Source organism: Paenibacillus sp. Mc5Re-14 (assembly GCF_001049835.1).
In the GTDB taxonomy this organism is placed as follows: Bacteria; Bacillota; Bacilli; order Paenibacillales; family Paenibacillaceae; genus Paenibacillus; species Paenibacillus polymyxa_C.
Map to the genome: position 1 here is coordinate 3975879 of NZ_CVPD01000001.1, position 57671 is coordinate 4033549.

Genomic DNA, 57671 nt, shown 5'->3' on the forward strand with positions numbered 1-57671 from the left:
TGGATAACATGAACAGAATTTATCTGGATCATGCCGCATCGACTCCTATGCATCCTGAGGTTGCGCAGACTATGATGGACATCATGACCGGTCAATTCGGCAACGCTTCGAGCGTTCATGCCTTTGGCCGTGATGCCAAGCGCACCGTCAGCGCAGCGCGGGATGCCGTTGCGGCCTCTTTGGGCTGCAAGCCTGAAGAAATTATATTTACGAGCGGAGGGACAGAGAGTGATAATCTGGCCCTGTTTGGGACGGCTACGGCAGATGGTCGTACTTCCGGCCATATTATTACAACCGCGATTGAACATCACGCCGTGCTTCATGCTTGCGATGAGCTGGAAAAAGCGGGATACCAGGTAACCTATATCCCGGTCAATGGTTTTGGGCGTGTGAATCCTGCGGATATTGAGGCAGCTATTCGCCCGGATACTTTTTTGATCAGCATGATGTATGCCAACAATGAGGTGGGCGTCATTCAGCCGGTTCAAGAAGTAGGACAGATTGCGAGAGAGAATGGAATTATATTTCATGTAGACGCAGTTCAAGCCTTCGGGCATATATCCATCGACTGCAAGAATCTCCCGATTGACTTACTTAGTGTGTCTGGCCATAAGATTAACGGTCCACAAGGGGTGGGTGCATTGTATATCCGTCAGGGTACACGCATTCAGCCGCTAATGCATGGGGGACTTCAGGAGAAGAAGCGACGTGCCGGAACAGAAAATATCGCCGGCATTGCTGGGCTGGCTAAAGCCGCAACTCTTGCCAATGCTTCCATTGAGGAGCGAGGAGCACACGATATGGCTCTTCGCCAAACGTTGCTAAAAGCGTTGGAAGGCTCTCTGGGTAGCCATGAGTTTATAATTAACGGTGATCCTGAATATTTTGTGCCTAATGTGCTAAATATTAGCTTTCCGGCCATTGGTACAGAGACCATGCTGATGAATCTCGATATGGAAGGAATCGCAGCTGCCAGTGGATCAGCCTGCACTTCGGGGTCTCTAGAGCTATCGCATGTATTGCAGGCGATGGATCTGCCTGAAGATGTTTTGAATTCAGCGATTCGGTTTAGCTTCGGTTTGGGTAATACTACGGAAGAAATGGAATACACGGCCAAGAAAATTGAAACCATATGGAAGCGGCTGCGTACTAGGAACTAGGGATTTCTCCGCATTTTAGTAAGAAGGGAGGGGCGGTTTTCCATTTCATTGCATGAACGAAAAGCAAGGTCTGACAGGCATGTAGGAAAAGGACCGCACCTTCGTTCGGATTGCAGAATGAGGAGGGACCCGATATATGAAGCTTCAAGACATGATCGGACTTGCTGTTTTCGATGTCGAGGACGGGAAGCAGATTGGTAAAATACATGACTTTATGTTGACAGCTGATTGGCGAATTACAGGGATTGAGCTAGAAGGTAAAGGGCTTTTTTCATCTCATGTCAAAATGGTGGCTTGGGATGACATCGTTGCCTATGGTGAGGATGCGATCATGATTCGCAATCAGCAGGCCGTCCGTAAAACAGAGGCCCATGATATACAACATACGTACTTGCTTGGACCCGGTAAACTGAAGGATTTATCCGTGCTAACAGAGGAAGGGCTTATGCTCGGGCACATCTCGGATGTTTATTTTGACCAGGAAATGGGCAATAACATAATAGGCTTGGAAATCAGCGATGGTTTTGTATCGGATATTATAGAAGGGCGGAAATGGCTGCCCTGCACCGAAGATATGTCCATCGGGGAAAATGCTGTTATGGTTCCCCCGTTAAGCGAGCAGCGTCTGGAAAAAGCCATATATTCTGTTAATGGATAGGGTGAGTTTATTGAGATGTCCGAATTGTAATTCCAAAGATATCGGAAAAATTGGCTCCCATCAATTTTATTGCTGGGGATGCTTTATCGAACTTCAAGTGAATGGTGAAAAAATGTCTGTCTACCAAGTGGAAGAGGATGGAACGCTCAGTTCGCTGGACGACTTATTCTTTGGAGATGAGATGGCACAACAGGACTTGCCGCAAATTCACGCTTCTTCCTAAGCTTGATTCGGAAAGTGGACAGGCTGTTTACGAAGAGGTGTGATCTCCCACCTATTGCTTAAAATACAGCTTAGTGGGTTGGATCATGCTTAATAAAAAATGGAGAGGGTGTCCCGAAAGGCCTTTTGGCCTGGGGGCACCCTCTTTTGTATATCCTATTTTGTGAAGATGGCTAGTTCTACAATTTAAAGCGTTTGACCTCTTCCAATAGAAGATCTGCATGAGAATCAAGTTTGGCTGAAAGGTCGGCAATATTGTTCATAGCATGACCTTGTTCTTGTACTGAGGAAGCTACTTCCTCGGTAGATGCTGCACTTTGCTCAGAAACAGCGACAACGCTAGAGATGACATCTGAAATATGTCCGGCATTCACACGGAGATGATCTGCGGCGGCGGAAACATCCTCAATTTGGGCAAGCATGTGCTGAGAAGCGCCACGTATGGATTCAAACGCCTGTCTCGTTGCAATGGCAGCATGCTCCTGTTCTACAGTTACAGCAAGAGCCTTCTTCATTTCCTCTGCGCTTTGTACTCCCGCAATTTTAATTTCCTCCAGCTTACTCATGATACTGTCACTGGAGTTGCCCGCTTGTTCGGCCAGCTTTCTGACTTCTCCCGCGACGACGGCAAAACCTCGTCCGTGTTCCCCGGCCCGTGCCGCTTCGATGGATGCATTGAGGGCTAGTAGGTTTGTTTGTGCGGCGATATCGTGGATGGCCCCAGCCAGCCGTCCAATATCCTGGGTTTTCAGCGTGAGTGAATCTACTGCTTCTCCTGCCGCAGTGGTCGTTTGTCTGGACTCGGCTGCGAGTTTCGCTTGACGCTCTGCTGTTTCATACCCAGCCAGCACGGCAGAATCTGTTTCGAATACAGCAGTTTGGGTCCGTTTGACACTTTCGCCAATCTGGTTGATGGATCCTGTCATATGTGTCAGCTTCTCAGAACCGGAATATACGGCCTCAGCTTGGTCGCTCGCTCCTTGAGCCAGCTCCTGTACTGCACTGGAGATTTGTGAGGCAATGGTTCCTGTATCTTTGGCGTGTTGATGCATATCATGGGAAGCGGAACTGACATCGCTAGCTGTATCTGATACCTTGCGCAACAGGTGAGAGAGATTGTCTGACATGAGGTTAAAATCTGTCCCCAGACTGGCAATTTCATCTTTACCCTTAATATCCACACGAGCGGTCATATCGCCTTCAGCTATCCGTTTGACATTTGCTTGGAGCCTGCGAATCGGCTTGATAAAGTTGTTTGCCGCCCAGATCGCCAGCAGCATAGCAGCAACTAAAATGATAGCAACAGTAATAATCAACTGATTACGAGTGGAGTAATATTCCTGAAAAGCAATATCTTTAGAAATAGACAGGCCTACAATCCAGCCTGTGCTAGGCATCTTTTTAAAATAAAGCTGACGGTCACTGCCATTGTAGCTATAGTCTGTTTTTCCCGAAGCTGCGCTGAGCAGGGTCGCGGTCGATGATCCTAACTCGGGGGTTTCCTTGAGGTTTTTGCCAGCCAGCTTGTTATCTGGATGCGCGATTACGACTCCCTTTTGGTCAATCAGAAATGCGTAGCCCAATCCGTTCAGGTTTATGCTTTGAATCATTTTTGTCATATCGTTGAGCATAATATCCTCGCTGACTACCCCGGTGATCGAGCCATTGGCATCCTTGAGCGGTTTAGCGATGGAAATGGTGAAGTCATTGCTTCCTGCATCAGTGTAGGGTGAGGAATAATACATTTCTCCCTTGGTTTTGGCATCCTTGTACCACGGGCGAGCGCGAGGATCATAATTTGCTTCAAACCAGCCAGATCCATCCCAGTAAGAACCATCTTCATAGCCTGCATAAATGTTGGAAATATTTTGATCTTTATAGTTTTGGAAAGCTGCTTTCAGAGATGCTATTTTGGCATTTGATGAAATATCACTGGATTCCAGACTCGCAGCTAATGTTTCGATAATTTCAGCTTTGCCGCCTGTCCATCCGTCGAGCTGATTTACGGTTTCGGAAGCTTTACTGTTCATAAGCTCTTGGATATCATGATTGGCCTGATTTTTAACGCTTGTCATGCTAATGACGGATAAAGGCCCGGCTGCAACGATTACAATGCAAGTGAAAAGAAGAATAAGCTTCATTTTTAAGTTCATGTAACGACCCCCGATGTTTCAGAAATGTGAAAGCTTAGGATAGTGCTTTGTACTTATATCGTCAGATCGAATGACTTTGTTTATTGTTTTCATCCATTTTCATCATTTTTTCACAATGGTTATTTATGGAACACCTTAGACTGGCGGGAAGGATTAAACTAGAGGTACAGGCATATACTTAAAGGAGGCTAGTCCGGTAAGGGGGCACAAAATGGACCAATTAACGAAAAGTAGACTGTTCCGGTACGGCATATGGACGCTGCTGGGACTTGTCATTCTATATTTTATCTGGCTGCTGAGACCTTTGTTTTTGCATTTGTATGAATTTCTGAAAACAATCATTGCTCCGTTTGCGGTAGCGATGATCATCTCCTATGTACTTAATCCTGTAGTCAGTATGCTGGGCGGTCGAAAGGTGCCTCGTAGTGTAGCTGTACTGCTCATTTATGCTGTGTTTTTGGCCAGTCTTATTGTGATCCTGATGAATCTGATTCCAATGTTCATTGAACAACTGGATGAGCTGAATGAGCATCTGCCTGAGCTGACCATGCATGCACAGGGACTAATGACGAATATGGAAAGCGGTATTTTACCCCAAGGGGTGCGAACGGGGATGAATCAATGGTTTTTCCAACTGGAGAATCGGATGGCTACTGGGATTTCTACCTTTATGGACAACATTGGTGGGATGATCAACATGCTGTTCAATGTGTTTATTGTCCCTTTTCTTATTTTTTATATTTTAAAGGATTTTGACGTGTTTGAACGGACGATTGTATCTTATCTCCCGCGTTCTCGTCGTAAGGCGATTGTATCAGTACTTAAGGAAATTGATCAGGCGCTTGGCAACTATGTCAGGGGCCAATTGCTGGTTTGCGTCATTATTGGCGTGATGGCGTATATTGGATATATGCTGATTGGCATGCCTTATGCGCTGTTGCTGGCCGGAGTAGTGGCTCTTTTTAATATTGTTCCATATTTGGGCCCCTTTTTGGGCGCTGCACCGGCAGTAATTATGGCTTCTACGGTTTCCTTAAAAATGGTACTTTTAGTCGTAGTCGTTAATGCCTGTATTCAAGTGTTAGAAAGTAATGTAATCTCTCCTCAGGTGGTGGGACGAACGCTGCATCTGCATCCGCTAGCCATTATTTTCGCTCTGCTAGTCGGTGGGGAAATTGCGGGAATTGCTGGCTTGATCTTGGCAGTTCCTGTGATGGCGGTTTTGAAGGTAGGGCTTCAGCATTTTTTTGCATATTACGTGAAGCGAAAAACGATCTGATTTCGTCTATATCCCGGATGCATGCTGTCTGAAATCGCGTTGACACGGCTAAATGACACGGATATACTGAATTGAGTATGTTTAAATGTGTTTATCCAGTAGGGAAAGCTCATTTCGGAGTGCGGGCTGAACCCGCCGGGATGCTCCCGTTACCAGTGAAAACAAGGCGATCGATCGTCCGTTAGCAGATGTTGGTGTGCGCTTGCACATGTAGCATTTCGTACAGAAGGGACGGCGATAACCAGGGTGGTACCGCGATACAATCGTCCCTGATCCGTTCAGGGGCGTTTTTCTATTTTTTATGGCCTGTGCCAGAAACCAGTGACACCATAATTAGGAGGCTACTTATATGAAAGCTAGTGAAATCCGCTCCAAATGGCTGGAGTTTTTTGAAAGCAAAGGGCATGTGATTGAACCAAGCGCACCGCTTGTTCCGCATAAAGATCCTTCCCTGCTGTGGATTAATGCGGGTATGGCGCCGCTTAAGCCTTATTTTGACGGACGTGTAAAACCAGAAAATCCACGTATCGCTAATTCGCAAAAATGTATTCGGACGAACGACATTGAAAATGTCGGTAAAACCCGCCGTCATCACACGTTTTTCGAAATGCTCGGCAACTTTTCCATTGGCGACTATTTTAAGGAAGAAGTCATCACATGGGCATGGGAGTTTCTGACAGACCCGAAATGGATCGGCTTTGATCCAGAACGTCTGGCTGTAACGGTATATCCTGAGGATGAGGAAGCGTACAAGCTGTGGAACGAAAAAGTTGGACTTCCGGCTGAACGTATCATCAAACTGGAAGATAACTTCTGGGATATCGGTGAAGGACCTTGCGGACCTTGTACGGAAATTTTTTATGATCGTGGCGAAGCCTACGGCAGCGACATGACGGACCCTGAAATGTATCCGGGCGGAGAAAATGAGCGTTATCTAGAAGTATGGAACCTCGTATTCTCGCAATTCAACCATAACAAAGATGGCAGCTACACGCCGCTTCCTAATAAAAATATTGATACAGGGGCTGGCTTGGAACGTTTTGCATCCATTTTACAAAATGTGGATTCCAACTTTGATACGGATATCTTCCAGCCACTAATCCAGAGAACGGCTGCGATGGCAGGCGTTAAATATAACGACAATGTGGACAGTGATGTGGCTCTCAAGGTCATTGCTGACCATGTTCGTACTGTTGCTTTCGCGATTGGTGACGGTGTACTTCCTTCCAATGAAGGACGGGGTTACGTCATTCGCCGTTTACTGCGCCGGGCTGTTCGTTATGGAAAAATGCTGGGCATGAACCGTCCATTTATGTTTGAACTGGTGGAAACCGTTGGGGATATCATGGGCGTATACTATCCTGAGGTCGTAGACAAGCGTGATTTCATCATCAAGGTGATTAAAACAGAAGAAGAGCGTTTCCATGAAACATTGACTGACGGATTAGCTATTTTGGCTGATATCAGTGCTCAGGCAAAGGCCGAAGGCCGCAACGTCATTAGCGGAGCAGATGCTTTCAAGCTGTATGATACGTACGGGTTCCCATTCGACCTCACAGAGGATTATGCGGACGAGCAGGGCTTGAAAGTAGACCGTGAAGGCTTTGATGAAGCGATGCAGGAACAGCGTCAACGTGCGCGCGATGCTCATCAAGATAATGCCAGCATGAAGATTCAGGGCGGAGCTTTGTCTGATCTGGCGGTTAAAAGTGATTTTGTTGGATATAATGACCTCGTAACTGAGTCCAAAATTGTGGCAATTGTATATGATGATATGCTGGTGGAGAGTGTTAGTGAAGGACAGTCCTGTCAGGTCGTGCTGGATGTGACTCCTTTCTATGCCGAAAGCGGCGGGCAAGTCAGTGACCATGGCTTACTGCGTGGCGGAACGGTAACCGCGAAGGTTGAAGGGCTGTTCAAGGCGCCGCAAGGTCAGCATGTGCATCAAGTCGTTGTAGAGGCTGGTGAGCTGAACGTAGGCGATACGGTAAAAGCTGAAGTAGATCAAGCTTCACGTGGAGAAATTGAGAAAAATCATACGGCTACGCATTTGCTTCACAAAGCGCTTAAAGAAGTGCTGGGTGACCATGTCAATCAGGCGGGTTCTTTGGTAGAACCTGGGCGTCTGCGTTTTGACTTCTCCCATTTTGGTAGCATTACCCCAGAAGAGCTGGCCGATATTGAACTGCGGGTTAACCGTGCCATCTGGAGCCAACTGAATGTGACGATTGAACTGAAACCGATTGACGAAGCCAAAGCTCTTGGAGCGATGGCACTGTTTGGTGAGAAATATGGTGATATCGTACGGGTCGTTAAGGTTGGCGATTACAGCATCGAACTGTGCGGAGGATGTCATGTCAGCAATACTTCGCAAATTGGTTTGTTCAAGCTTGTCAGCGAGAGCGGCATCGGGTCAGGTGTACGTCGTATTGAAGCAGTGACCGGACGTTTTGGTTTTGAGTATATGGAAGGTCAATTAGAGCTGTTGAAGGTGTCGGCTGGGCTTGTTAAATCCAAGCTGTCCGAGGTGCCAAAACGCATCGAATCTTTGCAGCAACAAATTAAAGACCTCAGTCGTGAAAATGAGTCACTGCAAAGCAAGCTGAGCGCTATTGAGGCGGGTCAGCTGACTGATCAAGTCGTGCAAGCTGGCGGAGTGCAGTTGTTGGCTGCACGCGTGCAGGCCTCCAGCATGGATGCACTGCGTGCGATTGCTGATGAGCTGAAAAGTAAGCTCCCTGCAGCTGTGCTGGCGCTAGGCGCTGCAATGGACGACAAAGTTAATTTTGTCGTTGTTGTCCCAGCTGAGCATACCAAGACAGGACTTCATGCAGGTAAGCTCGTGAAAGAAATTGCGGCCGTATGCGGCGGCGGCGGTGGCGGACGACCTGACATGGCGCAAGCCGGGGGTAAGGATGCCAGCAAGCTGGACGAAGCACTTCAACGTGCGCATGAATTGGTGTCAGCAGCCTCACAAGGATAAAGTTCGATAATTTTTGCGGATTTTTGGAAAAAAACGGACTTAGACATTTCCTTGAAGGGCTTTGCTTATGGTATGATATAAAAGAATAAGCTGGCATAAACATGTACACATGTTTTGTGGAAGCGAGGTGTCAACAATGGATTCCATGGACAAAACGGTCAAATTTAATGTCAAGGCGGATGAGAAGGAAGCTTCTGCTCAGGAGATTTTGTTGACCGTATATGATGCGTTGGTAGAAAAAGAATACAATCCGATCAATCAAATCGTCGGGTATTTGCTATCCGGTGATCCGGCTTATGTGCCGCGGCATAATAATGCTAGAAGCCTGGTGCGTAAAAAAGAACGCGATGAATTGATTGAAGAGCTGGTTCGTTTCTATCTCGCTAAGCATCGTTAGGAGACAGGCATGAAAGTAATGGGATTGGATTACGGGGATCGCCGAATTGGGGTCGCCGTAAGTGATGCCTTCGGCTGGACCGCCCAAGGATTGGAAGTCATAGAACGACGCGGTGACGACAGCGAGTTCGGTAAAATTGCAAATTTGGTTCGTGAACATGAAATTGGTGAGGTTGTTGTAGGCTTGCCGAAAAATATGAACGGAACCGTGGGTCCACGCGGTGAGATTTGCATTGAGTTTGCGAACCGGCTCAAGGAGTTACTGGGTTTACCCGTTCACCTTTGGGATGAACGGCTGACGACGCGTTCGGCAGAGCGTGCGCTTCTGGAGGCCGACGTCAGCCGCAAAAAACGCAAGCAGGTGGTAGATAAACTGGCCGCAAGCCTGATCTTGCAAAATTATTTGGACGCACACAGTACAAGGTGAGGGGGATTTCGTAATGGCTGAAAATCAATTGGGTATGGAAGAAGAGCCGGAAATTATTTATATTGCCGATGACGAGGGCAACGAGGAAGAGTTCGAGGTCATTATGAAGTTTGAGGTAGATGGTTCCGAAGCAAAGTACATGATGGTTGCGCCAGTGGACCCTGAAGCTGATGAGTCCGATGTGTACGCCTTCCGCTACGAAGAAGAAGGCGATGATATTAAATTGTTTGTGATCCAAGACGATGCCGAATGGGAAATCGTCGAAGAGACCTTTAATACATTTGTAGAGGAAGAAGAAGAGGAAGACGGGAAATGACGAGCTACTCACGTGAAGACTTGAGCTGGACCTCTGATTTGAAGGAAGCATTTGACGGCGATGTAGAGTTGCAGGATGAACAGGGTCATGCGATACGCATGGAGTTGGAAGCAGAGTTCAAGGTAGGCGAGCAACGGTACGCCGTATTGCGTAGACCTGGTGCTGCTGCTGGCGAACATGAATTATATCATGTAAGCTCATCCACAGACGGCGAAATCTCCATCACCACCATTGAAGATGATGATGAGTGGGAAGATATTTCTGAGCTGTACGACGAATGTACGTTGCCGGAAGAGCTGTAAGTATGGATAACGAGCAGATCAAACCTGAAAGGGCGGACCAGTCCGCCCTTTTTGGCTGTGAAGGAGTTGGGTGGATGTGAAGCGAAGGACAAGGATGCTTACGTTGCTTCTCGTGCTTGTTTGTATAGCGGGAGGTGCAATCCTCTATATATGGAATGCCATGCAGCCTGTTCAGCCGAAAACACAACCCGTTGCTTTTACGGTGGTAAGGGGTACGGGAACATCGGCTATTGCAGATACGCTGGAGCAAAAGGGACTTATACGTAATGCGCTCGTGTTTAAGGCTTATGTAAAATTCAAACAGCAAGGAAACGCATTTCAGGCTGGAAAATATGAAGCGCAGCCTGGCGCAACCTTTGATCAGCTGATTGCCAAGCTATCGGCTGGGGACGTAGTCAAAGAGGAAATGATCCGTTTTACAATCCCGGAGGGTTTTACGATTAGACAGATGGCTGAGAAGCTGCAAAAGGAAGGACTGGCAGACCGGCAGCAATTTTTGCAGCTAGCCAACGATCCGTCCGCTTTTGACGTCCCGCTGGTACGGGACATACCAAAGCAGGCGGGGCTTCGCTATGCGCTGGAAGGCTATCTTTTCCCGGAAACTTATGAACTGAAAAAGGGAAGCACCACCAAGGATATCATTCAGACGATGCTGGAGCAGACGCAAAAACGTCTGGATACCATTTCTGACCTGGATGCCGGGCTGCAGCAACGCAGTGAAACACTGCATCAGCTGCTGACAGTTGCCTCTCTGGTAGAGCGTGAGGTGGTTGTAGACGATGAGCGGCCTATCGTAGCTGGCGTTATTTATAACCGTCTTCAACAGGATAAAAAGCTGGAAATTGATGCTACAGTTCAATATATGCTGGACAAGCAAAAGGAACGACTGTATTACAAGGATTTGGCTGTAGAAAGTCCTTATAATACGTATATACATCAAGGACTTCCACCAGGACCGATTGCAAGTCCCAGTCTGAAATCAGTAGTGGCGGCTCTACAGCCGAAATCTACAGATTATTTATTTTATGTGACCAAAAAAGATGGAACACATAAACATTTGTTTGCCAAAACGTATAAAGATCATTTGCATAACATTCAGGTAAGTAACCGTAAGACAAATTAGGAGGTGAGCCTATGGCTTACAAACCCGAACTGCTGGCAACTGCCAGCTCTCCGGAGGATGCCCGCCATATGCTGGAGGCTGGAGCTAATGCATTGCTGATTGGAGATGACCGCTTTGGCATGCGGTTGCCAGGAAATTTTACACCGGACCAAATCCGTGAGGTTGTGGAAGAAGCACGGAAGCATGCCGCACAGGTATATGTATCTATGACGAATTTGATGACGAACGAGCTATTGCCACTTCTTCCGAAGTATGTGCAAACCATAGCTGAATGCGGCATAGACGCCATTGAGTTTAACGATCCAGCAGTGCTCATGGCGGTGAAGGAACATGCTCCTCATCTGAAACTTTTCTGGAACGGAGAGATGATTTCTACCAACTTCGCAACCGCCAACTATTGGGGCGAAAAAGGGGCATCACGTGTCATCTTGGCTCGTGAGCTCAGTATGGATGAAATTACGGAAATGATTCCAAAGTTGAATATAGAAGCACAGGTTCAGGTACATGGAATGACTAATATTTATCACTCCAAGCGTAAGCTTGTTCAAAGCTATATGCTGCACCAGGGTCGCACGGTAGAAGGTGATCTCGGCAGAGGACGTGGTTTGTTTCTGATTGAAGCGGAGCGGCAGGAAGAGAAGTTCCCGATTTATGAAGATATCAACGGGACACATATTATGAGTTCGGATGATTTTTGTATTATGGAGGACCTGCATATTTTGATGGAGGCGGGTGTGCATAGCTTTAAAATCGAGGGCTTGTTGAAACCTACCGCATACAATGAGGCAGTTGTCCGTGCTTATCGTAAAGCAATAGATAGTTATACAGCCGACCCGGATGCTTATGTTTATGATGAAAGCTGGCTGGATGAGGTTCGCCGTCTTCAAGACCCTGAACGGGAACTCTCCTTCGGATTTTTCTACAAAGAGCAGGTTTATTAATTACAAAATGAATTTACAGAGGGGGGAACGTCATGGGAACGATCACCAAAACGAGAAAATATACAGGTAAACGGAATCGTCTGGATAAGCCAGAGCTGTTGGCTCCTGCCGGAAATCTAGAAAAGCTGAAGTTTGCCGTTCACTATGGCGCAGATGCTGTATATATTGGTGGACAAAAATACGGTCTGCGTTCTAACGCCGATAATTTCAGTTTTGAAGAAATGCGTGAAGGTGTGGAATTCGCCAACAAGTACGGTGCTAAGGTGCTTGTGGCGACTAATATCTATGCTCACAATGAAGATATTGCCGGAATTGAGGAATACTTGCGCAATCTGTATGAAGTAGGAATTCATGCCGTTATCGTCGCTGATCCGGCCATTGTATCCGTGGCATTGCGGGCAGTTCCCGGATTGGAAGTGCATTTGAGCACACAGCAGTCCACGCTGAATTGGCAAGCGGTAAAGTTCTGGAAAGACGAGGGACTGCCGCGTGTGGTACTTGGACGTGAAACCAGCTTGGAGGAAATCGAAGAAATTAAAAAGCATGTGGACATCGAAATCGAAGCTTTTGTCCATGGTGCGATGTGCTCTTCATTTTCCGGTCGCTGCGTGTTATCCAATCACTTTACAGACCGAGATTCTAATCGTGGAGGATGTTGTCAGTCTTGCCGCTGGAAATATGATTTGTTTGAGGATGCCCGTCCAGGTGAGGTTTGGATATCTGAGGAAGAGGCACAGGATAACAATGTACTAAAACAGTTCCAGCTTGGCGTTAACCAGCTTCCATTGTTTGAAGAGAGTGATAATGCTTTTTCTATGGGGTCTAAGGATCTGTGTATGATTGAGAATATCCCTGATCTGATTGATGTGGGTGTAGACAGCTTTAAAGTAGAGGGACGTATGAAGTCCATCCATTATGTGGCTACGGTCGTGAATGTCTACCGTCAAGCAATTGATTCCTATATGGCTGATCCGGAAAATTATGTACTCAAACCAGAATGGATTGAAGAAATTAACAAGGCTGCCAATCGTCCGTTGAATACAGGATTTTTCTATGATACCCCGGATCATGAGGATCATATTTATGAGCCGGAAGAAAAAGCAGTCCCTTATGATTTTGCCGGACTAGTCATGGATTACGATGCCGCAAGTGGCATCGCAACGATTCAACAACGTAACCATTTTAAACCAGGGCATGAAATTGAATTTTTCGGGCCGAACGGAACGTTTTTCAAGCAAACGGTCGGAACGATCTGGGATGAGGAAGGCAACGAATTAGATGCTGCACGTCATCCGCTTCAACGAATCAAAATGAAGGTAGATCAGCCTGTATCGTATTTTGATATGATGCGTAAAAAGAAGTAAATAAGCCTTAAGTCACAGGTGAAAAGATTCAAAAGCCTCTCCTATCGGTTGGAGAGGCTTTTTTTTGAATAGTTTTCTAGGAAAAAAGTTTCACAAAATTTAGTTGATACTCAAAGGAAAGCTACATTCCTTGTCGAATAGTTCCGATAGAGATTATATAGATAATAGATACATAAAGGATGACGTGGAATAAGAAACTAATTATATGGTGGTAGGTGAGAGGAATGGGTTTTCGGAAAAAAGAGAGAAATGCAGCAAAAAGGCAACCTAAGAAAACGGATCCAATGAAAGGCTTGAAAGGAAGTAAAGTAACAACGGATAAAGGGGAGGAGACGGTTGTGATGTCTTCGAAAGATACTCCCTGGGTAGCTAAGGCCTTACGTAAATGCACATACAATTTAAAGCGTTTACTTAAGCCTGAAAGATACAGTAAGGATTTTATGCATTTGGTCAAAAACTATAATCCGATCCGTTCGGTTGGAATGAAGTTGTTTCTGATCTTTTTTGCAGCCATTATGTTATTCGTGGTCAGCCTGGGGATGCTCTCGTACTACAAAGCTAAAAGTACGATTGAACAAAATGCAGCTACAGCGTATCAACAAACAGTTCAGCAAACTTCGGAAAAGCTTGATATTATTTTAGAGCGCTTTCAAGACACATCGACACAGGTATTTTTCGATACTGAATTAAGTGATCAGTTGCAAAAGGCTGTAAAGCAAGATAAAAATCCCTTTGCATCTTTTGTTGCTATGGGCGAAGTAAACAAGAAATTAACGAATATTGCTTTTACAAATAAAGCGATTGATTCATTGTACCTGTACCCGGAAGAAACCAGTTTAGCTGCAATGGGTACCGGAACACAAAAGGATGTACGGCAGGAAGCATGGTTTAAGGATATTTTGAAAAACAAGGGAATGGTTTGGCTACCTACGCAGGTGAATGACAATGGCAGCAAGACCTTTCGTCTGGCACGCTCCATGAACAGCATGTCCGGGTTGGGAGGGACTTATGTTCTGGTTATGGATTTAAAGGCCAGTGCGGTGGAGGACGAGTTGAAAGGTGTTAATTTGGGCTCAGGCAGTATGATTAGCCTTGTGACAGATAAGGGTGAGTTTGTAGGCTCTAACAATGAGAGTTTGGCAGGAGGAAAGACAAAGCTGGATTACGTTTCCAGGCTTGAAGGGATCGAAGGGAATCAAATTATGGAGCAGGTAGCAGATGGAAAAGAGCAAAGTGTGCTTGCGGTTCATAATACACTGGGAACTTCCAAATGGATTCTCGTGGGTGTAGTGCCTGTATCTGAACTGGTGAGAGACGCCAGGGGAATACTTACCACAACCTGGGTATTTGCTGCGGTAGCGGCACTCATTGCATTGTTCATTGGTCTGTGGATGGTACGTCTTGTGGCTCGTCCATTGACACACCTGAAGGATTTAATGATTGAAGGCGCCAAAGGCAACTTGCAAATCCGAACGAAGTATAAGGCACAGGATGAGATTGGACAGTTGTCTGAAAGTTTTGATACGATGATGGAACAAATTACACTGCTGGTAGAACAGACGAATGCATCAGCACAGGAGGTACTGAATACAGCGACGGAACTGAGTGATGCCTCGAAGAAGACAGCCGTTTCAGCCAAAGAAATTGCAGCCGCAACGGAAGAGATTGCTCATGGTGCCACCAGTTTGGCAACAGAGGCGGAACGTGGCAGCGGGTTAACCGGGAATATATCCCAGCAAATGGATACGGTTATGACTTCTAATCATGAAATGAGTCTGGTCGCACAAGAAGTTGAACAGTCCAGTGAAAAAGGGACAGTTCAGCTGAGAAATTTATTGAGCAAAACTAAGGTTACGGAAGAAACTACGCATGCTTTGGTAGGCAAAGTAGATGAACTGAAGCAGACAACTTCCGATGTCTTTAAGGTGCTGGACGTATTACAGGATATTGCTAAACAAACGAACATTCTATCACTGAATGCGACGATTGAAGCGGCACGAGCTGGGACAGCCGGGCGTGGTTTTATGGTGGTTGCCAATGAGGTTCGTCAGTTGGCAGAGCAATCACGTCAAGCCATTCGTACGGCTACAGGTATTACCAATAATATCGTCAATGAGATGAATGAAACGGTACAGGCGTTATCTGAAGTGTACCCGCTGTTCCGGGAGCAGATGGGAGCCGTACAAGAAACGACGGACATTTTCCAATCGGTGCAGCAGCAAATGGGAGAGTTCGCGCTTCGGTTGGGAACAGTCACCGCATCCATTCATCATCTGAGTGAATCGCAGACTACTTTGTCCGAAGCAATGACCAATGTAAGTGCGGTAGCCGAGCAATCCTCGGCTACTTCGCAGGAAGTCGCTTCTCTCAGTAATGAACAGGCCAATATCGGTAATCAGCTGGTAGGCTTGTCTGATAAGCTGGAAGGAGTATCGGTGAATTTGAAAGAACAGCTTTCGAGGTTTACAGTGTAGGTGTTCTAAAATCAGGGGTATCAGGAGCGCAAATTATGAATACAAACACAAAGTTGGCTTGGGCGGTTCTAGCCATTACTATTTTTATAACGGTCTATTATTCGTTAGACGAAATTTTAGGTTGGAGCCCATATTCCTCACTAGATATCCCATAAATTCGGTAACCCATTCGACATTACATGTTGAGTGGGTTTTCTTTTTCCATCACCGGACATACTACTGGAAAAATGATGAAAGGAGGATGAATGTGTCTAGGCGTCATAACAGTTTCAATCGTCAACGTCGAATTGCATATATAGCCCTGGGGATCATGGTATTACTACTGATTTTATGTTTCCGACTGGCTTGGATTCAGGGGACAGCGGGTATTCATTTGTCACTTTATGGGGGGCATTCGCTTAAAGAAATGTCAGTACGTCAGCGACAGGAAGGAATCGCTATTGATACTGGGCGGGGACAGTTTACAGACCGACACGGGCAGCCCTTGACTGGAGGAGTCGTATGGACGCCAGTGCTTTTTCCCGATGTAGATGGCCAAGCTGCTTTGCATGGACAAGAACTGGCCAAGCTACTGCATACGAGTAAAGGGCAACTGTTGACGCGATGGAGGGAACTGCAATCTCCACTCATATGGCGGGATGGACGCGGAGAGCCTATACAAATCCATCCGAATGAAGCGGGCAGACTGCTGAAGTTAGCCCCTTCGCTCATAGAGCTTGTACCGTATGCGCAGCGTTATAGGGATATGCACAATGGCAGACAATGGCTTGGTTTTCTGTATGAACGTGGTGAACGAGCAAGTGAACTGCCGATGGGGGCAGCTGGCCTGGAAAGAACGCTCGAGCCACTGCTAAGCGGCGTTGGTGAGACGTTCGTCTCTCGGTCTGTAGATGCGCAACGTCGTCCATTGACTCATGTCCCGCTTCGTGTCAGTGCTCCATCCAATAGTCACTATCCATTACAGGTGCAGACTACAATTGATCTCCCGTTGCAGGAACAGATTGAGAAGCTGACAGAATCTAATCATTTGGCAGAAGGTGCAGTGGTTGTGCTTGACGCAGGCAACGCGGATGTTATGGCGATGGTGTCTCGGCCTTTTTATAATCCCATTCGTGTTGATCCGCAGCAAAAAACAGACTGGTCTAATCGTGCCCTCAAAGCGGTAACGCCTGGTTCTATTTTTAAGTTGGTTACGGCTGCGGCTGCACTTGAATCAGGTGTGGTTCAACCACAGGAGCAATTTCATTGTCATGGAGCCTATGGCAAGTACGGATTGTCTTGCTGGAAAGAAAAAGGACACGGAACCCTGAACCTGGAGGAAGGGCTTGCCGTATCCTGTAATAGTGTGTTCGCTCATCTCGGCGAACGGCTTAACGCTGAGCAAATTCAGTCCGCAGCCTCTGCACTGGGATTGAGTCGAACCGTGGGCTGGCAGGACCGGAATCTTGCAGGCCTGCCTCAATTCAGACCGCTAGATCACGAAGAAAAGGGAGCCGTATTCGGCTCACATACGAATGCATCTGATCCAGGCGTACGTGTGCAGACAGCTATCGGCCAGCGTGATGTGCTGGTGACGCCTCTCCAAGCAGCCAACCTCATCGTCACCTTGCTGCACGATGGTCAAGTACATGCACCGCGTATCGTAAAACGCATCAGCTACGCAGACGGAAGCACCTTGCTGGAGCTACCTGCTCACGCTGCTCCTTTACCCCAAGGCAGCCGCTCGATTCGCACATCCACGGCTCATACGCTGCGTGAAGCAATGGAACAGGTTGTGACACACGGTACAGGTGCCTCCTTGCGCAATAAAACCTGGAAGCTGGCCGGTAAATCGGGTACGGCCCAAGCTTTAAAAAACGGTCACCCTATAAATCACCAGTGGTTTATTGGTTACGGTCCGATAGAGCGGCCACGTTATGCGGTTGCCGTCCTTGTGCAAAATGCTTCAGCGCATGCTGCAAATCAGGCCACAGCACTGTTCGGTCAAGTCATGGATCTGCTAGCTCAATCCTCCTGAGTTCCGCGAGTAGCTTCACGCTCTTCCTCCTGAATTTTGACGATAAACGGAGGCTCGTCAAACTCCTCAGTCGGAAACCGAATCCATTGCTGCAAATAACCTTGCTGCCACAATTCCTTGAGCAAAATGATCAGAATGGGGGATAGGATTAATCCAGCCAATCCGAAGATGGATAACGATATAATGGCAAAGGAAAGCATTAGATAGGCAGATGAAACGCCGATAGAATTACCAGTAATTTTGGGCTCTGCCAACTGGCGCACAATCACGGTGACAGCCATGACAATAAGTAAGCCTACAGCCAAGCCGGTATTGCCCGTGATGAACAAATACACTGCCCATGGAATAAAGATAACAGGCACACCCAACAATGGCAGAATATCAAACAAAGCTGCTACGAGCGCCAACGATAGGGCATTATCCACTTGCAAAATGAGTAAACCTATAAATACGAGCACAAAGGTAATTCCTACCAGTAGAGCTTGAGCCTTGAGAAAGGCAGAAATGGCTTTAAGTACATGATTTTTTAGAAAAAGATATGCTGTTTTTAGTGTCTTCGGTGTTTTACTGCGGGCAATTCCTTTCCAGAGATTAATTTCCATACTCAAAAAGAACGCTAAAATGATGGCAACCGCAAAGTTGCCCATAAAAACGGTAAAAGAGCTGAGAAATTGAATGAAAAAGGATAACCCTAGCTGTGCCCATTTCGTAGCAATGGTGGTAGCAGTCGCAAAATAATCATTTACACGTTCGGTAACACCCGAAGGCAAGGCAGCAATTTTATCTTGAGATAGATGAAGAATCCGCGTGAATTCCGTTTGGATAATCTGGGTATAATGTGGGAGGTTTTGCGCGACTTTTGTAAATTGAGTAACCAGGATCAGGCCCAATCCGAAAAAAATAGCCAGTAATAAGATGATAAACAGCAATACGGAGAGTGCGGAGGCAAAGGGTTTTTTCATGCCTTTGCGATGAAAATAACGGGCAGCAGGTTCAATGCACCAAAACACAACGAATGAAAGGAACACAGGTGCTGCTAGCTGATACAGCTTGCTGGATACGAACATAATTAAATACACGGTTAATACGATCAGACCGATATCAAAAACAGTACGCCAATATTTTTTGTACAATGGAAGCATATGTATACAACGACTCCTTTAAGATTTTTATTTATTGTACACTAAATTGAATCTCAATGCTGACCATAAGCAAGGGCGAAATCTCGGCATGCTTACGTCATTGTGATAACATATAAGTAAGTGAGTTTTACTCAGGAGGCCTGCTTGGAAGTTCAGAATAGAAAAGTGGGGATAAAACGTGCAGACTTTGCTGTTATGGATGTTTTACATTTCAACTTTTTATGCTTTTATTCCGGCGCTGGTTAGTCGTATATTTGGTTTCCGGGTGTTCCGACGTGGCAAAAGTGACCAAGAATATGCGCTAACCTTTGATGATGGTCCTGATCCAGTCTATACACCACAGTTGCTCGATTTACTCAAGCGTTTTGATGCCAAGGCTACTTTTTTTGTTGTAGGTATGAATGCCGAAAAACACCCTGAGCTTCTGAAGCGCATGCATGATGAAGGTCATCTGATTGGTATCCACAATTATGTGCACAAATCGAATTGGCTCATGCGGCCTGTTACGGTTAGAAGACAAATTACCCAGACAGAGTCAGTCATTCGTCGAGTAACTGGCGAAGGAACGACCTTTTATCGTCCACCTTGGGGGATTGTGAACTTTTTTGATATTTCCAAAAACAATGGTCGTCGAATCGTATTATGGTCCTCCATGTTTGGTGACTGGAAGGCCAGTATTGGAGCGAAACAACTAGCGGAAAGAATGCTCAAAAAGCTGAGGGGTGGCGAGGTGATGCTGCTCCATGACTGTGGTACGACATTGGGGGCTGACGCAGAAGCGCCACAGAACATGCTCATTGCACTAGAGAAGCTATTGAGGGTCGCCCAGAAACAGCAATTACGCAGCGTCCGCGTGGACACATTGTTTTGCCGTCAGTCTGGCAATCAATCCACTGTCTCTAGCTTGTCCAGTACAGATTGGATTAAAAGAACGATGGTATTCGGATGGCTACAATACGAGCGACTTTTTCATGCCTTGTTCCGTCTTCGTCCTGTCAGCAAGGATAATACGATCTTTTATTATCGTCGCCGTATCTATCATGGACCAAATATAAACATGGAGAACGGTAGGTGGCTGGAAAAAGGGGACCCCATAATTGAGCTTCATTTTGACAATAAAATGTTGTTTCAATTGGGAGCGACGGCAAAGTCCTTGGTCCATCTAGCGATTCAATTGATTCGAGTTGTGAAAAGACAACTGCCTGATCTTACCCAACGGGTTGTACATGATTCTGGTATGAAGGGTGTAAAGGCGATCTATGCAGTAAGTATGATTCATCGAGGGCCTGAAAAATTAGGCTTTCAAGTTCAGGAGCTTCCCCAAGGACTTTTTAAGCATGTGTCTACTGTATATTTAAAGCTGTTATTTCGTATTATCCATCCTTCGGGTTCAGAGCAATTGAGTGAAAAAAAAGAGGTCATGGTACCGAAACTAATCGTGATGCCCATTGATACCTTGTTTGAACGTTTTCAACCGGGAGATTCGCACCGGTCAGACCAGGTTTTTGAACCAACTGATCAAAGGGATGTGGTTCATACACTCAACAGTGAAATGACCGAAGAAGGGGAGCCTATGCATACTTCGATCAGGGCTTCACAAACAGCGGATACAGGATCAAGCAGTTGACCTTATAAAAAAAGCCTCTCGATCCTTTGTAGGAGTCGAGAGGTTTTTAGTGGTTCATACAATAATATATCTTGGCAAAGCACTTAGATTTTCATAATTCCGCCGTTACTTGCGTTCGTCACCAGCTTGGAATAACGCGCCAGGTAGCCTGTCTTCACTTTCGGCTCGAAGCCTTTCCAGTTGGCACGACGACGGTCGAATTCTTCGTCCGTAATGTGAAGCTCAATCTTACGATTGTTCAGGTCCAGCTCAATGATATCGCCGTCCTCAACAAAAGCGATAGGTCCGCCTTCTGCTGCTTCAGGGGAAATATGACCGATGGAGATACCACGGGAAGCACCTGAGAATCGTCCGTCTGTAATCAGACCAACCTTGGCACCAAGCCCCATACCCACGATTTGTGAAGTTGGAGCGAGCATTTCAGGCATACCAGGTCCGCCCTTAGGACCTTCATAACGAATAACAACAACATGTCCTTCGGCGATTTTACCGTTAGCAATGCCAGCCAGCGCATCTTCTTGTGAATCAAAGCAGATGGCAGGACCTTTGTGATAACCGCCAACAGAAGGATCAACCGCACCGACTTTAATAATGGAACCTTGTGGTGCCAAATTGCCGAATAATACAGCTAGACCGCCGCGCTCGGAATAAGGGTTGTCCAATTTGTGGATGACGTTAGTGTCCAGAATTTCCTGACCCTCTACATTTTCACGAATGGTTTTTCCGGTTACAGTAATACAGTCACCATGCAATGCGCCTGGTTTCTTCAATAGTTCATTCAGTACTGCGCTTACGCCGCCTGCATTATGAACATCCTCAATGTGATAGTCGGAGGCAGGTGCCAATTTGGACAAATGAGGTACACGGTTTGCGACTTCATTGATGCGTTCAATAGGGTAGTCAACTTCAGCTTCATGGGCAAGTGCCAATGTATGCAATACTGTATTCGTAGAACCGCCCATTGCCATATCCAGTGCAAATGCATTATCAATAGCTTCTTTAGTCACGATATCACGTGGTTTCAGATCGAGCTTAATCAATTCCATCAATTGGCGTGCAGATTGTTTAACGAATTCTTTGCGCTCTTCTGCTACGGCGAGGATGGTGCCGTTACCTGGCATAGCCAGTCCCATCGCTTCTGCGAGACAGTTCATGGAATTCGCTGTGAACATTCCTGAACAGGAACCGCATGTTGGACAGCCGTATTGTTCTAGCTCAAGCAAGCTTTGATCATCGATTTTGCCAGCCTGGAATGCACCTACACCTTCGAAGACGGAAGTCAGGGAAATAGAGCGTCCGTTCTTATCTTTACCAGCTTTCATAGGACCGCCGCTGACGAAAATAGTCGGAATGTTAACACGCAATGCCCCCATCATCATACCAGGGGTAATTTTATCGCAGTTAGGAATACATACCATGCCGTCAAACCAGTGAGCGGAAACGACAGTTTCCAGAGAATCTGCGATAATTTCGCGACTTGGCAAAGAATAACGCATACCGATGTGTCCCATGGCAATGCCATCATCTACACCAATAGTGTTAAATTCGAAAGGTACACCGCCTGCTTCACGAATGGCCTGCTTGACAATTTTGCCAAATTCCTGTAAATGGACGTGGCCCGGTACGATGTCAATATACGAGTTGCATACCGCAATAAACGGTTTGTCGAAATCTTCTTCCTTGACACCCGCTGCGCGCAGCAAGCTGCGGTGAGGAGCGCGGTCAAAGCCTTTTTTAATCATATCGGAACGCATTTTCGTCTTAGCTGTCATGATGCTGGTTTCCCCCCAAAGTATAAAAATGGTATGGCGTTCAATGAACGCCGTAATAGCGCAGATGTTTTCTAAAGAGTCTATCATAGTTGTGCGCATTTTTCTACATATATGAGGATTTTGAAAAAGTATTGAAGTGTTCTGTAAGCAACAATATATAGATATGAACAGTTTTATTTATCTATATATTGCATCTCCGAGGATTTGAATTGGATGCTTCGAAACTCTGATATTCTGATATGTTAGCTTATCGGATAAATAGGAAAAGCCCATTCCGCAATAAAGCGGATGGGCTCAGGATTGTTTTTATGTTAAAGGAGGGGGATATGAAACTATATTTTAATTTCTGCCACCTTTACGACCGATGTCTCTGTAGAAATTTTTGTCATGCGACTCAGCTGTAGCATCGCCGCCCTTTTTGCCGATTTCCTGATAAAATTCCTTATCATGTGAGTTTGCGGTTGCTTGTCCGCCTTTTTTTCCAATCTCCTGATAAAATTCCTTGTTGTGCTTCTTGGAAGTAGCTTCTCCACCCATACGGCCTGCTTCTTCGCGACTCATTTTACCCTGATTTTGATTACGTGCCATGACAAATCACTCCTTATGAAAAAGTTGTTTTTTGTTGCGCGTATCTTTTACTTACCACAACTTGCCTGTATGAAACAGGTACTATGCGTGAAGTAAAGAGGGGGAGACCCACTTCCATTTTCGTCTGTAAGCGGGTTGTCGCGTGCTGATTGTGAAATATAAATGGATAAAAAATTACGCAGACCGTCTAAAAAGATAAGGAGCTGGCTTCAACATCCACTCTACTTGTGGCTCAATCAGAGGCCGTGTTGCAGTTCGAACCCAAGGCATGGTCAACAGACAGCACAGACCTGTGGCGCACACTAGAATCAACATGACTTCCACAGGAGTATCTATATACTCGTAGACTCCTTTTGCAACAACGGAACGGACGATTAAGCCATGGAGCAAAAAGACATATAATGTACGCCGTCCCATCTCGGTTATACGCCCTATGACGGCTGGAACAAAGCTTAGAAACGCCATAGATGCTATCCATTGAACTCCATAAATGCCGATACGGTAAATCCCTGCGTACCATTCGGTATGGCCCAGTTCACCATAAGTCATGTTGCCATATAGCCAGCCAGCCGGGATGCCAAAATACGACGTTCCCGCCAGTACCATAAGCAAAAGAGATACAATGCCGGCGATTATACGGACAGGTGTTGTGAAGAAGAGTCGAACGTCCGCATAATTCAAATGATAACCTGCTACAAAGTAAGGCAAATAAACAAAGGTTCTGCATACGCTTAGCCATATACCGTCTACGGGGAGATATCCGACAAGAATACCCAGTAGCACGGATATACCCAGTTGGAAGACTGGTGGTATTTTCTGAAAAGACAGCATTAACAGTCTCCAGCAGATGTGGCTGGCAAGGAACCAAAGCAGCAGATAAGGAGCAAAAAAAGAATGATGGATATGGGGAACGTGAAAGATTACGACATCCAAGATTGAATAAAGGGATTGGAAAATCAGATATTGCATACCGATCTGAAGCAGAACTTTTTGTCCTGCGAGACCTGTCAAAGTGGTTCTGGCAAAGTAGCCTGTAACGAGTACAAACAACGGCATATGAAACATGAATATCCAGCTGAACCATTGTTGGGCAAGATGAAGTGAACCGACTAATGGCTCCAGGGCGTTTCCTGCAAATACGCATATAATCAACAGAAATCGCAAATTGAGAAAGAAGCTTTCCCCTTGTACATCATGGCTTGTCGTCATGTGTTTCCCTCCGAACGGCTTCTGCCGATTAAACTATTTAAAAAATAATTCTTTACAAGGAACAAGGTACGATACTCTGGACCTCAACATTGTGATTTTATTCACAACAGTAAGCGCTGTCATGTCCTTTTTATGTGGCGAAAGCTTGAACACGGAATAAAGATGGGCTCATGTCTGGAAACGTGTGCTCATTTGACCCTGTATGTGCAACGATGTTACCCTAACAGGGTTATAGCTATGCTATCGAATACAGCGAAACCTTTTATATTCAAGCTAAGAATTACGAGGTACGAAAGACGAAAGGAACTTTTATAATGAGAAGAAGAACAAGAAGATCATACAATTCTTATGGGACACGCGGTTCTCGGAAAATATGGAAAATTCTTTTAGGCATCCTAATTGTCATCGTGCTAATCGCGGGTTGGGGAGCATGGAAGGTATTTACGCCTTATCAGCCTGACGAGACGGCTGCTGCTGCATTAGCCGAAATAGCGGATACTGTGAAAGTAAATGAGCAAGAGCATTGGTTAAGTTTTGAGCCTGCCAAAAGAAGTGGATCAGGAGTCATTTTATACCCAGGGGCGTTGGTTAAACCCGAAAGTTATGCGCCCTTGGCACGCCGTTTGGCAGAAAAGGGACATCATGTGATTATTGCAAAAATGCCACTAAACCTTGCATTGATCTCACCGGATTTGGCGAATGAAGTGCTGAAGGCGTATCCGGAGGAAGCCTTTGTTATTGGCGGTCATTCGTTAGGTGGTGTGATGGCGGCCCGATATGCAGCTGCACATTCTGATCAGATCAAAGGTGTATTTTTCCTTGCTTCCTACCCGGATAACAAGGGTAATTTAAAGGATAAAAATCTGCCAGTTATTTCTCTGTTAGGAAGTGATGATGGTGTCATCCAGATGAAAAATGTCCAAAGTGGGAGAACTTATTTACCTGCCAACACGCTGTATTTTACAGTCGAAGGGGGGAACCATGCCCAATTTGGCAGTTACGGTGCCCAGAAAGGGGATAATCCTGCGAAAATTAGCGCCGTTGAGCAATGGAACCAGACGGTAACGGCTTTACAGGATTGGATGAAAGAGAGTGTGGATTCAGCTTCTAAGAACCCGTAAAGGAGGTGTAATGCATGTCTGAGCTGATCGTGCAGGGGAAGCGATACCCATGCCGTGGCATCTTATTCGATAAAGATGGCACGCTGCTGGATTTTATTCAGTTGTGGGGCCCCTGGGCTCGTTCTATACTGGATATGATGGAGCAGCATCTTGTCGTGGCGGGAGCCGGTTTTACAATGGAAAAAGGCAACGTTCTAGGTACTGTTCACGATCGGGAGGGACATGTGATCGGTTACGATCCTTCTGGCCCGCTGGCAATGGGAACGGTGGACGAAAGTACGGGTGTACTGGCTTGGCAGCTTTATACTGCTGGTGTTCCGTGGAATGAAGCTGTGCGGCTTGTCCGCGAATTTAATAAAACAGCGATGGCTGACGTCCGCCGACATCGGGCAGCGAAGGTGTTTCCGGGGTTACGGACCTTATTGGAGCAAAGTCGCCATGCCGGAATGAAGCTGGCGGTTGTGACCTCTGACAGTACAGAGGCTGCACAAGAGCATTTGGAGTGGATGGGGCTGACATCCTATTTTGACGAAATCATCGGACATGATAGGGTTACATACGGCAAGCCTGATCCGGAAATGGCTGAAACAGCTTGCGCGTTACTAGGACTGTCGCCGGCGGACGTGGTAGTGATCGGAGACAGTAATGGGGATATGCAGATGGGCAAGCGTGCTGGAGTACGGCTAGCCATTGGATTTGCGCCGGCATCGGAACGTTCCAGTCATTTGCTGGATGCGGATAAGGTGGTTCGTGGATATGAAGAGCTGGAGGTGCGTAGAGCATGAAAGTTAATACATTGGCGGAATGGATACAGCAATCACAGAATATTGTTTTTTTCGGCGGAGCAGGGACATCAACGGAAAGTGGTATTCCAGATTTTCGTTCGGCAGCAGGCTTGTATCAGAGTGAGGAAAAATTGCCCTACTCTCCTGAGGTTATGCTTAGCCGCTCTTTTTTTGTGAAGCATCCTGAAGTATTCTTCGATTTCTATCGCAGCAAAATGCTGCATCCCGATGCGAAGCCGAACGGCTGTCATCATTTTCTCGCGTCTTTGGAAAAGCAAGGCCGTCTTAAAGCGGTTGTGACGCAAAACATTGACGGATTACATCAGGCTGCAGGCAGTAGAAATGTACTGGAGCTTCACGGCTCGGTACATCGCAACTACTGTATGGAATGCGGCCGCTTTTACGGGCTAAATGAAGTGATGAACAGTTCCGAGGTTGTACCTAAATGTCCGGTAGATGGAGGGATTATCAAACCAGATGTCGTTTTATATGAGGAAGAGTTGAATCAGGATACCCTTATTCAATCCATTCAGGCCATTTCTCAAGCAGATCTGCTGTTAATTGGAGGAACGTCACTGACAGTTCATCCTGCGGCGGGCTTGATTACTTATTTTCATGGTAAACATACAGTGCTGCTGAATACAGACCCCACCTCGTATGATCACAAGGCGGATCTTTTGATCACTGAACCGATCGGTAAAGTTATGGAAAAACTTGCTCATCAATTGGGCTTGTAATCGTTTTCTTGTCAACGCCCGGATAAAAGCGCTATGATGATGGTTGTAATGGACATAACAATGTTTCGAGAGAGGCTGTGATAGCATGGTTTATTTAGCTGGCGAAGATCGTTATGAAAGTATGAAATATAACCGTACAGGGAGATCGGGTCTTAAACTGCCCGCTATTTCGCTAGGCTTGTGGCACAATTTTGGCGGGATTAACAACGCGGAGAATGGTCGCAGCATGATTACTCGCTCCTTTGATCTGGGCATTACGCATTTTGATTTAGCTAATAACTATGGTCCTCCCGCAGGTTCAGCTGAGGAATTTTTCGGACAAGTGTTAGCCAGTGATATGAAACCGTACCGGGATGAATTGGTCATCTCTACCAAAGCAGGCTACCATATGTGGGCAGGTCCTTATGGTGACTGGGGATCTCGTAAGTATATGATATCCAGTCTGGATCAGAGTCTGAAGCGATTGGGACTGGACTATGTCGATATATTCTACTCTCACCGCTTCGATCCGAATACGCCGCTGGAAGAAACGATGGGAGCACTGGATCATATCGTACGTTCCGGCAAAGCACTGTATGTGGGCGTGTCTAATTATAGTGCAGAGCAAACAGCAGAAGCAGCTCGCATTTTGAAGGAGCTTGGAACACCGATGTTAATCCATCAGCCGAGATACTCTCTGCTTGACCGCTGGATTGAAAATGGATTACAAGATGTACTGGACGAAAACGGGATAGGTAGCATTGCCTTTTGTCCACTGGCTCAGGGACTGCTAACCAATAAATATTTAAACGGAATTCCCGAGGATTCACGCGCGGCAAGCACATCGGTATTCCTGAATGAGAACCATGTGACGCCCGAAACTCTGCGCAAGGTGCGCGCCTTGAATCAGATGGCTGCTGCACGTGGACAAAGTTTGGCTCAATTCTCACTGGCATGGGCTCTACGCGGTGAACGTCTGACCTCTGTCCTGATTGGGGCTAGCCGTGTAAGCCAAATCGAAGAAAATGTTGAAGCTTTATCCAATCTGGAGTTTTCACAGGAGGAGTTGGATCGGATTGATTCGATTCTAAATGCCGGGAACGGACAAGACGGCGGCACAGCCTAATGACAAAAGATATTCCAGAGTTATCGGCCTAATTTCACATGCTCTTATAAATATATACTTAACAGCCCGCATCCATTTGAAGGATGCGGGCTGTTTGCGTTATGGCTGGGAGCAGGGGAAACCAATGCCCTGTCCAGCATCCCCTGTAAAAGAAGATCAACCGTCTGTTGGAAGCAGCAGCTTCGTAAAGCCTCTTAAAGCTTACTTTACGACTGTGGATACTGCTTAACCTTGCTTCGGTACTCGGTTGGAGACTGCCCACAGAAGCGTTTGAATTGACGTGAGAAATATAGAGCATCGGTTAATCCTACAGATGCAGCCACTTGTTCAACCGACAGCTCAGGACGTTCGCGCAGCAGTTGACGTGATTTGTCGATCCGTAGCTTAAGCAGATAGGTGACGGGGGAGATGCCCGTTTCCTTTTTGAATATCCGTGATAAGTATGCACGGTTATAACCAAGTCCTTCAGACATTTGCTCAATGGAAACGGGGTGTGCGTACTGAGTGGACATGTATTGAACCATCTGCTTGACTGTACGTCGAATTTGCGAATCCGCCCCAGATGGATCAGTCCAGTCACTAAGGTAATTGCTTGCTTCTCCCATAATCAGGTACAAATAGCCCAAGGCTGAAAGATGAGAACTAGATTTTCTGCTGTAAAAGGCCAATTGCATTTGCTCCAGATAACCGGGAATGGGACTTTGATCAGCAGCATGGAAAACAGGCTGATGAACACGCAGTCCTGCCTCCTGCACCACCTGCTCCGTATGGTGTCCGGTAAAGGCAGACCAACGATAACGCCACGGTTCCTCTTCATCAGAGGTGTAGCTCACCAGCTGACCGGGATGAATAAGGAAAAAATCGTTTTTTTTAAGCTGATATGTGTGCTGTTCTGTTCGAAAGATGCCTTTGCCCGACTCTACAAAGTGAAGCAGATAATAATCATAGATTTTCGGCCCTACGGCATGACCGGATTTGGTCTGGCTCTCTCCTGCAAAAAGCACATGCAGCGGGCTATTTTCATAAAACACCGGATTAGAGGCGACAGCATAACTATATGAATGCGCTTGCAAAATAGGGTCATCCTTCCTGCATTTGTGAATAGTTTAGTGGATGCGGTATACTTACATTGTACATGTCCAAGTCACATTTATCCATAGCTTAAACACATGGATGCATTACATTGTGTGACGCTTTCATTTATACTGAAATCATAAGAGATGTCAACCTGATTAAGATATTACAGGGAAATCAGGGAGACTTTTACTAACGGTGAATGAGGTGGAAGCGGGTATGAACTCTACTGAATTAAAGAAACATTTTATTGAAAAATATGGTGAAAGCAGCAATGAACTGCTGATATTTCATGCACCTGGCCGTGTCAATCTCATTGGAGAGCATATCGACTATAATGGTGGTTATGTACTCCCGGCTGCGCTGGAATTTGGTACGACGTTGATTCTTCGTGCACGCAATGATGATCAAATTCATTTTGCTTCGACAAACCTGTCGTATGAAGTGTCTATCCCCCGCGGAGAGATAGGAAAAAGCAAAACGGATGAGTGGGTGGACTATCCGGTGGGTGTACTGGTGGAGTTGGCTGAAAAGGGTGTTTATCCGTCTAGCGGATACGACCTGCTCTATCTTGGAGAAATACCGAACGGAGCCGGATTATCCTCCTCAGCCTCGATTGAGGTCGTGACAGGCTACGCTTTCCTAACTACCGAAAAGCAGAAAACCGACACAGTCGAAATCGCTTTGTTGTCCCAGCGGGCAGAAAACAATTACGTGGGTGTTAATTGCGGCATTATGGACCAGTTCGCTGTAGCGAACGGAGCGGCTGATCATGCAATCCTGCTGATGTGCGATACGCTGGAGTACCGTAAAGTGCCATTCCGCACAGGAGCTTATAAGCTTGTGATCGGCAATACGAATAAGCGCCGCGGTTTGGTGGATTCAGCCTATAACGAGCGTCGCAGTCAATGTGCGGAAGCACTGTCCATTTTGCAGCAGCAGGAGCCGTCACTGGAATACCTCGCACAGCTGGATGAGGCTCGGTTTGGAGAGCTTCAGCATCATATTGCTGATGAAACAGTCCGTCGCCGGGCACAGCATGTGGTGGAGGAAAACGCTCGTGTGCTGGCCTCTGTCGAAGCTCTCGCGGCGAATGAACTTGCAGCTTTCGGTCAGTTAATGAACGCTTCTCATGATTCATTACGTGACTTGTATGAGGTCAGCTGCACTGAGCTAGATGTTATGGTCGAAGAAGCACGACGCATTCCTGGCACGCTGGGTGCTCGTATGACAGGGGCTGGGTTTGGAGGTTGTACGGTTTCATTGGTTCATGAGGATGATGTGGATCGTTTTGTAAAGGAAGTCGGTGAAGCTTATCAGACCCGTACAGGGCTGGAAGCCAGCTTTTATGTATGCAAGGCAGGAGACGGAGTTAAAGAACTGAAGGAGGACGAATAACATGGCCATTTTAGTCACAGGTGGAGCTGGATATATTGGTTCACATACCGTAGCAGAATTGTTGGATTTGGGAGAAGAAGTTGTTGTGCTGGATAACTTGCAAACCGGACACAAAGGAGCATTGCTTGGAGGCAAGTTGTATGAAGGCGATTTGAGGGATAAAGAACTTCTGTCCAAACTGTTCTCTGAAAATAATATCGACGCAGTTATTCATTTTGCAGCCAACTCGCTGGTTGGGGAAAGTATGCAAAATCCAGGAAAGTATTATGACAACAACGTATTTGGTACGTTGAGCTTGCTGGAGGCAATGAAAGATGCTGGCGTAAGCAAGATCGTATTTTCCTCGACTGCGGCTACCTACGGCGAACCGGAAAAGGTACCGATTGAAGAAGGTGACCGTACAGAGCCAACCAACGTATATGGTGAAACAAAGCTGATGATGGAGCGCATGATGTCGTGGTTTGATAAAGTATTAGGCATCAAATACGTATCTTTACGGTATTTTAATGCGGCTGGTGCGCATGAGAGTGGCAAGATCGGTGAAGATCACCGTCCAGAAAGCCATCTGATCCCATTGGTGCTCCAGACAGCGTTAAAACAGCGTCCACATATCGCTGTATTTGGTGAGGATTATGCGACACCGGACGGAACGTGTGTCCGTGATTACATTCATGTAAGTGATTTGGCGGATGCTCATGTGCGCGCAGTGAATTACTTGCGTGAAGGTAATGACAGCAACATATTTAATCTGGGCAACGGGCAGGGCTTCTCTGTAAAGGAAGTTATTGAAACGGCACGCAAGGTCACTGGGCTCGACATTCCAGTTGTTACAGAACCCCGCCGTGCAGGCGATCCAGCAATATTGGTTGCCTCTTCTGACAAGGCCCGTTCGGTGCTGGGCTGGAGCCCAAAACGTACCCAACTGGAGGATATTATTAGCGGAGCATGGGGATGGCATCAGTCACACCCTCAAGGCTACGGCGACGAATAGACGGGAGACGATGACATATGAGCGAGCGCCAATCCGTAGATAAAGACCAAGACCGGGAACTTTCCCGGCACTTGGCCCATGACATCGACGAAACTGTACAGCAATCGGCTCTATATGCGGTGGAACAACTGGTTGCATTCGCGCAAAAAAAGGGCTTGATCGGTCTGCAAGATACAGATTACAGCCGTAATCTGTTATTAGAGCAGTTCGGGTTTTCGGAGCCTTATTCTGGTGGGGAAGCAGGGGGCATTATTGCCCCCGAAGCTCTCCAGCCTGTGCTTAATGTATTGATAGATTATGGTTTTGCCATAGGGCTTATCCCTGAAAACACGGATACGTATCGTGATTTGCTGGATTCCAAAATCATGGGGCAGCTAATGGCGAGACCGTCTGAAGTCATCCGTGACTTTCATCAAACGGAGGCTGAACTTGGTATAGAAGCGGCTACAGATGCTTTTTATCAATTATCCATTGATTCGAACTACATTCGTATGGATCGGGTAGCCAGCAATGTGTACTGGAATCAGTCAACACCTTACGGAGATATGGAAATTACGATTAATTTGTCCAAGCCAGAAAAGAGTCCTAAGGAAATTGCAATGGCGAAGCTTTTGCCGCCGCCTGTTTATCCCAAATGTCAATTGTGCCGTGAAAACGTTGGATACGCGGGGAGGGTAAATCATCCGTCCCGTCAAAATTTGCGTATCATTCCGGTAGAATTGAATGGGGAACCGTGGTTTTTTCAATATTCACCTTATGTGTATTACAACGAGCATTGCATTGTGTTCCATCATGATCATGTACCCATGAAGCTTACAAAGGATACGCTACGGCGGTTGCTGGCCTTTACGAAAGCGTTTCCGCATTATTTCATTGGCTCTAATGCGGATCTGCCCATTGTCGGAGGGTCGATCCTGACTCATGATCATTTTCAGGGTGGTCGTCATACATTCCCAATTGAAAAAGCGGGTGTGGACGGCGTATACCATAATGAAGCATTACCGCAGGTTACGGCAGGTATTGTAAACTGGCCAATGTCGGTCATTCGTTTTACGTCAACAGATGCCGAGGCACTGTTGGAGGCGGGGAATGCTGCTTTTGAAGCCTGGAAAGGTTATAGTGATCCATCGGTAGACGTTCTCTCTCATACCGAGCTGGAGGGGGAAACGATTCCGCATAATACAGTAACTCCGATTGTGCGACGGGATTCCGAAGGAAGATATCAGATGGATCTCGTACTGCGCAACAATCGAACGAGTGAAGAGTACCCTGAAGGTATTTTTCATCCCCATCGCGAGATGCATCATATCAAAAAGGAAAATATCGGTCTAATCGAAGTGATGGGGCTTGCCATCTTACCAGGGCGACTCAAGGATGAACTGGATGGAATTGCTGATATTTTGTGTGGGAACGATGAATTGGCTGTGGCTATGCAGCAAGAAGAACATCCACTGTTTAAGCATGCAGACTGGATTTACCAGTTGAATACCCGGTTTGGTCGTCTGTCTGACAAAGAGACGGCTGTCCGTATCGTGCAAAATGAGGTCGGACTGAAATTCAGTGAAATTTTAGAGCACGCAGGAGTGTATAAACGGAATCCATCCGGTCAGCAAGCGTTTGGCCGTTTTATGAAACAATTGGGATATACCTTGGGAGAATAAAGTAGCTTGTGTTGCCACATAATACAATACGAGAACCCTCCCAAGATGTGAAATATAACCATACTCCTTAAGGAGTATGGTTTTTTTTCTGAAAACAAAGCAATTTGTTTCCTGTAACCATAAAGGTTATAATAGAGTAGTTTCTTAACATTAAACTTTAGAAATATTGGAGGCGAGCGTTTGCGATGAAAGCATTCGAATTTTATAATCCTACACAATTGATCTTTGGTAAAGGACAATTGGAGGCTCTCAAGCGTGAAGTTCCTAAATACGGTAAACGTGTACTGCTTGTATATGGCGGCGGCAGCATTAAGCGCAGCGGTTTGTACGATAATGTAATAAAATTGCTTGGTGAAATTGGTGCAGAGGTAACAGAACTGGCTGGTGTAGAACCGAATCCTCGTTTGTCTACGGTACATAAAGGCGTTGAATTGTGTAAAACAAATCAAATTGATCTTGTACTGGCTGTAGGCGGTGGTAGTGTACTGGATTGCTCCAAAGCTATTGCTGTCGGTGCAAAATATGATGGCGACATGTGGGATTTTGCAGAGCGTAAAGCGGCTCCACAAGCAGCCTTGCCATTAGGTACGGTTCTGACCATGGCGGCAACCGGTTCTGAAATGAACGCAGGTTCTGTTATTACAAACGAAAAAACTCAGGAAAAATTGGGATGGGGCAGTGTACATGCGTTTCCTGCGTTTTCCATTCTTGATCCGGTGAACACATACTCTCTGCCACAAAATCAAACGGTTTACGGAATTGTGGATATGATGTCACATACGCTCGAGCATTATTTTCATTTGGAATCCAATACTCCGGTTCAACTGGGCTGGTGTGAAACGATTTTGCGTACGGTCATAGATGCGGCTCCGGGACTGGTCAACGATCTGGAAAACTACGAGCTGCGTGAAACGATTATGTATTGTGGTACGATGGCACTAAACGGCTTCCTGAACATGGGGCTGACAGGTGACTGGGCTACTCACAATATTGAGCATGCTGTGTCTGCTGTTTATGATATTCCGCATGGTGGAGGACTGGCTATTCTGTTCCCGAACTGGATGAAACATAACTTGCATGTGAAGCCTGAACGTTTCAAACAGCTGGCTGTGAATGTGTTCCATGTGAACCCAGAAGGCAAGAGTGACGAAGAAGTAGCGCTGGAAGGTATTCAAGCATTGCGTGATTTCTGGAACTCGATTGGTGCGCCAAGCCGTCTGGCTGATTATGATATTGATGCGTCCAAAATTGATGTAATGGCTGATAAAGCTGTGAAATTCGGACCTTTCGGAGGCTTTAACAAGCTCAATCGCGAAGATGTAGTCGAAATTTACAAAGCATCCCTGTAAACAGCATTTGGATCATAATAGGCACGTTTGTGCGTCATTAGACGTACGAACGTGCTTTTTTGGGTTTAATTTGGAATATTGGAGGTAAATTTTGAAACTTTTTAAGGTTGAATACGTAAACATAGTTATAGACTGGAAACCAGACTGGAAAGTACATGGAAGGAGGAGTCGCATGGAAACCTTATTTTGGTGGTTGTTGGCAGGAGGCGCAATCTTTACTGTGGTTAGTGTGTTGATCGGGGATGTACTCGGTAGCTGGCTGGATGGGGCGTTAGAGTTGCCGGGCCTTGATTGGTTCAGACCTGTCGTTCTACTTGGGGCTATGACTGCTTTTGGCGGGGCTGGAGTACTACTGACAAAGTATACTGGGCTGACCATGGGCTGGGTTGTTGTGCTAGCTTTAGGGATTGCACTTGTTATTGGAGTGCTAGTATTTTTTGCATTTATCAAGCCCATGGCGAATTCAGAGGTATCCAGCGGCTTCTCGATGCGTGAACTAACTGGCAGAATCGGTGAGGTTACCATTCCTGTACCTGAGGTTGGTTACGGGGAAGTTATGATCCGCTTGGGTGCAGGCAACACCATACATACAGCATCTAGCTTTGATCACAAACCGCTAGCTGCGGGAACCCGTATTGTCGTGGTTGAGGTCGCAGAGGGCGTCGTCCGCGTAGCGTACCTGGACACATAGACGGCGCATTCGCTTAACTTGAAGGGAGCGTGATCGGGAGTGTCAAATTTGCAAGATATTGTGTTGGTCCCTGGAATTGTTGTCATTGTTATCGTCATATTAGGGATTGCTTTTTGGGCCCGTTACAAAACGGTAGGACCGGATGAAGGAATGATTGTGACAGGTTCTTTTCTGGGAAATAAAAATATTTCCGAGGATGAATCTGGTCGCAAGATTAAAATTGTACGTGGTGGGGGCGCCTTCATTTGGCCTATTTTCCAGCAGTCCGAATTCATCTCTCTGTTGTCTCACAAATTGGACGTAACCACACCGGAAGTATATACAGAGCAAGGAGTGCCCGTGATTGCGGATGGTGTGGCGATTATCAAGGTCGGCAGTTCTATTGAGGATGTAGCCACAGCAGCCGAACAGTTCATCGGAAAGCCACTGGAAGCTCTTAGAGGAGAGGCTCAAGAAGTGCTGGAGGGACATTTGCGGGCAATCCTCGGCTCTATGACAGTAGAGGAAGTATACCGTAATCGGGATCGGTTTGCGCAGGAAGTACAGGGCGTGGCTGCGCGCGATCTGAAAAAGATGGGCTTGCAAATCGTTTCATTCACTATCAAAGACGTACGCGATAAACATGGGTATCTGGATGCGCTCGGTAAGCCGAGAATTGCTGCTGTGAAAAGGGATGCAGAGATTGCAGAAGCCGAGGCAGTGCGGGATGCCCGAATTCAGAAGGCACGAGCAGAACAGGAAGGACAGAAGGCCGAACTGTTGCGGGATACGAATATTGCCGAGGCAGCCAAGGAGAAGGAACTGAAGGTGGCTTCGTTTAAGAAAGAACAAGATACAGCCAGGGCAGAAGCCGATCAGGCTTATCACATTCAGGAGGCCCGTGCCAAGCAGACTGCCGTCGAGGAACAGATGAAAGTCGAGTTGGTACGTAAGGAACGGGAGATTGATATTCAAGCCAAGGAAATACAGGTACGTGAAAAGCAATATGATGCGGAAGTGAAAAAGAAGGCGGAAGCCGATCGGTATGCAGTAGAACAAGCGGCGGAAGCCGACAAATCGCGTAAAATGCGTGAGGCAGAATCGCTGCAATACTCGATTGAAACACAGGCTAAAGCGTCAGCTGAACAAAAACGTCTAAACGGGCAAGCAGAAGCGGATGCAGAACGGGCCAAAGGTACAGCCGATGCAGATGTCATCCGTTTGCGTGGTCTCGCGGAAGCTGAGGCCAAGGAAAAACTGGCGGAGGCGTTCCAGAAGTTTGGAGAGGCCGCCGTGCTCGATATTATCGTGAAAATGCTGCCGGATCTGGCAGGACGCATTGCCGAACCGATTGCATCCATTGATAAACTGACTGTTGTGGATACGGGTAAAGGGGAAGGAGCAACGCGTGTCAGCAATTATGTCACCGAACTGATGGCGACGGCTCCCGAGATGCTTAAGAGTGTATCCGGTATTGATGTAGAGCAGTTGATCAAGGGACTAACCACTGGAAAAAATGGTCTTCATTCTGTACCATCCTCCGGTGATGTGAACAAGCTACACAATCCAGCCTCGGTTGAGATGGCACTAACGGATAAAGAACAACGATAAGCCTTTGGGGAACAGATTCTTAGCCCCAAAAAGACCGCTTTTCATCACAGCATTTCCTGGAAATTGTGATGAAAAGCGTTTTCTTTTTATTGACCTTTAGCGGAATATTTGGTACTTTAACGTGGATTCCTCTGAGCTTCATGCTATAATTCTTAGGATCAAGGTTCTGATAAAAGAGGTGCGGATGTGAGCAGCCTAAAAGTGGCCAAAGCGCTGAATAACAATGTGATTATAGGGATGCATCCCGAGCATGATGAGGTTGTCGTGATTGGAAAAGGAATCGGTTTCAATCGCAAACCCGGCGATTTAATGCCGTTGGATTCAGTTGAAAAATTATTTATATTAAAAAGCCATGAAGAGCAGGAGCAATACAAACGATTGCTTCCTGAGCTGGATGAAAAGCTCATTGAGGTCATCGGTGAGGTGCTTCATCTTGTTCAGCTTCAAGCCAAAAAGCCTCTTAATGAGCATATACTGATTGCTTTAACTGACCATATTGCCTTCTCCATCAACCGTCATAAACAGGGGATTACGATTCATAATCCGTTCTTGTATGAAACTAGGGAAATATATCCTCAGGAATACAAGATGGCTGAGCAGGCTGTTGCTTTGATCAAGGATAAGATGGACGTGGATCTGGGAGAAGATGAAATCGGATTCGTAGCTCTGCATATTTATAGTGCTATGACGAACCAACATATCTCCGAGGTTAGGAAGGATTCTCGTCTGATTGCTGACATGGTTCAGGTCGTCGAGACGACACTCGATTACCGAATTCCTCTCCAATCCCTTGATTATTCCCGTCTGCTGACTCATCTGAGATTTGCGATTGAACGTGTACGACGAGGAGAGATTGTGCAGGAGATTTACCGATTGGACAAGCTTTTGAATGAAGAATATCCAGAAATGTATATGCTGGCCTGGAAACTTACGAAGATTATGGAGAAAAGGCTACGTAAACCGGTGTATCCAGCTGAAGTTAGCTATTTGACGATGCATCTGCAGCGTTTGTCCCAACGCAAGCAGGGAGAGCAACAAACCGTGATAAAGCCCGAATAAAAAAGTATTGCCTCGCATTTAGCGTGGTGCTATAATCAATTTTGCAATGAGGAAGACAACAACTAAACATTTTAACGTGTTACTGATTCGATCAGGCATGAGTTGTTTTAAGTTATGATTGTTTACAGCCTAGTGGGGTAAGCTATATCCCAAGGTTGTGTTCAAACATACTTAAATCGGCTCATGCCTTTTTTGTTGTTTTACCTCTGTTCTAAATTTCAGAGAAGGATGTGGATGGTATGTTTAAAAAGCTTTTCGGCGTTTTACAGCGTGTCGGTAAAGCGTTAATGCTTCCAGTAGCTATTTTGCCAGCTGCGGGGCTTTTATTGGGTATCGGCAACATGTTGGTCAATCCTGATTTTCTCCAGTACATCCCTGCATTAAATGCGGGCTGGGTTCAATCGGTAGCGACCATCATGATGAACGCCGGACAAATTGTTTTTGATAATCTGGCGCTGTTGTTTGCAGTCGGCGTAGCCGTCGGTTTGGCGGGCGGCGAAGGTGTAGCAGGTTTGGCTGCGATCATCGGTTACCTCGTAATGAACATTACGCTGGGTACAGCTGTGGGAGTCACACCTGGTCTGATTGCTCAAAAAATACCGGGTTATGCGAATGTGTTGGGTATTCCTACACTGCAAACCGGGGTGTTCGGCGGGATTATCATCGGTATACTGGCCGCTGCTATGTACAACCGATTTTTCAAAATCGAGCTTCCTTCATACCTGGGCTTTTTCGCGGGTAAGCGCTTCGTTCCAATTGCAACGGCAGTATCTTCACTGATTGTTGGACTGGCACTGGTTCTGATCTGGCCTCCAGTTCAGCAAGGGCTTAACGCAGTATCTCACTTTATGGTGTATTCCAACCCGACCTTGTCGGCGTTCCTGTTCGGGGTTATCGAACGTGCGCTCATTCCATTTGGTCTGCATCACATCTGGTACTCACCGTTCTGGTTTGAGTTTGGTGAATATGTTAACAAAGCAGGTCAAACCGTTCACGGTGACCAGCAAATCTTCTTTAGTCAGCTTCGCGACGGCGTGGCACTGACAGCAAGTACGTTCCAAGTAGGTAAATTCCCATTCATGATGTTCGGATTACCAGCTGCAGCACTTGCGATGTATCATGAAGCAAGACCAGAACACAAAAAATATGTAGCAGGTATCATGGGTTCAGCAGCCTTGACTTCGTTCCTGACAGGTATTACGGAGCCACTGGAATTTTCCTTCCTGTTCGTAGCTCCATTGCTGTTTGCAGTACACTGTGTATTTGCAGGTTTGTCATTCATGACGATGCAAATTTTGAATGTTAAAATCGGCATGACGTTCTCTGGTGGATTTATTGACTTCCTGATTTTCGGGATTATTCCAACCCGTACGCCATGGTGGTATGTAATTATCGTCGGTCTGATTTTGGCGGTTATTTACTACTTCGGATTCCGATTCATCATACGGAAATTCAACTTGAAGACACCAGGACGTGAAGAAGCTACAGAAAATGTGGATGGTGCAGCAAGCGGTAGCAGTGATGAGCTTCCACATAACATTTTGGCTGCTTTCGGTGGTTCATCGAATATCAAGCATCTGGATGCATGTATTACACGTCTTCGGATTGAAGTTAATGAGAAATCAAACGTTGACAAAGCTCGTCTGAAACAACTTGGCGCCTCGGGTGTCCTGGAAGTGGGTAACAATGTACAGGCGATCTTCGGTACCCGTTCTGACACCATTAAAACTCAAATGGCTGATATCATGGCAGGACGTACACCTGCACCTGCGCCTTCAGAACCAGCTCCACAAGAGGAAAAGGAAGCCGGAGAACAAAAGCAAACGATTGTTGTGGAAGATATCGTGATGCCAGTTAACGGCGAATTGGTTGACATTTCGACAGTTCCCGATCCAGTATTTGCAGAACGTATGACAGGTGATGGCTTTGCAGTTGTGCCTAATGATGGAACAATTGTTTCTCCTGTCTATGGTAAAGTATTCAATGTATTCCCAAGCAAGCATGCGGTTGGTATTCAATCCGATGGTGGTAAAGAAGTGCTTGTTCATATCGGGGTGAATACAGTGAAGCTTAAAGGTCAAGGATTTGACGTTTTGGTGAACGAAGGCGATCTTGTGTCAGCTGGCCAACCGATCATGAAAGTAGACCTGGAATATGTGAAAGCCAACGCTAAATCCATCATCTCACCTGTCATTTTTACCAACCTTCCAGAAGGTTCTTCGGTAACTTTAAACAAAACTGGAGTATTGAAGGCTGGCGAAGATGGTATAATTACGATAAAATAAACTCTATGTGTTTCGGATTAGTTGATTAGGCGGCTTAAGCCGCCTGGTCATCTGCCCGGTATACTGCGTGTAAACAAATATTATCTTTAGGAAAGTGGGAGGAACAAATTATGCAAACAACTTTTAGAATCACGGATGAAGACGGTATCCATGCACGTCCTGCAACTGCGCTGGTAAATACAGCTAACAAATTCAGCGGTGCTGAGTCTTTCGCCGAAGCTAACGGTAAAAAAGTAACTTTGAAATCCATTCTGGGTGTATTGTCTCTGGGTCTGGAACAAGGGGATACTATTAACATTATCTGCGAAGGCGCTGAAGCTGCTGAAGCATTGAAAGCTCTTGAAAATGTAATCGTTAACGAAGGGCTGGGCGAAGTTCATGCTTAAAATTTCCGGGATTGCCGCTTCGGCAGGCATAGCCATTGCCCGGGCGTTTATCTTGGAGCATCCGAATTACGCTGTAGAGAGACGCGCGGTTGGTGATGTTGAAGCTGAAATCGCAAGATTGGATGCGGCTTTGGCAGAATCTCAAACCGAATTGGAATCGATTAAGGAGAAAACGCTTCGGGAACTGGGTGAGAAAAAAGCAGAAATTTTTGCATCTCACTTGCTCATCCTGAATGATCCTGAATTGATCGATCCGGTTAAAGCTAAAATCAGAGACGAGCAGCTCAATGCTGACTATGCTTTGAATGAAGTAGCTACACAATTTGTTTCCATGTTTGAAAACATGAAAAGTGCATATTTGCAAGAACGCGCATCGGACATGCGTGATGTAACCAAACGGGTGCTTAATCATCTGCTTGGTGTTCATTTTGTCAGTCCTGCAGAAATTGCCGAAGAAACGATTGTACTTGCAGAAGATTTGACACCTTCCGACACAGCTCAGCTGAACCGTGAATTTGTTAAAGGCTTTGCAACGAACATCGGTGGACGCACTTCGCATTCGGCTATTATGGCTCGTTCATTAGAAATTCCTGCTGTTGTAGGAACGAAAAATATATTGTCTCAAGCTAAAAGCGGCGATTTGATTATCGTCGATGGTCTGGATGGTCATGTATTCGTGAATCCTACCGAAGAAATCGTTGCGGAATACCGCGCTAAACAAGTGGCATATGACAAGCAACGCGAAGAGTGGCGTAAGCTGCGTGGCGAAGCTACGGTTTCCGTTGATGGTGTCCATGTCGAACTGGCAGCCAATATTGGTACGCCTAACGATGTAGCTGGTGTTCTGGACAACGGTGGAGAAGGCGTTGGCTTGTACCGTACGGAGTTCTTGTACATGGGACGCGACAAGCTCCCATCCGAAGATGTACAGTACACAGCTTACAAAACGGTTCTGGAAAGAATGGAAGGCAAACCGGTTGTAGTCCGTACTTTGGACATCGGTGGAGATAAAGAACTTCCTTATCTGGATCTGCCGAAAGAGATGAATCCGTTCCTCGGATTCCGTGCTATTCGTCTGTGTCTGGATCGCCAGGATATCTTCCGCACTCAATTGCGTGCTTTGTTGCGTGCAAGTGTACACGGTAACCTGCGCATTATGTTCCCAATGATTGCTACGCTGAACGAATTCCGTGAAGCTAAAGCTGTTTTGTTGGAGGAAAAAGAAAAGTTGGTAGCCGAGGGTGTATCCGTATCTGAAGAAATTCAGCTGGGCATCATGGTAGAAATTCCTTCCACAGCGGTATTGGCTGACCAATTCGCAAAAGAAGTGGATTTCTTTAGTATCGGTACTAACGATCTGATTCAATACACCATGGCAGCAGATCGTATGAACGAACGAGTTTCTTACCTGTATCAACCATATAACCCATCCATTTTGCGTCTGGTGAAAATGGTTATTGATGCCGCTCACCGTGAAGGACGTTGGGTTGGTATGTGTGGTGAAATGGCAGGAGACACCACAGCAATTCCGTTGCTGCTGGGTCTGGGACTTGATGAGTTCAGCATGAGCGCAACTTCCATTCTGCCAGCACGTAGTCAAATCTCTAAGTTGTCCCGTGCGGACATGGAGAAATTGGCTGCAAAAGCTCTGGATATGCAAACAGCTGAGCAGGTTGTTGAATTGGTTCAAAGCATCGAAGCATAAGGAAGGGTATCACATTTTTCAAAGGTTATATCTTTTTCCAACAAAAATTGCTGTATACATACAGCAGCCGGTATCTCAACAGATACCGGCTTTTTTGTATGCTTTGAATTGTTGGGTTGAATTTAATCTTAACTACATGCGCAATTCAGCACAGGTTTACGGGCTGCAGTGGTTTCATCCAGGCGCGTGACTGGAGTGGTATAAGGGGCATTGAGCACCAGCTCAGGGTTCTCCTCGGCTTCGCGCGCAATATGAATCATAGTGTCGACAAAAGCATCAAGCGTCTCTTTACTTTCTGTTTCCGTCGGCTCGATCATGATGCATTCCTCTACATTCAGCGGAAAATAAATGGTAGGTGGATGGTAACCGAAATCAAGCAACCGTTTGGCTACATCAAGCGTGCGCACTCCAAACTTCTTCAAGCCTCGTCCCGACATGACAAATTCGTGTTTACAATGCCCGGGATAAGGCAGATCAAAATACGGAGCCAGCCGATGCATCATGTAGTTGGCATTGAGTACAGCACATTCGGACACTCGCTTCAAGCCATCAGGGCCGTAGCTACGGATATAGGCATAGGCACGGACGAGAATGCCGAAGTTGCCATAAAAGGCTTTGACCCGCCCAATAGAATCTCCCTGCTCCCGATCCCAGCGGTACCTACCCTGCGGATCACGTACGACAAGCGGCTTGGGCAGAAAGGGAATCAGTCGCTGCTTTACGCCGACGGGTCCAGCGCCCGGGCCCCCTCCACCGTGCGGAGTACTCATCGTTTTGTGCAAATTGAGATGCACCACATCAAAGCCCATATCCCCAGGGCGGGTAATCCCCATGATAGCATTGGAATTTGCGCCGTCATAGTAGAGCAGGCCACCTGCGTCATGCACAATTGCGGCAATATCAGTGATTTGCTTCTCGAACAGACCAAGCGTGTTCGGATTGGTCAGCATGAGCGCAGCGGTGTCGTTGCCTACGGCTTGACGCAGCGCATCCAGATCCACCAGCCCCTCTGGGGTAGAGGGAAGGGTGATTGTTTCGAAACCCGCGACGGTTGCACTGGCGGGGTTCGTTCCGTGCGATGAATCCGGCACGAGCACCTTGGTACGTCGCTCGCCACGTGCTTCGTGGTACGAGCGGATCATCATCAGCCCGGTCCATTCGCCATGGGCGCCAGCAGCGGGCTGAAGCGTGACGGCATCCATGCCGGTCAACGCAGCCAGATCATTTTGGAGCGTATGCAGCAGCTCCATAGCCCCCTGGATGCTATCCTCCGGCTGATATGGGTGAATTTTAGCAAAGCCTGCGTAACGGGCAACATCCTCATTCACCTTCGGATTGTATTTCATCGTACACGAGCCAAGCGGATAAAATCCGTTGTCGACGCCGAAATTGCGCTGGGACAGGGCGGTATAATGGCGAATAACATCTACTTCGTATACCTCGGGTAATGCTGCAGGTTCGCTGCGCAGCGCATAATCCGGCAAAAGCTCTGCCACCGGGCGACGGGGAACGTCGCAATCGGGAAGGGAATAAGCGATGCGACCCGGACGGCTCAATTCAAAAATGAGCGTTTGATCGTGTTCCTTTAACAGTTCTTGTTTCTGATCCTGTCCGGTGTGTGTCATAGCAATCCCCCCAAGGTGTGTACAAATTGGTCAATCTCTTCTTTGGTTCTTTGCTCCGTCACGGCAATCAGCATGTGACCAGCAAGTTCCTCATAGTCCCGGCCCAAATCGTAGCCAGCGATAAATCCGGCAGCTAGCAGCTCGGCCTGGAGTTTGCTCATATCTGTACCCTCAGGCAGTTTAAGGGCAAACTCATTAAAGGTTGGTGCGTTAAACGAGGTAGATACACCTTTCAAGCTCAGCAATTGCTCTAACGCATAACGGCTTTTATGCAAATTTAACTCGGCTACTTCCTTGATCCCCTGTCTACCCATGACAGACAAATATACAGATGCAGATAAAGCGAGCAACGCTTGATTGGAGCAAATGTTAGACGTGGCCTTTTCGCGGCGGATATGCTGTTCCCGCGCTTGCAAGGTCAGCACGAAGCCGCGTTTGCCGTTACGGTCTGTGGTTTGGCCTACGATACGTCCAGGGATACGGCGCATATGCGCCTGGGAAACGGCAAAGTAACCGCAGGTCGGACCACCGAGGGAGGATGAGATCCCAAGTGGCTGCGCGTCTCCTACAACAATATCCGCGCCTTGCTTACCAGGGGTCTCTAGCAAGCCTAGTGCCAGTGGATTGGCACTAACAACCATAAGCCCTTGATGCGCATGGATGAGGTCAGCCATCGGCTTCAGATTTTCCACGGCTCCGAAAAAGTTGGGATTTTGGATCAAAACAGCCGCCGTCTGTTCCGATACGGCCGTTGCTAGCGCATCGACATCCGTTACGCCATCCGAACAGCCGATTTCCACAATGTCCAGGTCCAATCCGCGTGCATAGGCTGCCAATACCTGACGTGCCTCTGGATGGACAGACCTTGATACGATAAGCTGTTTACGACGCGTGGCGGAAGCGGCCAATGAGCCCGCTTCCGCCAGAGCTGTAGCCCCATCGTACATGCTGGCATTAGCTACCGCCATACCTGTCAATTCGCAAATATACGACTGGAATTCAAAAATGGCTTGCAGCTCGCCCTGGCTTACTTCCGGCTGATAGGGGGTGTAGGCTGTGTAAAATTCGGAACGTGAGGTGATGTGTTGGATAACGGATGGAATATGATGATCATAAATACCTGCACCAAGAAAGCTGGCATGTGTATCTGTATTGGCGTTTCGTCCGGCCAGCTCGGCCATGTGGCGAGTTAAGGCTCTTTCGTCGAGCCGAGAGGAAAGAGGAAGTTCCCCTTGGTATCGAATAGCCTCTGGAATGTCACTGAATAAATCATCAATGGATGATACGCCCACCACACGCAGCATTTCGGTTTGGTCTTGTTCGGTCATGGGGAGATAGCGATGCTGCTTCATAGGTTCTGGCTCCTTTCGAAAAGCAAAATTTAGATAGTAAATTAGTTAATACATAGTCTTAATTGGAAAATCCAGAATTTTATATCTGACATGATCGCTTTTTTAGAATGAAGAGGATTAAGATCAGCGTAGCCGTTTATAAAAGGGGGCTGGGACCACTTCCGCACGCAGGCGTTTACCACGAATTTCGACCTCCAGCGGTGTCGATAGGGTGCTAAAACGACTGTCCACCAGGGCCAGCCCCAGATTACGCTTCAAGGTGGGCGATTGAGTACCCGTTGTGACCTCACCGATGCGTTGACCTTCAGCGAACACCGGATAATGAGCGCGCGGGATACCGCGGTCAATCATTTCCAGCCCGATCAACTTGCGAGGAATTCCTTGTTCTTTTTGACGTTGCAGTGCTTCCCTGCCGATAAAATCTCCTTTGTTCAACTTGACGAAGAAACCTAAACCAGCCTCAAGCGGTGAAATTGTGGCAGATAACTCCTGTCCGTACAACGGGAGCCGTGCCTCGAAGCGCAGCGTATCGCGAGCACCAAGTCCAGCGGGAATCAGTCCATACGATTCACCGCAACGAAGCAAACCATCCCACACGGCGGGTGCTTCCTCAGCAGGGATATAAAATTCAAAACCGTCTTCGCCGGTATATCCAGTTCGCGAGACAAGTGCTTTTGCTCCGAACAATTGCACGTTCTCATGGAATCGGAAAGATGCCAGATTCGTAATATCTGTATCTGTCACGGCTGCGGTAATACGTGCTGCTTCCGGTCCTTGTAATGCCAGCAATGCTATCGCATCAGACACATTCTCCAGATGAACCGATGCTGGTACGTGGCGTATGAGCCAATCCCAATCTTTGTCGATGTTGGAGGCATTCACAACGAGCATGTAGCGCTCTGGTCCTTTGCAATATACAAGCAAGTCATCCACTACGCCTCCATCGGGGTAACACAGGAGTGAATATTGTGCTTGGCTCGGTTCCAACTGGCTGACATCATTCGTAGTTACCTGTTGCAAAAAAGCCTCAGCTTCTTTGCCTTCAACCAAGAACTCGCCCATATGCGATACATCGAATAAACCTGCACGTTGTCGGACGGCCTCATGCTCCTTTTGAATGCCGCTAAACTGAACGGGGAGTTCCCACCCGCCAAAGTCAATACAACGAACCCCGGGCTGCGTCCCGTAGGACGAATATAGTGGTGTTCTTCGCAAATTAGACATTTTTTCACTCCTATCCAGTGTAATCGGCTAAACAAAAAAGACAGGCTAAAAGAAACGTATAGACGGCAGTCCATACTCTTCTTTCAGCTCTGTCCTTGATACCAGAAAGTTACCCCGGTGTGAACCAGGTTTCCCCTTGGGTGATCCGCTCTTTTCACGGATGCTCTCCAGAGATGCGTCCGGCAGAGGTCCTTTTGCCTGAGAGATTCACCTGCAATGCAAGTTTACTCCTTCGGCGCTACCTTTTGGATCAACGGTATGTTACCCGGTTTTGCAGATAACAACTTGATCCGATTCGCGTGCCCAACTGTCTCACAAACGACAACAGCGATGCGAATATTTTTGGTAGTCTCTCCCTCCGCGTTCATCCGCGTTTGCAGTTGTCGAGGTATTTTCAAAAGCAATTACTATAACCCATTAATACGCAAATCCATTCAAAATGTCAATAAAAATGTCATATAAAACAATATGAAAAACATTTATTATATAAATAAGGATATGTAAGCGTTTGTTACAAGTTATCATTTTTTTATGGACTGCGCTATATGAGTTGGTATGAAGTATTTTTGTTAGTATTATTGACATGGATGTTCTTGTTGTCATAATCTTAACCTGTCTAATACAGGTGATCAAAAGCATTTTATTCATGTGGAAGTGAGGCGAAGCAGGATGAGTGAAGTGAAACAGCAACTTTGGTATACAGACGAACATGAGTGGGTTCAGCGCACAGTGGATGGGACGTTGCGGATCGGCATTACAGACTTTGCACAGCATCAATTGGGTGATATTGTTTTTGTGGAATTACCTGGGGCGGGAACAACGATTGGACAGGGGGCGGAGATTGGTACAATTGAATCGGTGAAGACCGTATCCGATCTTTTTGCTCCGGTGACGGGAACCGTTTTGAAAGTAAATGAAGCTCTGGAAAGTACACCTGAGCTGGTGAATGAATCACCCTATGAAGAGGGTTGGATGATCGAAGTAGAGATGAGCAATGATGTCGAGGAAGCTCTGGGCAAGTTGCTGTCTGCGGAGCAGTACGAGCAGTTGATTTCGGATGAGCAATAATGAGCAATACAGCATGAAATAATAGCGCTTTATTCTGATTTTTTATATGGATATTGAATTAAATAAGAGCATCGTTAGTCCGCTCAGTTTTTGTATAAAATAGTCGCTATGACCTGACATAGCGGCTATTTTTTTGTTGTCTTTTAGAAGACGTATTTACGTTGATTGCGCAGGCTTAGAAGAGAGCCTCTTTATACAATTGCACAGATTTACAACAGTGTTTTTTCGACTAATTTCTATTGTTATCGGCCATATTAAGAAGAATTATACAGGTATAATGCCTTGTCGTTACTTTAAATTTAAATGTTGTCATCAACGTTCATGACGAAAGTACGTTTTCATTTCGTTGATGAAGATAGCGCTGTCATTTAGTATGAATTTTAAGAAAAGGTAGTGATGCTATTTACTCACAAGGAGGATATGAATATGAGCACAGTGGGCACAAAGTCCAGTTCAAACGGTGGCGCTCGCGTCGCCGTACAGCGTTTTGGCCGCTTTCTCAGCGGTATGGTTATGCCCAATATGGGAGCCTTTATCGCGTGGGGATTAATTACGGCCCTTTTTATTCCGACCGGGTGGTTTCCGAATGAGGGTTTTGCACAACTGGTTGATCCGATGAAAAATTATTTGCTGCCGCTGCTGATCGGTTACACGGGAGGCACGATGATTCACGGACAGCGTGGAGGTGTGATCGGTGCCATTATGACGATGGGGGTCATTGTGGGGGCCGATATCCCGATGTTCCTGGGCGCGATGGTAGCTGGTCCGCTGGCTGCATGGATATTGAAGAAGTTCGATAAGGCCATTGAGGGCAAAGTCAAATCAGGTTTTGAAATGCTGGTCAATAATTTCTCGGCTGGGATTATCGGTGCCATTCTAGCATTACTAGCGCATGTGGCGATCGGCCCGATCGTGCAAACCATCAGTCAAGTGTTGTCGACAGGGGTACAGTTCCTCGTGAACGCAGGGCTACTGCCGCTTGTCAATCTCATTATTGAGCCCGGAAAAGTATTATTTCTCAACAACGCACTGAATCATGGAGTATTGAGTCCGATTGCGCTGGAGGAAGCTGCAAGAACAGGAAAATCCGTTTTGTTCATGCTTGAATCCAATCCTGGCCCGGGACTCGGTATTTTGCTGGCCTATTGCCTGTTCGGTAAAGGCTCTGCGAAGTCGTCTGCTCCTGGTGCAGTCATTATTCATTTTTTCGGCGGGATTCATGAAATTTATTTCCCTTATATTTTGATGAAGCCGATTCTGATTCTCGCTGCTATAGCAGGGGGCGTTGTGGGAACCTTCTGTTTTATGTTGACAGGTGCCGGACTGGTTGCTGCTCCTTCACCAGGCAGTATTATTGCTTATTTCCTGATGACACCCAAAGGCGGATATTTGCCGATGCTGAGCGGTGTGATCGCAGCTGCGGTCGTATCCTTTGCGGTTGCCGCAGTATTACTCAAAACTGGTAAGCAAAAGAAAGAGGGGCTGGAGGAAGCTGCATCCCGCCTGAAAGATATGAAAAATCAAAGCAAGGGTGCAAGCACTAACGCCACTGTAATGGAAGATAACCGCGCATCCGATCGTGCTGCCGAGATTGCCGCGGATCGAACGCTTAAGGATAAATCCGAGGTGAATAAAATTGTCTTTTCCTGTGATGCAGGTATGGGTTCAAGCGCCATGGGAGCCTCAATTTTGCGCAAAAAAATGAAACAGGCGGGCTTGGGCGTTACGGTAACGAATACGGCAATCAGTGAAATTCCACAGGATGCGGATATTGTCATTACACAAAAAACGTTGACAGACCGGGCTAAAACGGTAGCCCCGAATGCTGAGCACATTTCCATTGACAATTTCCTGAAGAGCCCTGAATACGAAGCGCTGGTTGAACGGCTGAAATCCGAATCTTAATCCCCATAAAGTCAGGCCGGCTGTATACAGTTTGTATTTCCTGCTGGAAGGGATGAGAGCTTGGGAAGGAACGGTATGCGCTTATGAATATTACGAAACGACAATCTGACATCGTAGAGTATCTTTTGGAGCAGCCCCAAGAGGTTACGGCCGGGGAAATTGCTGAGAAGATCAATGTCAGCACAAGGACGGTTCATCGGGAACTTGGCGCAGTTGAGTGTTGGTTGGCGGCTCATGAGGTAAAGCTGGAGAAAAAATCAGGGATCGGTATCTATGTGGATGCCGGCCCGACTCAGCTTGCAAGTCTGCGGGAGCAATTACTGCATACGAAGTCAGACGAATACTCGGCTGAGGAGAGAAAAATTGTAGTTCTGTGCATGCTGCTGGATACACAGGAGCCGATCAAGCTGCTGGCGCTAGCATCGGATTTGAGAGTCACAGTAACTACGGTCAGTCATGATCTGGACGAATTACAAGGCTGGATCGCAGATCGAGGGCTCGTGCTTGTGCGCAGACGGGGATACGGTGTCGAGATTACAGGCCGGGAGATAGACAAAAGACGGGCGATTTCTGAGCTTGCTCTCGAATATTTGGATGAATCGGATCTGTTTTCCGGCCGAGAGGAGCTTCGTCCCGTAACACGTGTCACAAAAAAATTGCTGGAGATGATTGGCAGAGAGAATCTGCTAACCGTGGAGAATGTTCTCTGGCAGCCTCATGATCAATGGCTGAAAAACATGGTGGAAAGCAAATATATGGAACTGCTGATTCAAATTTGCGTTTCTCTGGCACGTCTGCGCCTTGGGTACGTTGTGGATCATCGTCTCTCGTATTCGAAAACAGATTCAGAGGAGAATATCATGCTGCGCACAGCTATGGTGGAGCGTATATGCGCAGAGTTGTCAGCGGCGCTGGATATTGAATTTCCAGAACCGGAACGATGTTATTTCGGGTTGCTGTTCCGTGATGCTGAGGATCATTCCACCCGCTTGCTGCCACTTGATGATCTTGTACTGCTGGAGTCGGTTCATGAGTTGATTCGTCGTGTAGAGGCAGAGACAGGCACACCATTAGCAGAGGATCGTGTCCTGCGTGAAGGGCTGATTGCCCATATGGCTCCAGTATTCAAACGTTTGAGGGAAGGGAGAGCGATCCGCAACCCTCTCCTTCAGCAAATTCGCAAGGATTACGGCAGCTTGTTCGACTCGGTCAAAAAGGCTGCGGCGGATATGACGGAAATGGAAGTACCAGATGAAGAGATCGGATTTCTGGTCATGCATTTTGGCGCTTCGTTGGAGCGGCTGCGACAATTGCAGCGGGAGGTTCGAGCAATCGTAGTCTGCACGAGCGGAATTGGGTCTTCCAGACTTCTGGCAACAAGACTGGCCAAGGAGCTGCCACAGATCAAAATCGTGGATAGGGCCTCATGGTACGAGGCAACGCGGATTCCCAAGGAGGATTATGATCTGATCATTTCGACAGTGGAGCTGCCGCTTGAGCCGGATCGGTATCTTAAAATCAGCCCGCTGCTGACGCAAGAGGAGAGTGACCGCCTGCGTCATTTCATCCAGCATATTACACTCAATCAACTCAGTGATCATCGTCAGGAACAGGCTGTTCTCCCCGGCCAGGGCATGGAGTGGCTTACAGGACTACGGAAAAGTCTTGAGGAGATTGTGCACATTGTACAGCAATTTCAAGTGTATCCACTGGAAAATCGAGGGATGGATATGCCAGCTACCATAGAGGCTATATGCATGTTGGAGGCAGGGCGGGGAAATGTCACAGAGCCTTCTGTTGTTGCTGAACAGCTTATGGAAAGAGAGCGCCAAGGTAGTCAGGTGATTGCTGATACCTCCGTTGCTTTAATTCATACACGCAGTCCCAATATTCTCCAGCCTTCGCTGACCTTGTATAAGCTGGCTGAGCCGCTGTTGGCGGATGTAGACGAACAGGTAGAATGCGTTCTGCTGATGTTGGGACCTCGTGAGTTACCGAAAGAAAGCTTGGAAGTATTGAGCGAGATTAGTGCATTACTGCTGCAGGAAGACATGATTACACTACTGGAACACGGTAGCAGAGATCAGATTGCCAATTATATATCGACTGAGCTGGCTGAATTTTTTCACAGTAAATTAGGGACAGGGAGGAACCTACCGTGAGTATTATGACGATAGACAAAATAAAAATGAACGCAACCGCCAAAGACAAATATGAGGCGATTCGTATGGCAGGACAAATCCTGCTGGATGCAGGACATATTACAACTGAGTACATTGACAAGATGCTTGAACGCGAGGAGATTGTATCCACCTATATCGGGAACGGGCTGGCTATTCCACATGGTACCAAGGAATCTAAGACACTTGTTCAATCCACTGGTATCTCCATCGTTCAGTTCCCGCAAGGCGTAGATTTCGGGGAAGAAAAAGCATACATGGTGATCGGCATTGCAGCCCAAGGCGGCGATCATATGGAGATTTTGACAAGTATCGCAGTGGTATGTGCGGAGGAAGAAAACATGGACAAACTTCGCAACGCGGTGATCCCACAGGAAATTATAGATCTGTTCGAAAGTGAGCTGGAGCTATGAGAGCCGTCCACTTTGGAGCAGGAAATATCGGTCGCGGCTTTATTGGGCTGATTCTGTCGCGTGCAGGCTATGAGGTTGTTTTTTCAGATGTCAACGAGACACTTGTATCTGAGTTACGACGCCGCAAGCAATATACTGTTGAGTTGGCGAATGATACGAAGGATACGGAGACGGTAACGAATGTAACCGCGATTGACGGCAGAGATGCATCCGCTGTAGCGGATGCAGTAAACCATGCTGATCTGGTAACGACCGCAGTCGGGGTTAGCATCCTCAGGCATATTGCAGCAGGTATTGCCGAGGGGATAGCGCGGCGGGTGGAGCGAGGGGCAGGCCCGCTGCATGTGATCGCTTGCGAAAATGCAATTGGAGGCAGCACCCAACTGAAAGAGTATGTTTTTGCGCTACTGGATGAGGCGACTCGTGCCAAGGCAGAGGCTTCGGTATATTTCCCCAATGCTGCTGTAGACCGGATTGTGCCGATCCAGCATCATGAGGACCCGTTGCATGTGCAGGTAGAGCCTTTTTACGAGTGGGTGGTGGATCGCTCGCAAATGGCACCTGACCATGAAGAAATCGAAGGCATTCTTTACGTGCAGGATCTGGAGCCTTATATTGAACGCAAGTTGTTTACGGTGAATACGGGGCATTGCGTGGCGGCCTATATTGGTTATACCGCAGGTTATGCCACGATCCAGGAGGCCATGAAGGATACCAAGGTGGTAGATTCAATCGAAGGGGCGCTGGAGGAAACAGGAGCGGTGCTTGTAAAGCGATTTGGCTTGAATCAAGGGGAGCATAAGAAGTACATCTCTAAGATTCTGGATCGCTTCCGCAATCCTAATCTGACAGACGAGGTTACTCGGGTCGGACGTTCACCGCTTCGCAAGCTGTCTCCCAATGACCGTCTTGTACGTCCCGCGCTGCAAGCACAGGAGTATGGTATCCGGACCGATCATCTGGCGTTAGGAATGGCTGCTGCCTGCAAATTTGATATTACGGAAGACCCCGAAGCAGTTGAGCTTCAGCAGGTGATTCGCAGCCAAGGGGTGAGTGTAGCGCTGACACGTTATACGTCCATACCTGCAGATAACCCGTTACATCGGCAGGTATTGGAGCAATATGATATTATAAGTTCATAAAACAACGCAATAACACGCACTTATTTCAATCATCCTCTTGAAGACCAAACATCTACATGAGCACAAAAGTGTTCTGTAGAGTTGAGCTTCAAGAGGATTTTTATATGCGTGATTTACATCACATAACAACCTGACTAAATTATATATATTGATAATGATTATCATTATCCATAAAATATCATTAACAATATATATATTAGGGGGATTATAGTGAAACCGATTTATATTACCTTAGGGTTTTTATTTTTGGCACTTGGAGTTATTGGCGTAGTGGTGCCGTTGCTGCCGACTACACCGTTTCTGCTGCTGGCAACCTTTTTCTTTATGCGGGGGTCAGAAAGGATTCATGAGTGGTTTTCAAATACGTCTCTGTATCAAAAATATCTGGAAAGTTTTGTTCAAACCAGGTCGTTGAAGCTGTCCACAAAAATTACGTCATTGGGCTTAGCGTCAGCTATGCTGATTACAGGATTTATCTTTACACCCATTATGTGGGGGAAGATACTCATCGTTTTGGTCATCCTGTTCAAATATTATTATTTTATATTTCGAGTCGGAACTGTGAGGGCAACTGAGGCAGAAACTCCGTCTTTAACTGAAAGCGCCCCTACCCCAAAAAAAAAGTCTAAAATGGTCGATAGTCGGCTGCTTGGCCTGGTGGAGCATTCTCGAAAATATATCATCTTGGGTGTGCTTGTACAGTGGATCGGTCTTTTAGGGAGTATAGCCGCTGTTTTGTCTATGGCCTTTGTGATGCAGCAAGCATGGGAGGGACAAGTGACTCGCAAGCTGATTCTATTCATGACGGTCATTGTTATGGCTGCCATTGCAGTTCGCTTTCTGAGTAATTATGCAGCCAGTATGTTGTCCTATCGGGCTTCAATAAATGCTAAAAAAACGCTGCGCTCACAGATTTACGGCAAGCTGCTAAAGCTGGGGCCCTCTTATACAGATCATACTTCCACTTCGGGGGTTATTCAGGTTGCTGTAGAAGGGGTGGAGCAGCTTGAGACCTATTTTGGAAGATATATGCCTCAGCTATTCTATAGTCTGCTTGCGCCTGTAACGTTGTTCATCACCCTCTCTTTTGTCAGCTTCAAAGCGGCTATTATTCTATTAATCTGTGTTCCCTTAATTCCAGTGTCCATTATTGTCATTATGAGGATGGCTAAAAAGCTGTTTCGAAAATATTGGGGCAGCTATGTCAATCTGGGCCACAGTTTTTTGGAAAATGTACAAGGTCTGACCACGCTCAAAATTTACGGGGCAGACCAGGATAAACATCAGGAGATGAACACAGCGGCTGAGGATTTTCGCAAAATGACGATGAAAGTCCTGACTATGCAGTTAAACTCCGTGGCTGTCATGGATCTTATCGCATTTGGTGGTGCCGCCGCAGGTGTGCTGGTCGCGGTAAGCGAATATTCTTCAGGTCATATTGGCTTGGCGGGAGCGCTCATCATTGTTTTGCTGTCGGCAGAGTTTTTCATTCCGCTGCGTCTGCTCGGTTCCTACTTTCATATCGCCATGAACGGAATGGCAGCAAGCGACAAAATATTTCAAATGTTGAGTACAGAGGATTTTATACAAGGACAACAAAGCATAGAAGCCACAGACATTCAACTGGAACGGGTAAATTTTGCTTACGATGAAAGAGATACCTTACGAAATATATCCATGAATATCCCTCAAGGCAGCTTTGTTTCCATTGTTGGAGAATCAGGTTCAGGTAAAAGTACGATAGCCGGATTGATCGTTGGACATCATGAGGGCTATCAAGGAAGCCTGAAGATCGGAGGAACCGAACTGACCTCCATTACGGAAGAAAGCCGCATGCGTCATATGACCTGGATCGGTTTTAACAGCTACATTTTTAAAGGCACTGTAGAAGCGAATTTGAGAATGGGGAATGAGCACGCGGATGAGCAACAAATGCTGGAAGCGTTGCGGCAAGTGAAGCTGTATGATTTTATTCTCTCCGAAGGGGGACTGGAAGCAGAGATAGAGGAGCAGGGAGCGAATTGGTCTGGAGGACAGCGCCAACGGCTAGCACTGGCCAGAGCGTTGCTGCACGATAGTCATGTGTATATTTTTGATGAGGCCACCTCTAACATTGACGTTGAGAGTGAGGAAGGCATCATGGAGGTCATACATGCACTGGCAGGTCAAAAAACAGTGATTCTCATCTCTCACAGACTGGAAAACGTGATCCAATCTGACTGCATTTATGTGCTGCAAAATGGTTTGGTGGCAGAATCCGGAACGCATCAGGAGCTGTTGAGCCAGCAGGGACATTATGCGGAGATGTATCTCAGTCAGCATAGGATGGAACAGTTTGTGAAAGTAGGTGCTGTATATGCGTAGACACGGTTTACGGATTATGGGTCAATTGTTGGTCTTGGCAGGGCCTCTTTTACCTGTGCTGCTCATTACGATTGTTACAGGAGTGCTTGGTTTTGTGTGTGCTATTGGCATTATTGTGTATGGGGCCCTTGCCTTACTGACAGCAACGGGCATCACGACAGGCTACAGCATGACATTTTTGCTGACTGCCATCGTGCTATGTGCTGTATTACGCGGCGTATTTCGTTATGGCGAGCAAATGAGCGGTCATTATCTCGCTTTCAAGCTGCTGGCCGTGCTGCGTGACAAGGTGCTTCAAGCCTTGCGCAGATTGGCTCCAGCCAAGCTTGAAGGCAAGGACAAAGGGAATCTGATTTCGCTGATTACAAGTGATATTGAGCTATTGGAAGTATTTTATGCGCATACGATAGCGCCTGTTATGATCGGCATTATTACTTCACTGCTTATGGTGTTTTTTATAGGCTCTTATGAGCCTTTACTAGGCGGGATCGCTGCGCTTGCTTACATAACCGTCGGTTTATTCATTCCTCTGCTTACGTCACGTATGGGCAAACGTCAAGGGATGGAATACCGAAGTAGCTTCGGCCAGCTGAGTAGTTATTTTTTGGACAGTTTACGCGGGATGAAGGAAATTGTTCAATATGGACAAGGGGAACAACGATTAAATGAAATTAACCGTCGTACGGATCAGTTGGATGCCAAGCAGAAGGACTTGAAGCATCACGAAGGCATCACAAGAGCGATCACAGATGCGGCTGTAGTCGGATTTTCATTCTTGATGCTGCTAGCTGGATTGTATGGCATGTCTAAGGGGCAGATGGATTTTACAAGTATGCTGATTTCAGTCATTGCCCTGTTTAGTTCATTTGGTCCGGTGGTCGCGCTGAGCAATTTGTCTAACAATTTGCTTCAGACGCTGGCAAGCGGGGAACGAGTGCTGAGTTTGCTGGAGGAGACCCCGGAGGTAGAAGAAAATATGGATGGAATGACTGTTGGCTTTACTGGAGCGCAGATAGATAAGGTGACTTTTGCATACGATGGTCAAACGGTGCTGAAGGACGTAAGTCTCACGATACCGCCCAAGCGAATTATAGGTATTCAGGGTAAAAGCGGCTCCGGCAAGTCAACGTTGTTGAAGTTGCTGATGCGATTCAGGGACCCGCAACAAGGTGGAATTTTGCTATCTGAACACGATTTAAAGGACATTGAGACCCGACATTTAAGAAGCTTGCAAAGCTACGTCGATCAGCATACATTCCTGTTTGATGATTCCATTGCAGCTAATATCAAAATTGGAAAGCCTGATGCTACACATCAACAGGTTGTAGAAGCAGCCCGTAAGGCATCAGTGCACGATTTTATTATGACATTGCCTCAAGGATATGACAGCCGAGTTGGAGAGTTGGGGGACAGGCTGTCTGGTGGAGAACGTCAGCGCTTGGGACTGGCCAGAGCCTTTGTTCATGATGCGCCCCTCTTACTGCTGGACGAACCTACTAGCAATTTGGACAGTTTGAACGAAGCGATTATTTTAAAATCGTTAAAAGAACAGCAGCAAGATAAAACGATTATCCTTGTTTCGCATCGAAGCTCTACTATGCGAATGGCTGACGAAATTTTTCAAATGGATAACCGCCGACTCTCCTGAAAATGGTACATGGTTTAGCATGCTTTTTTCAGTCTAGTCTATAAGTGATAAAAGCTAGAAAATAAATGTGATGCTTTGGAGGCGAAAGCTGTAGCCTGTTCATCGTTTTGTCATAAAATGGAGTGTGCGTGTTGAAATGAGAGTGTCATCCTTATTTAATTCATCCAGCTTTTCAAGCTTGTCTTATTTTGATAGCCTATGAGGTGAGGATTTTGCAAATCCTGAGGTATATTGACAAGTCATAAACATCATAAATGATGGATGAACAGAGGCTATAAGCCGATGTATAAAAATGGGTGGTGAACAGGAATGTCTGATTTCAATCAGCTCAAGGGACTTGAGCACACAGCATATCCCATATATGAAGGCTATGATTTGGGTCTTACTTATACGCCTGCGGGCAGCAAATTTAAGGTATGGGCACCGACTGCACAGCAGGTTCATATAGCGTTGTATACCGACGCAGGGGTGTACGATCAGGAAGGAATCGTTCAGGAGCACGGTGGTGGTCAGGAATTTCTAATGAGCCGTGATGATCAAGGTGTATGGTCTATCGAACTGGAAGGCGACTGGAACAGATATTATTACATGTACAGGCTGGAGTGGGTGGACCACACCATTCATTATGCTGCCGATCCATATGCCAGAGCGGTATCAGCC

At 46.7% G+C, this 57671-nt stretch carries 46 protein-coding genes and 1 riboswitch (1 of these 47 only partly in view); of the genes, 37 read left to right on the forward strand and 9 right to left on the reverse strand.

Going from position 1 to position 57671, the window contains the following annotated elements; translation table 11 throughout:
* Window positions 1-8 precede the first annotated feature (8 nt).
* From BN1546_RS18230 to BN1546_RS18240, 3 genes are all read left to right on the forward strand, one after another.
* Entirely contained in the window at window positions 9-1160 is a 1152-nt protein-coding gene (locus tag BN1546_RS18230) for a cysteine desulfurase family protein (protein WP_090738506.1), read from the forward strand.
* Between the two features lie 136 nt (window positions 1161-1296).
* Entirely contained in the window at window positions 1297-1818 is a 522-nt protein-coding gene (locus BN1546_RS18235) for a PRC-barrel domain-containing protein (protein WP_013372611.1), read from the forward strand.
* A gap of 10 nt (window positions 1819-1828) precedes the next feature.
* The gene (locus tag BN1546_RS18240) at window positions 1829-2041 is read left to right on the forward strand and encodes a hypothetical protein (RefSeq protein ID WP_013311529.1); all 213 of its coding nucleotides are present in this window, start codon (window positions 1829-1831) and stop codon (window positions 2039-2041) included.
* Window positions 2042-2219: 178 nt separating this feature from the next.
* Here BN1546_RS18240 and BN1546_RS18245 read toward each other — a convergent pair whose 3' ends face one another.
* Window positions 2220-4193, reverse strand: a complete 1974-nt coding sequence (locus BN1546_RS18245; protein WP_090738507.1) for a methyl-accepting chemotaxis protein — start codon at window positions 4191-4193, stop codon at window positions 2220-2222.
* Between the two features lie 211 nt (window positions 4194-4404).
* On the opposite strand from BN1546_RS18245, the gene BN1546_RS18250 reads away from it, so the two are divergent.
* From BN1546_RS18250 to BN1546_RS18300, 11 genes are all read left to right on the forward strand, one after another.
* Window positions 4405-5472 (forward strand): AI-2E family transporter, encoded by a 1068-nt coding sequence (locus tag BN1546_RS18250; RefSeq protein WP_090738508.1) that lies wholly within the window; start codon window positions 4405-4407, stop codon window positions 5470-5472.
* A gap of 349 nt (window positions 5473-5821) precedes the next feature.
* Window positions 5822-8455 (forward strand): alanine--tRNA ligase, encoded by a 2634-nt coding sequence (alaS, locus tag BN1546_RS18255; RefSeq protein ID WP_090738509.1) that lies wholly within the window; start codon window positions 5822-5824, stop codon window positions 8453-8455.
* Window positions 8456-8591: 136 nt separating this feature from the next.
* On the forward strand, window positions 8592-8852 hold the full coding sequence (locus tag BN1546_RS18260; RefSeq protein ID WP_007431624.1) for an IreB family regulatory phosphoprotein: 261 nt from the start codon (window positions 8592-8594) through the stop codon (window positions 8850-8852).
* A 9-nt stretch (window positions 8853-8861) separates the two neighbouring features.
* Window positions 8862-9278, forward strand: coding sequence for a Holliday junction resolvase RuvX (ruvX, locus tag BN1546_RS18265; protein WP_016819084.1), 417 nt, complete (start codon window positions 8862-8864; stop codon window positions 9276-9278).
* Window positions 9279-9291: 13 nt separating this feature from the next.
* Window positions 9292-9594, forward strand: a complete 303-nt coding sequence (locus BN1546_RS18270) for a DUF1292 domain-containing protein (protein WP_013372606.1) — start codon at window positions 9292-9294, stop codon at window positions 9592-9594.
* Complete coding sequence (locus tag BN1546_RS18275; protein ID WP_013372605.1) at window positions 9591-9896, forward strand: DUF1292 domain-containing protein; 306 nt, start codon at window positions 9591-9593, stop codon at window positions 9894-9896. Before BN1546_RS18270 ends, BN1546_RS18275 begins: the two co-directional genes overlap by 4 nt.
* A gap of 94 nt (window positions 9897-9990) precedes the next feature.
* A complete protein-coding gene (mltG, locus tag BN1546_RS18280) occupies window positions 9991-11019 on the forward strand; it encodes an endolytic transglycosylase MltG (RefSeq protein ID WP_013372604.1) in 1029 nt (342 codons plus the stop codon).
* A gap of 11 nt (window positions 11020-11030) precedes the next feature.
* A complete protein-coding gene (locus BN1546_RS18285; RefSeq protein WP_090738510.1) occupies window positions 11031-11960 on the forward strand; it encodes a peptidase U32 family protein in 930 nt (309 codons plus the stop codon).
* Window positions 11961-11992: 32 nt separating this feature from the next.
* Window positions 11993-13324 (forward strand): peptidase U32 family protein, encoded by a 1332-nt coding sequence (locus tag BN1546_RS18290; RefSeq protein WP_013372602.1) that lies wholly within the window; start codon window positions 11993-11995, stop codon window positions 13322-13324.
* Between the two features lie 224 nt (window positions 13325-13548).
* Complete coding sequence (locus BN1546_RS18295; protein ID WP_090738511.1) at window positions 13549-15798, forward strand: methyl-accepting chemotaxis protein; 2250 nt, start codon at window positions 13549-13551, stop codon at window positions 15796-15798.
* 241 nt (window positions 15799-16039) lie between these two features.
* Window positions 16040-17815, forward strand: a complete 1776-nt coding sequence (locus tag BN1546_RS18300; RefSeq protein ID WP_255305424.1) for a peptidoglycan D,D-transpeptidase FtsI family protein — start codon at window positions 16040-16042, stop codon at window positions 17813-17815.
* On the opposite strand, the gene BN1546_RS18305 is transcribed toward BN1546_RS18300, so the two are convergent.
* On the reverse strand, window positions 17803-18957 hold the full coding sequence (locus BN1546_RS18305) for an AI-2E family transporter (RefSeq protein WP_064961887.1): 1155 nt from the start codon (window positions 18955-18957) through the stop codon (window positions 17803-17805). The genes BN1546_RS18300 and BN1546_RS18305 overlap by 13 nt on opposite strands.
* 178 nt (window positions 18958-19135) lie before the next feature.
* Here BN1546_RS18305 and BN1546_RS18310 point away from each other — a divergent pair, with 178 nt between their 5' ends.
* A complete protein-coding gene (locus BN1546_RS18310; RefSeq protein ID WP_013372598.1) occupies window positions 19136-20584 on the forward strand; it encodes a polysaccharide deacetylase family protein in 1449 nt (482 codons plus the stop codon).
* An 83-nt stretch (window positions 20585-20667) separates the two neighbouring features.
* Here the strand turns inward: BN1546_RS18310 and ilvD are convergent, their stop codons facing one another.
* The 3 genes from ilvD to BN1546_RS18325 form a co-directional block, all read right to left on the reverse strand.
* Window positions 20668-22356, reverse strand: a complete 1689-nt coding sequence (ilvD, locus tag BN1546_RS18315; protein ID WP_016324645.1) for a dihydroxy-acid dehydratase — start codon at window positions 22354-22356, stop codon at window positions 20668-20670.
* Between the two features lie 339 nt (window positions 22357-22695).
* Window positions 22696-22944 carry a KGG domain-containing protein gene (locus BN1546_RS18320; RefSeq protein ID WP_013372595.1) on the reverse strand — a complete coding sequence of 83 codons (249 nt, stop codon included), beginning with the start codon at window positions 22942-22944 and terminating at the stop codon, window positions 22696-22698.
* Window positions 22945-23118: 174 nt separating this feature from the next.
* A complete protein-coding gene (locus tag BN1546_RS18325; RefSeq protein ID WP_090738513.1) occupies window positions 23119-24153 on the reverse strand; it encodes an acyltransferase family protein in 1035 nt (344 codons plus the stop codon).
* Window positions 24154-24467: 314 nt separating this feature from the next.
* Here BN1546_RS18325 and BN1546_RS18330 point away from each other — a divergent pair, with 314 nt between their 5' ends.
* The 4 genes from BN1546_RS18330 (at window position 24468) to mgrA (ending at window position 27901) form a co-directional block, all read left to right on the forward strand.
* Window positions 24468-25274: an alpha/beta fold hydrolase gene (locus tag BN1546_RS18330; protein WP_058710428.1), complete on the forward strand. Its 807-nt coding sequence runs from the start codon at window positions 24468-24470 to the stop codon at window positions 25272-25274.
* Between the two features lie 14 nt (window positions 25275-25288).
* Window positions 25289-26059, forward strand: coding sequence for an HAD family hydrolase (locus tag BN1546_RS18335; RefSeq protein WP_013372592.1), 771 nt, complete (start codon window positions 25289-25291; stop codon window positions 26057-26059).
* Window positions 26056-26796 (forward strand): NAD-dependent protein deacylase, encoded by a 741-nt coding sequence (locus BN1546_RS18340; protein WP_040103078.1) that lies wholly within the window; start codon window positions 26056-26058, stop codon window positions 26794-26796. The genes BN1546_RS18335 and BN1546_RS18340 overlap by 4 nt, the downstream gene beginning before the upstream one ends.
* Before the next feature lie 85 nt (window positions 26797-26881).
* A complete protein-coding gene (gene mgrA / locus BN1546_RS18345) occupies window positions 26882-27901 on the forward strand; it encodes an L-glyceraldehyde 3-phosphate reductase (protein WP_025676133.1) in 1020 nt (339 codons plus the stop codon).
* A 206-nt stretch (window positions 27902-28107) separates the two neighbouring features.
* Here the strand turns inward: mgrA and BN1546_RS18355 are convergent, their stop codons facing one another.
* Window positions 28108-28974 (reverse strand): AraC family transcriptional regulator, encoded by an 867-nt coding sequence (locus tag BN1546_RS18355; protein WP_025676132.1) that lies wholly within the window; start codon window positions 28972-28974, stop codon window positions 28108-28110.
* A 220-nt stretch (window positions 28975-29194) separates the two neighbouring features.
* Between BN1546_RS18355 and BN1546_RS18360 the strand changes: the two genes are divergently transcribed.
* The 10 genes from BN1546_RS18360 (at window position 29195) to ptsP (ending at window position 42090) form a co-directional block, all read left to right on the forward strand.
* The gene (locus BN1546_RS18360) at window positions 29195-30373 is read left to right on the forward strand and encodes a galactokinase (RefSeq protein WP_090739169.1); all 1179 of its coding nucleotides are present in this window, start codon (window positions 29195-29197) and stop codon (window positions 30371-30373) included.
* A gap of 1 nt (window position 30374) precedes the next feature.
* Window positions 30375-31364 carry a UDP-glucose 4-epimerase GalE gene (gene galE, locus BN1546_RS18365; RefSeq protein WP_013372586.1) on the forward strand — a complete coding sequence of 330 codons (990 nt, stop codon included), beginning with the start codon at window positions 30375-30377 and terminating at the stop codon, window positions 31362-31364.
* Between the two features lie 17 nt (window positions 31365-31381).
* Entirely contained in the window at window positions 31382-33025 is a 1644-nt protein-coding gene (locus BN1546_RS18370; protein WP_090738514.1) for a UDP-glucose--hexose-1-phosphate uridylyltransferase, read from the forward strand.
* A gap of 185 nt (window positions 33026-33210) precedes the next feature.
* The gene (locus tag BN1546_RS18375; protein ID WP_058830104.1) at window positions 33211-34374 is read left to right on the forward strand and encodes an iron-containing alcohol dehydrogenase; all 1164 of its coding nucleotides are present in this window, start codon (window positions 33211-33213) and stop codon (window positions 34372-34374) included.
* Window positions 34375-34546: 172 nt separating this feature from the next.
* Complete coding sequence (locus BN1546_RS18380) at window positions 34547-35065, forward strand: NfeD family membrane protein (RefSeq protein WP_013372583.1); 519 nt, start codon at window positions 34547-34549, stop codon at window positions 35063-35065.
* A 48-nt stretch (window positions 35066-35113) separates the two neighbouring features.
* The gene (locus BN1546_RS18385; RefSeq protein ID WP_090738515.1) at window positions 35114-36655 is read left to right on the forward strand and encodes a flotillin family protein; all 1542 of its coding nucleotides are present in this window, start codon (window positions 35114-35116) and stop codon (window positions 36653-36655) included.
* A gap of 186 nt (window positions 36656-36841) precedes the next feature.
* Window positions 36842-37714 carry a glucose PTS transporter transcription antiterminator GlcT gene (gene glcT, locus BN1546_RS18390; protein ID WP_013372581.1) on the forward strand — a complete coding sequence of 291 codons (873 nt, stop codon included), beginning with the start codon at window positions 36842-36844 and terminating at the stop codon, window positions 37712-37714.
* A gap of 239 nt (window positions 37715-37953) precedes the next feature.
* A complete protein-coding gene (ptsG, locus tag BN1546_RS18395; RefSeq protein WP_025676128.1) occupies window positions 37954-39999 on the forward strand; it encodes a glucose-specific PTS transporter subunit IIBC in 2046 nt (681 codons plus the stop codon).
* Between the two features lie 110 nt (window positions 40000-40109).
* Entirely contained in the window at window positions 40110-40385 is a 276-nt protein-coding gene (locus BN1546_RS18400) for an HPr family phosphocarrier protein (RefSeq protein ID WP_013372579.1), read from the forward strand.
* Window positions 40378-42090, forward strand: a complete 1713-nt coding sequence (ptsP, locus tag BN1546_RS18405; RefSeq protein WP_017426742.1) for a phosphoenolpyruvate--protein phosphotransferase — start codon at window positions 40378-40380, stop codon at window positions 42088-42090. Before BN1546_RS18400 ends, ptsP begins: the two co-directional genes overlap by 8 nt.
* Before the next feature lie 128 nt (window positions 42091-42218).
* Here ptsP and gcvPB read toward each other — a convergent pair whose 3' ends face one another.
* The 3 genes from gcvPB to gcvT form a co-directional block, all read right to left on the reverse strand.
* Window positions 42219-43715, reverse strand: coding sequence for an aminomethyl-transferring glycine dehydrogenase subunit GcvPB (gcvPB, locus tag BN1546_RS18410; RefSeq protein ID WP_090738516.1), 1497 nt, complete (start codon window positions 43713-43715; stop codon window positions 42219-42221).
* Entirely contained in the window at window positions 43712-45067 is a 1356-nt protein-coding gene (gene gcvPA / locus BN1546_RS18415; RefSeq protein WP_025676126.1) for an aminomethyl-transferring glycine dehydrogenase subunit GcvPA, read from the reverse strand. Before gcvPA ends, gcvPB begins: the two co-directional genes overlap by 4 nt.
* 123 nt (window positions 45068-45190) lie before the next feature.
* Window positions 45191-46291 (reverse strand): glycine cleavage system aminomethyltransferase GcvT, encoded by a 1101-nt coding sequence (gene gcvT, locus BN1546_RS18420; protein WP_090738517.1) that lies wholly within the window; start codon window positions 46289-46291, stop codon window positions 45191-45193.
* A gap of 176 nt (window positions 46292-46467) precedes the next feature.
* A riboswitch (glycine riboswitch) is annotated at window positions 46468-46659 on the reverse strand.
* 301 nt (window positions 46660-46960) lie between these two features.
* On the opposite strand from gcvT, the gene gcvH reads away from it, so the two are divergent.
* The 8 genes from gcvH to pulA all read left to right on the forward strand — a co-directional run.
* Complete coding sequence (gcvH, locus tag BN1546_RS18425) at window positions 46961-47359, forward strand: glycine cleavage system protein GcvH (RefSeq protein WP_090738518.1); 399 nt, start codon at window positions 46961-46963, stop codon at window positions 47357-47359.
* Between the two features lie 426 nt (window positions 47360-47785).
* Complete coding sequence (locus tag BN1546_RS18430; protein ID WP_090738519.1) at window positions 47786-49264, forward strand: PTS mannitol transporter subunit IIBC; 1479 nt, start codon at window positions 47786-47788, stop codon at window positions 49262-49264.
* Window positions 49265-49347: 83 nt separating this feature from the next.
* Window positions 49348-51426 (forward strand): BglG family transcription antiterminator, encoded by a 2079-nt coding sequence (locus BN1546_RS18435; RefSeq protein WP_090738520.1) that lies wholly within the window; start codon window positions 49348-49350, stop codon window positions 51424-51426.
* Complete coding sequence (locus tag BN1546_RS18440; protein WP_013372570.1) at window positions 51423-51857, forward strand: PTS mannitol transporter subunit IIA; 435 nt, start codon at window positions 51423-51425, stop codon at window positions 51855-51857. The genes BN1546_RS18435 and BN1546_RS18440 overlap by 4 nt, the downstream gene beginning before the upstream one ends.
* Window positions 51854-52999 (forward strand): mannitol-1-phosphate 5-dehydrogenase, encoded by a 1146-nt coding sequence (locus BN1546_RS18445; RefSeq protein WP_090738521.1) that lies wholly within the window; start codon window positions 51854-51856, stop codon window positions 52997-52999. The genes BN1546_RS18440 and BN1546_RS18445 overlap by 4 nt, the downstream gene beginning before the upstream one ends.
* 210 nt (window positions 53000-53209) lie before the next feature.
* Window positions 53210-55363 carry a DUF454 family protein gene (locus BN1546_RS18450; RefSeq protein WP_090738522.1) on the forward strand — a complete coding sequence of 718 codons (2154 nt, stop codon included), beginning with the start codon at window positions 53210-53212 and terminating at the stop codon, window positions 55361-55363.
* Window positions 55356-57011, forward strand: coding sequence for a thiol reductant ABC exporter subunit CydC (gene cydC / locus BN1546_RS18455; RefSeq protein ID WP_090738523.1), 1656 nt, complete (start codon window positions 55356-55358; stop codon window positions 57009-57011). The genes BN1546_RS18450 and cydC overlap by 8 nt, the downstream gene beginning before the upstream one ends.
* A gap of 309 nt (window positions 57012-57320) precedes the next feature.
* Window positions 57321-57671, forward strand: the beginning of a protein-coding gene (gene pulA, locus BN1546_RS18460) for a type I pullulanase (RefSeq protein ID WP_090738524.1). It continues 2178 nt past the right edge of the window; only the first 351 of its 2529 coding nucleotides appear in the window; its start codon is at window positions 57321-57323; its stop codon lies off the right edge, out of view.

Bases quoted from the DNA above. Each gene is read 5' to 3' on its own strand.
- BN1546_RS18230 (WP_090738506.1), top strand. From the start codon at position 9: ATGAACAGAATTTATCTGGATCATGCCGCATCGACTCCTATGCATCCT.
- BN1546_RS18235 (WP_013372611.1), top strand. From the start codon at position 1,297: ATGAAGCTTCAAGACATGATCGGACTTGCTGTTTTCGATGTCGAGGAC.
- BN1546_RS18245 (WP_090738507.1), bottom strand. From the start codon at position 4,193: ATGAACTTAAAAATGAAGCTTATTCTTCTTTTCACTTGCATTGTAATC.
- BN1546_RS18250 (WP_090738508.1), top strand. From the start codon at position 4,405: ATGGACCAATTAACGAAAAGTAGACTGTTCCGGTACGGCATATGGACG.
- alaS (WP_090738509.1), top strand. From the start codon at position 5,822: ATGAAAGCTAGTGAAATCCGCTCCAAATGGCTGGAGTTTTTTGAAAGC.
- BN1546_RS18260 (WP_007431624.1), top strand. From the start codon at position 8,592: ATGGATTCCATGGACAAAACGGTCAAATTTAATGTCAAGGCGGATGAG.
- ruvX (WP_016819084.1), top strand. From the start codon at position 8,862: ATGAAAGTAATGGGATTGGATTACGGGGATCGCCGAATTGGGGTCGCC.
- BN1546_RS18270 (WP_013372606.1), top strand. From the start codon at position 9,292: ATGGCTGAAAATCAATTGGGTATGGAAGAAGAGCCGGAAATTATTTAT.
- BN1546_RS18275 (WP_013372605.1), top strand. From the start codon at position 9,591: ATGACGAGCTACTCACGTGAAGACTTGAGCTGGACCTCTGATTTGAAG.
- mltG (WP_013372604.1), top strand. From the start codon at position 9,991: ATGCTTACGTTGCTTCTCGTGCTTGTTTGTATAGCGGGAGGTGCAATC.
- BN1546_RS18285 (WP_090738510.1), top strand. From the start codon at position 11,031: ATGGCTTACAAACCCGAACTGCTGGCAACTGCCAGCTCTCCGGAGGAT.
- BN1546_RS18290 (WP_013372602.1), top strand. From the start codon at position 11,993: ATGGGAACGATCACCAAAACGAGAAAATATACAGGTAAACGGAATCGT.
- BN1546_RS18295 (WP_090738511.1), top strand. From the start codon at position 13,549: ATGGGTTTTCGGAAAAAAGAGAGAAATGCAGCAAAAAGGCAACCTAAG.
- BN1546_RS18300 (WP_255305424.1), top strand. From the start codon at position 16,040: ATGAATGTGTCTAGGCGTCATAACAGTTTCAATCGTCAACGTCGAATT.
- BN1546_RS18305 (WP_064961887.1), bottom strand. From the start codon at position 18,957: ATGCTTCCATTGTACAAAAAATATTGGCGTACTGTTTTTGATATCGGT.
- ilvD (WP_016324645.1), bottom strand. From the start codon at position 22,356: ATGACAGCTAAGACGAAAATGCGTTCCGATATGATTAAAAAAGGCTTT.
- BN1546_RS18320 (WP_013372595.1), bottom strand. From the start codon at position 22,944: ATGGCACGTAATCAAAATCAGGGTAAAATGAGTCGCGAAGAAGCAGGC.
- BN1546_RS18325 (WP_090738513.1), bottom strand. From the start codon at position 24,153: ATGACGACAAGCCATGATGTACAAGGGGAAAGCTTCTTTCTCAATTTG.
- BN1546_RS18330 (WP_058710428.1), top strand. From the start codon at position 24,468: ATGAGAAGAAGAACAAGAAGATCATACAATTCTTATGGGACACGCGGT.
- BN1546_RS18335 (WP_013372592.1), top strand. From the start codon at position 25,289: ATGTCTGAGCTGATCGTGCAGGGGAAGCGATACCCATGCCGTGGCATC.
- BN1546_RS18340 (WP_040103078.1), top strand. From the start codon at position 26,056: ATGAAAGTTAATACATTGGCGGAATGGATACAGCAATCACAGAATATT.
- mgrA (WP_025676133.1), top strand. From the start codon at position 26,882: ATGGTTTATTTAGCTGGCGAAGATCGTTATGAAAGTATGAAATATAAC.
- BN1546_RS18360 (WP_090739169.1), top strand. From the start codon at position 29,195: ATGAACTCTACTGAATTAAAGAAACATTTTATTGAAAAATATGGTGAA.
- galE (WP_013372586.1), top strand. From the start codon at position 30,375: ATGGCCATTTTAGTCACAGGTGGAGCTGGATATATTGGTTCACATACC.
- BN1546_RS18370 (WP_090738514.1), top strand. From the start codon at position 31,382: ATGAGCGAGCGCCAATCCGTAGATAAAGACCAAGACCGGGAACTTTCC.
- BN1546_RS18375 (WP_058830104.1), top strand. From the start codon at position 33,211: ATGAAAGCATTCGAATTTTATAATCCTACACAATTGATCTTTGGTAAA.
- BN1546_RS18380 (WP_013372583.1), top strand. From the start codon at position 34,547: ATGGAAACCTTATTTTGGTGGTTGTTGGCAGGAGGCGCAATCTTTACT.
- ptsG (WP_025676128.1), top strand. From the start codon at position 37,954: ATGTTTAAAAAGCTTTTCGGCGTTTTACAGCGTGTCGGTAAAGCGTTA.
- BN1546_RS18400 (WP_013372579.1), top strand. From the start codon at position 40,110: ATGCAAACAACTTTTAGAATCACGGATGAAGACGGTATCCATGCACGT.
- ptsP (WP_017426742.1), top strand. From the start codon at position 40,378: ATGCTTAAAATTTCCGGGATTGCCGCTTCGGCAGGCATAGCCATTGCC.
- gcvPB (WP_090738516.1), bottom strand. From the start codon at position 43,715: ATGACACACACCGGACAGGATCAGAAACAAGAACTGTTAAAGGAACAC.
- gcvPA (WP_025676126.1), bottom strand. From the start codon at position 45,067: ATGAAGCAGCATCGCTATCTCCCCATGACCGAACAAGACCAAACCGAA.
- gcvT (WP_090738517.1), bottom strand. From the start codon at position 46,291: ATGTCTAATTTGCGAAGAACACCACTATATTCGTCCTACGGGACGCAG.
- gcvH (WP_090738518.1), top strand. From the start codon at position 46,961: ATGAGTGAAGTGAAACAGCAACTTTGGTATACAGACGAACATGAGTGG.
- BN1546_RS18430 (WP_090738519.1), top strand. From the start codon at position 47,786: ATGAGCACAGTGGGCACAAAGTCCAGTTCAAACGGTGGCGCTCGCGTC.
- BN1546_RS18435 (WP_090738520.1), top strand. From the start codon at position 49,348: ATGAATATTACGAAACGACAATCTGACATCGTAGAGTATCTTTTGGAG.
- BN1546_RS18445 (WP_090738521.1), top strand. From the start codon at position 51,854: ATGAGAGCCGTCCACTTTGGAGCAGGAAATATCGGTCGCGGCTTTATT.
- cydC (WP_090738523.1), top strand. From the start codon at position 55,356: ATGCGTAGACACGGTTTACGGATTATGGGTCAATTGTTGGTCTTGGCA.